47 protein-coding genes, 1 tRNA gene and 8 pseudogenes (1 of these 56 running past the window's edge) are annotated in these 57,671 nt (G+C 57.3%); 25 read left to right on the top strand and 31 right to left on the bottom strand.

Translation table 11 applies throughout. The annotated features are described in order from the left end of the window. Window positions 1-598 precede the first annotated feature (598 nt). A complete protein-coding gene (locus tag AC1ME2_RS00005) occupies window positions 599-697 on the top strand; it encodes an antitoxin Xre/MbcA/ParS toxin-binding domain-containing protein (RefSeq protein WP_480442376.1) in 99 nt (32 codons plus the stop codon). A gap of 33 nt (window positions 698-730) precedes the next feature. Here the strand turns inward: AC1ME2_RS00005 and AC1ME2_RS00010 are convergent. The 3 genes and pseudogenes from AC1ME2_RS00010 to istA (AC1ME2_RS00020) all read right to left on the bottom strand — a co-directional run. Beyond that, window positions 731-901 (bottom strand): annotated as a pseudogene (locus tag AC1ME2_RS00010) (UvrD-helicase domain-containing protein); the annotation flags it as partial. 64 nt (window positions 902-965) lie between these two features. Beyond that, a complete protein-coding gene (gene istB, locus AC1ME2_RS00015; RefSeq protein ID WP_480438506.1) occupies window positions 966-1,715 on the bottom strand; it encodes an IS21-like element helper ATPase IstB in 750 nt (249 codons plus the stop codon). A 19-nt stretch (window positions 1,716-1,734) separates the two neighbouring features. Continuing rightward, window positions 1,735-3,279: pseudogene (istA, locus tag AC1ME2_RS00020) on the bottom strand (IS21 family transposase); the annotation flags it as partial. Window positions 3,280-3,855: 576 nt separating this feature from the next. Between istA (AC1ME2_RS00020) and AC1ME2_RS00025 the strand changes: the two are divergent. Then, complete coding sequence (locus tag AC1ME2_RS00025; protein WP_480442417.1) at window positions 3,856-4,242, top strand: hypothetical protein; 387 nt, start codon at window positions 3,856-3,858, stop codon at window positions 4,240-4,242. Here AC1ME2_RS00025 and AC1ME2_RS00030 read toward each other — a convergent pair. Then, window positions 4,203-4,487: a helix-turn-helix domain-containing protein gene (locus tag AC1ME2_RS00030; RefSeq protein WP_480438508.1), complete on the bottom strand. Its 285-nt coding sequence runs from the start codon at window positions 4,485-4,487 to the stop codon at window positions 4,203-4,205. The two genes, AC1ME2_RS00025 and AC1ME2_RS00030, sit on opposite strands and share 40 nt — an antisense overlap. Window positions 4,488-4,578: 91 nt before the next feature. Between AC1ME2_RS00030 and AC1ME2_RS00035 the strand changes: the two genes are divergently transcribed. Together AC1ME2_RS00035 and AC1ME2_RS00040 are read left to right on the top strand one after the other, a co-directional pair. Continuing rightward, window positions 4,579-5,013 carry a hypothetical protein gene (locus tag AC1ME2_RS00035; protein WP_480438510.1) on the top strand — a complete coding sequence of 145 codons (435 nt, stop codon included), beginning with the start codon at window positions 4,579-4,581 and terminating at the stop codon, window positions 5,011-5,013. A gap of 140 nt (window positions 5,014-5,153) precedes the next feature. Continuing rightward, complete coding sequence (locus AC1ME2_RS00040) at window positions 5,154-5,366, top strand: BPSL0761 family protein (RefSeq protein ID WP_480442378.1); 213 nt, start codon at window positions 5,154-5,156, stop codon at window positions 5,364-5,366. A gap of 82 nt (window positions 5,367-5,448) precedes the next feature. On the opposite strand, the gene AC1ME2_RS00045 is transcribed toward AC1ME2_RS00040, so the two are convergent. Further along, window positions 5,449-6,024 (bottom strand): hypothetical protein, encoded by a 576-nt coding sequence (locus AC1ME2_RS00045; protein ID WP_480438512.1) that lies wholly within the window; start codon window positions 6,022-6,024, stop codon window positions 5,449-5,451. A 380-nt stretch (window positions 6,025-6,404) separates the two neighbouring features. Here AC1ME2_RS00045 and AC1ME2_RS00050 point away from each other — a divergent pair, with 380 nt between their 5' ends. Then, a complete protein-coding gene (locus AC1ME2_RS00050; protein WP_480442380.1) occupies window positions 6,405-6,458 on the top strand; it encodes a helix-turn-helix domain-containing protein in 54 nt (17 codons plus the stop codon). A 388-nt stretch (window positions 6,459-6,846) separates the two neighbouring features. On the opposite strand, the gene AC1ME2_RS00055 is transcribed toward AC1ME2_RS00050, so the two are convergent. Beyond that, complete coding sequence (locus AC1ME2_RS00055) at window positions 6,847-7,836, bottom strand: DNA-binding protein (RefSeq protein WP_480438514.1); 990 nt, start codon at window positions 7,834-7,836, stop codon at window positions 6,847-6,849. 180 nt (window positions 7,837-8,016) lie between these two features. Here AC1ME2_RS00055 and AC1ME2_RS00060 point away from each other — a divergent pair, with 180 nt between their 5' ends. Both AC1ME2_RS00060 and istA (AC1ME2_RS00065) read left to right on the top strand, forming a co-directional pair. Continuing rightward, window positions 8,017-8,964, top strand: a complete 948-nt coding sequence (locus tag AC1ME2_RS00060) for a site-specific integrase (RefSeq protein WP_480438515.1) — start codon at window positions 8,017-8,019, stop codon at window positions 8,962-8,964. A gap of 157 nt (window positions 8,965-9,121) precedes the next feature. Next, window positions 9,122-9,643 (top strand): annotated as a pseudogene (istA, locus tag AC1ME2_RS00065) (IS21 family transposase); the annotation flags it as partial. Window positions 9,644-9,730: 87 nt separating this feature from the next. Here istA (AC1ME2_RS00065) and AC1ME2_RS00070 read toward each other — a convergent pair. After that, window positions 9,731-10,432 (bottom strand): GntR family transcriptional regulator, encoded by a 702-nt coding sequence (locus tag AC1ME2_RS00070; protein ID WP_480438516.1) that lies wholly within the window; start codon window positions 10,430-10,432, stop codon window positions 9,731-9,733. Window positions 10,433-10,613: 181 nt separating this feature from the next. Here AC1ME2_RS00070 and AC1ME2_RS00075 point away from each other — a divergent pair, with 181 nt between their 5' ends. The 7 genes from AC1ME2_RS00075 (at window position 10,614) to AC1ME2_RS00105 (ending at window position 19,630) form a co-directional block, all read left to right on the top strand. Continuing rightward, complete coding sequence (locus tag AC1ME2_RS00075) at window positions 10,614-11,447, top strand: fumarylacetoacetate hydrolase family protein (protein WP_480438518.1); 834 nt, start codon at window positions 10,614-10,616, stop codon at window positions 11,445-11,447. Between the two features lie 81 nt (window positions 11,448-11,528). Continuing rightward, entirely contained in the window at window positions 11,529-12,449 is a 921-nt protein-coding gene (locus tag AC1ME2_RS00080) for a VOC family protein (RefSeq protein WP_480438520.1), read from the top strand. Window positions 12,450-12,563: 114 nt separating this feature from the next. Next, on the top strand, window positions 12,564-14,183 hold the full coding sequence (gene mhpA, locus AC1ME2_RS00085) for a bifunctional 3-(3-hydroxy-phenyl)propionate/3-hydroxycinnamic acid hydroxylase MhpA (RefSeq protein WP_480438522.1): 1,620 nt from the start codon (window positions 12,564-12,566) through the stop codon (window positions 14,181-14,183). A 67-nt stretch (window positions 14,184-14,250) separates the two neighbouring features. Next, window positions 14,251-15,612 carry an outer membrane beta-barrel protein gene (locus AC1ME2_RS00090; protein WP_480438523.1) on the top strand — a complete coding sequence of 454 codons (1,362 nt, stop codon included), beginning with the start codon at window positions 14,251-14,253 and terminating at the stop codon, window positions 15,610-15,612. Between the two features lie 60 nt (window positions 15,613-15,672). Further along, complete coding sequence (locus tag AC1ME2_RS00095; protein ID WP_480438525.1) at window positions 15,673-16,929, top strand: MFS transporter; 1,257 nt, start codon at window positions 15,673-15,675, stop codon at window positions 16,927-16,929. A gap of 279 nt (window positions 16,930-17,208) precedes the next feature. Beyond that, window positions 17,209-18,819 (top strand): methyl-accepting chemotaxis protein, encoded by a 1,611-nt coding sequence (locus AC1ME2_RS00100; RefSeq protein ID WP_480438527.1) that lies wholly within the window; start codon window positions 17,209-17,211, stop codon window positions 18,817-18,819. 37 nt (window positions 18,820-18,856) lie between these two features. After that, window positions 18,857-19,630 (top strand): ABC transporter ATP-binding protein, encoded by a 774-nt coding sequence (locus AC1ME2_RS00105; RefSeq protein ID WP_480438528.1) that lies wholly within the window; start codon window positions 18,857-18,859, stop codon window positions 19,628-19,630. Window positions 19,631-19,644: 14 nt separating this feature from the next. Here the strand turns inward: AC1ME2_RS00105 and AC1ME2_RS00110 are convergent, their stop codons facing one another. Next, the gene (locus AC1ME2_RS00110) at window positions 19,645-20,142 is read right to left on the bottom strand and encodes a LysR family substrate-binding domain-containing protein (RefSeq protein ID WP_480438529.1); all 498 of its coding nucleotides are present in this window, start codon (window positions 20,140-20,142) and stop codon (window positions 19,645-19,647) included. Window positions 20,143-20,323: 181 nt separating this feature from the next. Here AC1ME2_RS00110 and AC1ME2_RS00115 point away from each other — a divergent pair, with 181 nt between their 5' ends. Beyond that, window positions 20,324-20,887, top strand: coding sequence for a nuclear transport factor 2 family protein (locus AC1ME2_RS00115; protein WP_480442382.1), 564 nt, complete (start codon window positions 20,324-20,326; stop codon window positions 20,885-20,887). A 116-nt stretch (window positions 20,888-21,003) separates the two neighbouring features. Next, window positions 21,004-22,401, top strand: coding sequence for an MFS transporter (locus AC1ME2_RS00120; protein WP_480438531.1), 1,398 nt, complete (start codon window positions 21,004-21,006; stop codon window positions 22,399-22,401). Between the two features lie 75 nt (window positions 22,402-22,476). On the opposite strand, the gene AC1ME2_RS00125 is transcribed toward AC1ME2_RS00120, so the two are convergent. The 5 genes and pseudogenes from AC1ME2_RS00125 to AC1ME2_RS00145 all read right to left on the bottom strand — a co-directional run bounded on the left by AC1ME2_RS00125 (window position 22,477) and on the right by AC1ME2_RS00145 (window position 26,062). Continuing rightward, window positions 22,477-22,935 (bottom strand): cache domain-containing protein, encoded by a 459-nt coding sequence (locus AC1ME2_RS00125; protein ID WP_480438533.1) that lies wholly within the window; start codon window positions 22,933-22,935, stop codon window positions 22,477-22,479. A gap of 181 nt (window positions 22,936-23,116) precedes the next feature. Next, entirely contained in the window at window positions 23,117-24,028 is a 912-nt protein-coding gene (locus AC1ME2_RS00130) for a SphA family protein (protein ID WP_480438534.1), read from the bottom strand. 160 nt (window positions 24,029-24,188) lie between these two features. Then, a pseudogene (locus AC1ME2_RS00135) lies at window positions 24,189-24,946 on the bottom strand (MFS transporter); the annotation flags it as partial. A 205-nt stretch (window positions 24,947-25,151) separates the two neighbouring features. Further along, window positions 25,152-25,529 carry a nuclear transport factor 2 family protein gene (locus tag AC1ME2_RS00140; protein WP_480438535.1) on the bottom strand — a complete coding sequence of 126 codons (378 nt, stop codon included), beginning with the start codon at window positions 25,527-25,529 and terminating at the stop codon, window positions 25,152-25,154. A gap of 68 nt (window positions 25,530-25,597) precedes the next feature. Then, on the bottom strand, window positions 25,598-26,062 hold the full coding sequence (locus AC1ME2_RS00145) for a fumarylacetoacetate hydrolase family protein (RefSeq protein WP_480438536.1): 465 nt from the start codon (window positions 26,060-26,062) through the stop codon (window positions 25,598-25,600). Window positions 26,063-26,068: 6 nt separating this feature from the next. Between AC1ME2_RS00145 and AC1ME2_RS00150 the strand changes: the two are divergent. The 3 pseudogenes from AC1ME2_RS00150 to AC1ME2_RS00160 form a co-directional block, all read left to right on the top strand. Continuing rightward, window positions 26,069-26,529, top strand: a pseudogene (locus AC1ME2_RS00150) (IS21 family transposase); the annotation flags it as partial. Continuing rightward, window positions 26,471-26,632, top strand: a pseudogene (locus AC1ME2_RS00155) (ATP-binding protein); the annotation flags it as partial. The pseudogenes AC1ME2_RS00150 and AC1ME2_RS00155, both read left to right, overlap by 59 nt. 252 nt (window positions 26,633-26,884) lie before the next feature. Further along, window positions 26,885-27,449: pseudogene (locus tag AC1ME2_RS00160) on the top strand (IS66 family transposase); the annotation flags it as partial. A gap of 451 nt (window positions 27,450-27,900) precedes the next feature. Here AC1ME2_RS00160 and AC1ME2_RS00165 read toward each other — a convergent pair. From AC1ME2_RS00165 to AC1ME2_RS00200, 8 genes and pseudogenes are all read right to left on the bottom strand, one after another. Further along, window positions 27,901-29,199, bottom strand: coding sequence for an NRAMP family divalent metal transporter (locus AC1ME2_RS00165; RefSeq protein ID WP_480438539.1), 1,299 nt, complete (start codon window positions 29,197-29,199; stop codon window positions 27,901-27,903). 104 nt (window positions 29,200-29,303) lie between these two features. After that, window positions 29,304-30,258, bottom strand: a pseudogene (gene tnpC / locus AC1ME2_RS00170) (IS66 family transposase); the annotation flags it as partial. 264 nt (window positions 30,259-30,522) lie between these two features. Continuing rightward, window positions 30,523-31,110: an SMEK domain-containing protein gene (locus AC1ME2_RS00175; protein WP_480438542.1), complete on the bottom strand. Its 588-nt coding sequence runs from the start codon at window positions 31,108-31,110 to the stop codon at window positions 30,523-30,525. Between the two features lie 1,235 nt (window positions 31,111-32,345). After that, window positions 32,346-33,023, bottom strand: coding sequence for a dTMP kinase (locus AC1ME2_RS00180; protein ID WP_480438544.1), 678 nt, complete (start codon window positions 33,021-33,023; stop codon window positions 32,346-32,348). Between the two features lie 467 nt (window positions 33,024-33,490). Then, on the bottom strand, window positions 33,491-34,180 hold the full coding sequence (locus AC1ME2_RS00185; protein ID WP_480438547.1) for a c-type cytochrome: 690 nt from the start codon (window positions 34,178-34,180) through the stop codon (window positions 33,491-33,493). Next, window positions 34,177-35,577 (bottom strand): cytochrome C, encoded by a 1,401-nt coding sequence (locus AC1ME2_RS00190; RefSeq protein ID WP_480438548.1) that lies wholly within the window; start codon window positions 35,575-35,577, stop codon window positions 34,177-34,179. Before AC1ME2_RS00190 ends, AC1ME2_RS00185 begins: the two co-directional genes overlap by 4 nt. 162 nt (window positions 35,578-35,739) lie before the next feature. Then, window positions 35,740-36,234 (bottom strand): BCAM0308 family protein, encoded by a 495-nt coding sequence (locus tag AC1ME2_RS00195; protein ID WP_480438550.1) that lies wholly within the window; start codon window positions 36,232-36,234, stop codon window positions 35,740-35,742. A gap of 256 nt (window positions 36,235-36,490) precedes the next feature. Beyond that, window positions 36,491-36,856, bottom strand: coding sequence for an FtsX-like permease family protein (locus tag AC1ME2_RS00200; RefSeq protein ID WP_480438551.1), 366 nt, complete (start codon window positions 36,854-36,856; stop codon window positions 36,491-36,493). Between the two features lie 42 nt (window positions 36,857-36,898). Here AC1ME2_RS00200 and AC1ME2_RS00205 point away from each other — a divergent pair, with 42 nt between their 5' ends. Next, on the top strand, window positions 36,899-37,102 hold the full coding sequence (locus AC1ME2_RS00205; protein ID WP_480438552.1) for a hypothetical protein: 204 nt from the start codon (window positions 36,899-36,901) through the stop codon (window positions 37,100-37,102). Between the two features lie 52 nt (window positions 37,103-37,154). On the opposite strand, the gene AC1ME2_RS00210 is transcribed toward AC1ME2_RS00205, so the two are convergent. Next, entirely contained in the window at window positions 37,155-38,054 is a 900-nt protein-coding gene (locus AC1ME2_RS00210) for a helix-turn-helix domain-containing protein (RefSeq protein ID WP_480438554.1), read from the bottom strand. Window positions 38,055-38,227: 173 nt separating this feature from the next. Here AC1ME2_RS00210 and AC1ME2_RS00215 point away from each other — a divergent pair, with 173 nt between their 5' ends. From AC1ME2_RS00215 to AC1ME2_RS00225, 3 genes are read left to right on the top strand one after another with little or no spacing between them, the layout of a single operon-like run. Then, window positions 38,228-39,586, top strand: a complete 1,359-nt coding sequence (locus tag AC1ME2_RS00215) for a glutamine synthetase family protein (protein ID WP_480438556.1) — start codon at window positions 38,228-38,230, stop codon at window positions 39,584-39,586. A gap of 50 nt (window positions 39,587-39,636) precedes the next feature. Next, entirely contained in the window at window positions 39,637-40,725 is a 1,089-nt protein-coding gene (locus AC1ME2_RS00220; protein WP_480438558.1) for a polyamine ABC transporter substrate-binding protein, read from the top strand. Beyond that, window positions 40,722-42,035 (top strand): NAD(P)/FAD-dependent oxidoreductase, encoded by a 1,314-nt coding sequence (locus tag AC1ME2_RS00225; RefSeq protein WP_480438559.1) that lies wholly within the window; start codon window positions 40,722-40,724, stop codon window positions 42,033-42,035. The genes AC1ME2_RS00220 and AC1ME2_RS00225 overlap by 4 nt, the downstream gene beginning before the upstream one ends. A gap of 31 nt (window positions 42,036-42,066) precedes the next feature. Here the strand turns inward: AC1ME2_RS00225 and AC1ME2_RS00230 are convergent. The 7 genes from AC1ME2_RS00230 to fdnG all read right to left on the bottom strand — a co-directional run bounded on the left by AC1ME2_RS00230 (window position 42,067) and on the right by fdnG (window position 51,279). Beyond that, window positions 42,067-42,162 (bottom strand) — tRNA-Sec (locus AC1ME2_RS00230). Window positions 42,163-42,168: 6 nt separating this feature from the next. Further along, window positions 42,169-44,088, bottom strand: coding sequence for a selenocysteine-specific translation elongation factor (gene selB, locus AC1ME2_RS00235; protein WP_480438561.1), 1,920 nt, complete (start codon window positions 44,086-44,088; stop codon window positions 42,169-42,171). Continuing rightward, the gene (gene selA, locus AC1ME2_RS00240) at window positions 44,085-45,512 is read right to left on the bottom strand and encodes an L-seryl-tRNA(Sec) selenium transferase (RefSeq protein ID WP_480438563.1); all 1,428 of its coding nucleotides are present in this window, start codon (window positions 45,510-45,512) and stop codon (window positions 44,085-44,087) included. Before selA ends, selB begins: the two co-directional genes overlap by 4 nt. Window positions 45,513-45,681: 169 nt before the next feature. Beyond that, the gene (gene fdhE, locus AC1ME2_RS00245; protein WP_480438564.1) at window positions 45,682-46,608 is read right to left on the bottom strand and encodes a formate dehydrogenase accessory protein FdhE; all 927 of its coding nucleotides are present in this window, start codon (window positions 46,606-46,608) and stop codon (window positions 45,682-45,684) included. Window positions 46,609-46,612: 4 nt separating this feature from the next. Continuing rightward, the gene (locus tag AC1ME2_RS00250) at window positions 46,613-47,266 is read right to left on the bottom strand and encodes a formate dehydrogenase subunit gamma (protein ID WP_480438566.1); all 654 of its coding nucleotides are present in this window, start codon (window positions 47,264-47,266) and stop codon (window positions 46,613-46,615) included. Continuing rightward, a complete protein-coding gene (fdxH, locus tag AC1ME2_RS00255) occupies window positions 47,263-48,213 on the bottom strand; it encodes a formate dehydrogenase subunit beta (protein WP_480438567.1) in 951 nt (316 codons plus the stop codon). Before fdxH ends, AC1ME2_RS00250 begins: the two co-directional genes overlap by 4 nt. Beyond that, a complete protein-coding gene (gene fdnG / locus AC1ME2_RS00260) occupies window positions 48,214-51,279 on the bottom strand; it encodes a formate dehydrogenase-N subunit alpha (RefSeq protein WP_480438568.1) in 3,066 nt (1,021 codons plus the stop codon). Window positions 51,280-51,510: 231 nt separating this feature from the next. Between fdnG and AC1ME2_RS00265 the strand changes: the two genes are divergently transcribed. After that, the gene (locus AC1ME2_RS00265) at window positions 51,511-52,314 is read left to right on the top strand and encodes a DJ-1/PfpI family protein (protein WP_480438569.1); all 804 of its coding nucleotides are present in this window, start codon (window positions 51,511-51,513) and stop codon (window positions 52,312-52,314) included. Further along, window positions 52,311-53,537, top strand: a complete 1,227-nt coding sequence (locus tag AC1ME2_RS00270) for a serine hydrolase domain-containing protein (protein ID WP_480438570.1) — start codon at window positions 52,311-52,313, stop codon at window positions 53,535-53,537. Before AC1ME2_RS00265 ends, AC1ME2_RS00270 begins: the two co-directional genes overlap by 4 nt. Before the next feature lie 29 nt (window positions 53,538-53,566). On the opposite strand, the gene AC1ME2_RS00275 is transcribed toward AC1ME2_RS00270, so the two are convergent. Continuing rightward, window positions 53,567-56,671 (bottom strand): error-prone DNA polymerase, encoded by a 3,105-nt coding sequence (locus AC1ME2_RS00275; protein ID WP_480438572.1) that lies wholly within the window; start codon window positions 56,669-56,671, stop codon window positions 53,567-53,569. Further along, a protein-coding gene (locus AC1ME2_RS00280) for a Y-family DNA polymerase (protein ID WP_480438573.1) crosses the window boundary here: on the bottom strand, window positions 56,659-57,671 show its 3' portion. It continues 403 nt past the right edge of the window; 1,013 of the gene's 1,416 nt are visible here — the last part of the coding sequence; the start codon falls outside the window, past its right edge; the stop codon is at window positions 56,659-56,661. The genes AC1ME2_RS00275 and AC1ME2_RS00280 overlap by 13 nt, the downstream gene beginning before the upstream one ends.

Raw genomic sequence — 57,671 nt, forward strand, 5'->3', positions numbered from 1 at the left:
CCGAAAAAACCAGTGAAGACGAGTTCCAATTTACCGGGAACGTGGGCCCTTCATTTGAGGCCCACTGTCGTCATCCATCGTGTGCTTATAGCTCGTACCGAAGTCTGAGTAATGCGCGGCAAGGTGCATGCGCATCTTCATTTTAAAATCTCTGGTCAGCCTTGGTGAGGTTTGGTCGGCCAACAGGCTGAGCACGACCTTCCTCGCCCGTGGCGATATCACTTGGGTCTTGGCAAGGTTTGGTTCCAAACCAGTTCGTCCAAGCAGGCGATACACCTGTTGGTGACGGTTCACCGTCGCCTCCCCCCGCAGACTCTCATCCGAGCTTCCCGTTGCTCACCCATTCAAGACTAACGCTATGCATACGCTCATACAACAAGCGGACAATGGCGTCGGAAATCATTGAGCTCTCAGACGATCTGCTTGAGCGAATAGGCATAGGGATCGGTGACACGCTATATCTGGATGTGGAGTTCGTCGGCGATACCAAATGTTTGGTCCTTTCAAAGACGTTGCTTCAGATCGCATCGATCGAGTTGCCATTGTCTGTCACTTGGCAGAAGAGGTCTTCCAGAACAGAAATACGGCCGCATGCTGGATGTCGAAGCCAAATAAAGCCCTCGGCGGAGATACACCGGTTATGCAATGTGAAACCGAGGTCGGAGCCAACAAAGTCTGCAGAGAACCGCTCAAATGAATCCGAACGCGTTCCTGCCCAAGTCATGATGCGTTGCATATCGTCGCCGACGCCGGTTATCGCTATACCCGCACTGTGAAATGCCGAAAGCAAAAAATCGTACTGAGCAAAGGTTGTGTCTTGAAACTCATCAACGAACACAAATGGATAGGTAAGCTGCAGTGCTTGCCGAATTTGCGTATTTCGCTCATCGTGACCGGTCATTTCGCTAACAACGTGACCGGTTTCTCCACCCGATTGCGCGGGGTCTAAATTCTAACCGCATCGGTCACGATGCCGCTTCTTCTTCCGTCTTTTTACGTCGCAGCGACTCGCCCTTCATCACGATTCGATACGCGCTGTGCACCAACCGATCAAGTAAGGCGTCGGCCACTGTCGGGTCGTTGATCCAGCCGTGCCAGTGATCGACCGGCAGTTGGCTGGTCAGTACCGTCGACCGCGAGCCGGCGCGGTCGTCGATCACTTCCAGCAGGTCGTGCCGGGCGTTTTCTTCCAGCGGTGCCAGACCCCAGTCGTCCAAAATCAGGACGTCGACTTTGGCCAGTTGTTGCAGCGTGCGGCCAAAGCTGCCGTCGCCGTGGGCGATGCGCAGTTGTTCCAGCAGGCGTGGCGTGCGCAGGTATAGCGTGCTGTAGCCTTGGCGGCAGGCCTGGTTGCCCAGGGCGCAGGCGAGCCAGGTTTTGCCGACGCCGGTTGGGCCGGTCAGCAACAGGTTGTGCTGTTGGCGGATCCAGTCACCGCTGGCCAGGGTTGCGAGCTGGCGTTCGTCCAGGCTTCTGCCTTGGCGGCGGTCGAGGTCTTCCAGACAGGCGCCGGCGTATTTGAGTTTGGCTTGTTTGCGCAGTCGTTCCAGACGTTTGTTGTCGCGCCAGGCCAGCTCGCGGTCAAGCAACAGACCGAGTCGCTCATCGAAGCTCAGGCTGTGGCAGGCCGGCAGTGTCCATTGCTCTTCCAGCGCCTTGGCCATGCCGCTGAGGCGCAGTTGATGCAGCTGGTTAAGGGTGTGTTGCGTCATCATTGAACAGCTCCTTTTGGGTGTAATAGTCGGCACCGCGCACGTTCTCGTGGCGGCTCGGGTATGCGGGGGTTGTGGTCTTGGGCAGCGGTTGCTGGTCGAGCCCTTGTTTGAGCAGGTTGCGTACGGTGCGGCTGTTGAGCGCGCGCAGTTGGACAGCGCGATGGGCCGCCGCTTCAAGGCGCTCGTTGCTGTACTGGCGAGCCAGCGAGAGCAGCCCCAGGCAGGATCGGTAGCCCATCTCCGGATGGGGTTTGTGGGTCAGTTGATGTTCGACGATCTGCCGGACGTGCGGGCCAATACGCTCGCCCCAGTCGAGCAGGCGCTGAGGTGTCCAGTCGCGATGGGCCTTGTGCGAGGCCGGCATGTGTTCGCTCTGGGTGCTATAGGCGCCGCGCCGCTGGAGCAATAGGTGGCTGGCGACCCGGCGGTTGCCATGCAGTATCTCGACGGTATGGGCGCCCACTCGGGCGTCGACGCTTTGCCGGGCCAAAGCCGAGGGCACGCTGTAAAAGCCGCCATTCACCTCGATGTGGTAGTCGATGTTGACCTTGCAGCGCTTGAAGGTCACGACCTCATACGGATGCGCCGGCAACGGTTTCAGCGCCGGCTGGTCGAGTTGCTCGAACCAGTCCAGTCGGCATCCGTCGAGCTTTTTGAACGGGCGTCGGTTCAAGTCCTCCAGCAAGCCGGCGATGGCCTGATTGAGCGCATGCAGGCTGAAGAACTGCTGATGCCGCAACCGCGCCATGATCCAGCGCTCGACCACCTGCACCGCGACCTCTGCCTTGGCTTTGTCCTGCGGCTTGCGCGGGCGCGCCGGGAGCATGATGGCGCCATAGTGCTGGGCGCACTCCAGCGCGGCGCGGTTCAGGCCCGGCTCGTAACAGTCGGGCCGGGCAACCAGGGCACGCGGGTTGTCCGGCACGATCATTTCGGGGACGCCACCGAAGTAACTGAGGGCCTGGCTCAACGCCGTCAGCCAGTCCACTTGGGTCTCGCCCGGCGTGGCGCATGCGTAGGTGTAATTCGAGGCGCCGAGGGCGGCGACGAAGATGTGCGCCTGATGGATTTCGCCGGTGGCGGCGTCGATCACCGGCAGCGTAGGCCCGGCATAGTCGATGAACAGCTTCTCGCCGGCGCGGTGCTGCTGGCGCATCGAGCGCTTGAGGGTACGGGCGTAGCTGCGGTAATGCTCGACGAACTGAGTGTAGCGGTAGGTCGGCTGGTCGGGATGAGCGGCGGTGTACTCCTCCCACAACAGTTGCAGCGTCACACCTTTGCGGCGTAGTTCGCGGTGCAAGGTGATCACGTCGGGCAACACGCGGTCGCCGCGTGTGTGGACGACGTTGGCGGCTGGCATCAGAGCGGCGCCAAGCGCTGCCTCATCCAGTAGAGCCAGCGCGGGCCACTCGATACCGGTGTCGCGCGCCGCCTTGATGTATTTGCTGACGACGCCCTTGGACAGTTGCAAGGCTCGGGCGATCTTCTCGTGGGACAGGTCGGCCTCGAACTTGAGGCGCAGGCATTCTTTGATTTTACGCATGGCTACTCGCTGCGCCGCCATCCTTCGATTCCCCGAAATGGGACTGAGGGTGGCGACGGGTCAGGTCATGCGCAACGCAGTGGAGGGTATTTCGCTAACAACGTGACCGGTCATTTCGGTAAGGGCGTGACCGGCTGTTTCGGAACAGGCGGAAAATCGGTCACGTTGTTAGCGAAATGAGCGGTCACGCGTTAGCGAAATGGTCGGTCACGATGTACCGAAACGGCCGGTCACGATGTACCGAAACGGCCGGTCACGATGGGCCGAAATACGCACCGAATTTGCGGGTTCGAGCGTAACAGGAGCTCCGCAAGACGATTGAGACTTACAAAGCTCAGATGGGAATTTGGCTGGGGATCGAGTTGCTCGCTCCACCAATGGTGGAGCGCAAACTCCTCGCGGACCGTGGAGCAAAGCGCGGTGTAGGCAGTCGGTACGCGCCGACGATGTGCGACTTGAACGTTGCCCCGCTGTTGTAGCTGCTGATTGCAGCTTGCCACGGAATAGCAGCATGTTGGCGTGCTCGAGCGATGGACTGGTCAACCTGGCGACCGGGTGGGAAAGCGACTTCATACGCCAGTCGACTGGAATCGCCGCGTGGAAGCGATTTACCAGGCTCTTCGTGAAGGAGTCAAAGGTGATCTAAGTAAAGCGGCTAGCCAGATCCGACGGGTAACGTTTCCGAACGCGCGCAGCCAGATTGTCGGCTGCATCACTCTTGAACGAAATCGCGAGTACTCGATAGGGCGCTGGGCATATTCCTGTTTCGAGAAGGAAGGCAGCGCGTTGGGCGAGGAACTCAGTCTTTCCAGCGCCCGGGCCAGCGACGACACATGCGGAACCTTCATGGCGCAAAGCACGCCACGCAGCAGGTTCCAGATCATCAATGCCGCGCGATTGCCAATCCTCGGGACGAATGATCACCCTGCCCTCAAGGTTACTTTCTACAATGGATCAAGGGCTTGTAGCTCATTACTCACGTGATCCAGAAAGCTCCCGATATCGATTGAGCTTTCCTTTCGCATGTAGCACGCTGCCACCAACGTGACCGGATGAACTCCTAGGACCGCACACAGTTCTTCTAGCTTCTCAAGCGTTGGGATGGTCTTGCCTCGCTCAAGCAAGCTTACGTTTGTGCGGCTGCTGACCAGCGAGAAATCCTCTTGGGTGAGACCCCGCTGAAGGCGAACCTGCCTCAATGTAGCCCCAAACGCTTCCTTCAGTTCCATTTTGCGATCTCACAAAAGGAACGATAAAGCGTCATTGAACAATATATGACTACAACATATATTGGTCATCCTTGATTGGGAGGTGCCTACGATGAATAAGGGTCATGAAGGGTCGATGATCATTTCCAGTCTTTTCAATACCGACTTCCTGGGGCGCCCTTTCATTCGGCAGACGGTCAGGTGTCCTTGGTTTTACCTCGAAGCGGAGATCCTCCATGGGAAGGAGTTCGTGGGTGAGATGTTCATGGTCTCTTCATTTGATGCACTGAAAGACATTCTTGAGCTACAGCACGAGTCCTTTCGAGTTCACTCCATTCAGTATGTCACTCCGGGTTTTGTGAATGAAACCGGTCAATGGAAAATGGAACCATTGCTGGAGGCAAGTGAAGCTATCAATCAACACGGAGAACGAGTACCTCTTTTCAGGGTCGCTGACCGAACCTACTCGCAGTTGGGCGTGAACACCGAGGTGAACCTACAAAACGTTAAAGTCCTATTTCCTGCCAAGACAAGAAAACTCGTCTGATATCGAGCTCTTCTCTGTGCGGTGCCTGTGGACTGGCGAATAGTCTGAGCACTCGTAGTGCAGGGATTGTTTGTACAGAGCCCCATCCAGCGCGGCACAAACCTTGTCGACTCCCCTACCCTAAGGAGAAAATTATGACAATGCCTAATGAACGTACGCGGTCGATAATTCAGGCTCGAGATTTTCTGGTCGGGTTATCCCGTGATCAAACTCTACCTGAGTCAGTACGCGACCAGGCTCGCCACCTTTTGCGGCATTACCCCACATCAAAAGAGATCCTGTTGGCCGGAAAAGCAGAAGAGCAAATGAGGAGCGGCCTAACGGCTCCATTCTTAAGCTCTAGCATCGACTAAACAAATTGTATGTCGATAGTCATATAAGACGGGAAATTGATCACTACGTTACTCTCCTGAGCTAACACAGCAGAAGGGACAATCAACCCAGATGCTTGTTCGCCTTTAGCCAGACGATGCCGAAATCCATGCTTGGACGGTCGCCCGGGAGGCTCGCCCAACCGGACGGTAACGTTTTCGGATCAGGTTCCCAATATAGGGACCTCTCGACGGGCAATTTAAAGCAGATGATTTTCATCGGGAACGTCGGCTCGCCATCTGCATGCATGAAGTTTTCCAGGCTGCAAATCGCTGGAGTCAGACTCATGTACACCACTGGCACATTCTGATCGTTCCCCGACTCTGGAAGGTCAATTGCTCGTTTCGCCTCCGCTATTCTCCAGACCAGCATCAGGCAGCGCCGCCCCATTCCAGAGCTTGGAGCACACGACGAACCTGTCTGGCTCCGATCTCGGTTTCGCAGAGCATAATCGTCGTACTTCCGCCGAGGGTTTTGTTCGGCTTCGACATCCAGTTGGCAGTTGCCTATCTGCTCTCGAAGATATCTTCGGCCAGGTGACAGACTGTTTTGAACGGCATCTAATTCTTCTGCCAGCTCCGTCGCCTCTCGTGACGTATTTTCTAGAGCCTCAGTGAGTTCATTGATGTTGTGCTGCAAGCTACTGACCTGCTCCAGCTGTTGGCGCCGAGGCCGAATTGACCCAGTTGCCGAGATATCACTGACCCGCTCAGACTCCTCGCGAACCACTACCTTTGCTGGATTTGTGTTGATTTTAAGGTGGGTTAGTCTAGCGTCAGCACGTGGGTCAATTCAGCATTGGCGTCAACAGCTATGCAAAATGGCGAACCTTATGAAGTCACTCTGGATCGAGCGAGAGCCCAGCTTGAAATGTTCCGGGCGGAAGGCGGCGAAGAGCTGCTTCATGGCCAGTTTGTTGGCAAAGAGCTGGCGAAGCGGCCGCGCGGGAAGCCTGGAAATGCGAAAACGCCGAGGCTGTCAGGGGGCTAAAGGCTGCGGGGTTAAGTCAGGCACAAGTTATCGAGAAGCTGGGCTTGGCAAGATCGACTGTCCACAGGTACCTGCACTCGTAGGATTCCACGACAGTCGTCAGAAGCTCAGTTTGATTTCCACTTTTCAACGCTGTACCGCACCTCCGCCCCGTTAACTTGAAATTAACGGGCATCAGCCTAGATCATTCCTTGCCCCACATCTCGACGTGACGTGACGTGACGTGGATAGATGGTACTGGTTTCAGGAATAAATGGCTTGGAATTATCGTTTGCGCCGTCTTCCTCCTGGGCCAGGTACCCGCCTTACCGCTCCGTACCGTAGAGCCATTCAGAGCATTTTCCCGCGCCATGACAGTATCAGGAGACACCGTTACTGGTCGATTAGGCGCAAGCCATCCAAGGTGCTCAACACAAGGCGCGCGCACACATCCATGATGGCTGGCAGCGCGTGCCGAGGAGCAACAGACACTCAGCCGTTTGCGATTGGCAGTGCTTCGGACTTCAGCACCTCAAGTTCACGTTCCACAGCACTCAGTTGGCTTTTCGCTTCGGTGATTTGCTCGTTGGCGTGAGCAACCAGGTTATCTAGCTGCTTCGTCTCCAACCTAAGTAAATGCACCTGTTCTTGGAGCATCTCTTTCGCGCCGTCCGCTTTGGCTACGGCGGTTTTAATCGAGTTTATCTCGCCGGTTTGGCGCTCGATTGTATCCTCACGCGCGGCAACGACCTTCGCGAGCTGACGTGCCTCGCTCAGCAAACGCTCATTGTCCCGATTGAGTCGGGTCAGCTCATCCAGCTTGACGACCTGCATCTGCTGAATCTGCCGAAGCTCCACCTGAACTTGTTGCAGTTGACCTTCATGTCGGCGTTGTTCCTGCTCGCGCTGCTCTTTAATCGCATTGCGGTAGTGTTCAAGCGCATCACGGGCATGCAGATGCTTCTCTTCCAATGAACGGATTTGCTCGTCTTTTTCCTGGACACGAACCTCCAGATCACTGCAGTTCTGGCTCAGGCGAGCATTCCGGGTTAGCTCGGTTTGAAGTGAGCTACGGCTCGTCAGCAGCTCAGAGGACTCGGTCTCCAGGGCGGCACGCTGAACATCGAATTCGCGCTGCAGAGCCGACAGCGCCAACTGGCTGACTTCAAGCTTTGCCTCAAGGGTGGCCTTGTCGTGATTGAACTGCGCCTGGGCCTGTTCAACGTAGTCACCACCCTCCTCCATCACGCGCTCTAACAGCTGCGATACCAAAGTAGTGAGCTCGTCACTCAGCCGCTCGCGCGACGACTCTGGGCGCGGATCGTGCGCCTCCAACTCCCTGAGATAGCGGTGAATGGTCGTCTTCGAGCCAGTATTTCCGAGCGCAACTCGCACGGCATCAATACTAGGATTTTCACCGCGAGCTAGCAGCGCCTCTCGAGCCTTCTGCACAACTGCCTTATTTATACCGCCACGGGCCATTTTTGCTCCTACGATTTCGTACTGTTTTACATACCACGTATTTACATACCATTTATTAAAAATGTAAAGCATAAAAATGAGCTGTTTATCTGGTAACATAATTGAGCGTTATCGCATGTTATAGTCGCAAAAGTCGTTTAAACGCATCTTTGAAGGTACGTTTCGGGAGATGGGGGTGAGATGAGCAAGGCCGATCGTTACCTGCAGGCTGGCACCCGGGAAAATACCCGCAAAAGCTACCGTGCAGCAGTCGAGCATTACGAAGTCACCTGGGGCGGGTTTCTGCCAGCGACCGGGGACGGGATCGTGCGCTACCTCGCCGAGTACGCCGATCAGCACTCCATCAATACGTTGAAGCAGCGGCTCGCCGCTCTGGCTCAGTGGCACATCACCCAGGGATTTCCTGATCCAACGAAGACACCTAACGTCCGCCAAATGATCAAGGGCATTCGCACACTACATCCCGCCAGAGAGAAGCAGGCCGCCCCGCTCCTCCTGCAGCACCTTGAACAGGCAGTCGGATGGCTTGAGCGCCAGACAGCCCTTGCAGCCGAGCGCAATGATTTCAAAACCGTCATGCGCCATCGGCGCGACATCGCGCTGGTGTTGATAGGATTCTGGAGAGGATTTCGCGGCGATGAGTTGGCGCGCCTGCAGGTCGAGAACACCCAGGCGGAAGCAGGCGCGGGCATTACGTTCTATTTGTCACATACCAAAGGTGATCGGCAGCATCTGGGCACGACCTTTCAAACGCCTGCCCTCAAGAAGCTTTGCCCTGTTGACGCTTATATCAACTGGATCACCGTCGCGGGCATTGCGCGTGGGCCGGTGTTCAGGCGACTCGATCGCTGGGGGAATCTTGCAGACGGCGGCATCAACCCGAACAGCCTGATTCCGATGCTGCGTCGAATTTTCGAACAAGCGGGCGTTCCGGCAGATATGTACAGCAGCCACTCAATGCGTCGCGGGTTTGCGACCTGGGCTTTCGCCAACGGCTGGGATATCAAGTCACTGATGAGTTATGTGGGCTGGAAGGACGTGAAGTCGGCTTTGCGGTACGTGGATGCCAAAACATCTTTTGGCGGCCTGGCGGCCGGGAAACCTACGCCGCTGATTGAAAGTACCTAGCCGCATGAAGCGTTTTGGACTTCTAAATAGGCGCCTTTAACAACGTGACCGATTTTCCGCCTGTTCCGAAACAGCCGGTCACGTCCTTACCGAAATGACCGATCACTTGGTTAGCGAAATACCCTCCACTGCGTTGCGCATGACCTGACCCGTCGCCATCTTCGTCGCCGCCCTCGGTGCCTCGAACTACACCTATGCGTGCGCCACCCCGGGCGAGACCCAAGTGGACTGGCTGACGGCGTTGAGCCAAGCCCTCAGCTACTTCGGTGGCGTCCTCGAAATGATCTTCCCGGACAACCCGCGCGCCCTGGTTGCCCGGCCCGACCGTGACGAGCCGGGTCTGAACCGCGCCGCGCTGAAGTGCGTCCAGCATTACGGTGCCATCATGCTCCCGGCGCGACCGCGCAAGCCACAGGACAAAGCCAAGGCAGAGGTCGCGGTGCAGGTGGTCGAGCGCTGGATCATGGCGCGACTGCGGCACCAGCAGTTCTTCAGCCTGCATGCGCTCAATCAGGCCATCGCCGTCTTGCTGGAGGACTTGAACCGGCGCCCGTTCAAAAAGCTCGACGGATGCCGACGGGACTGGTTCGAGCAACTCGATCAGCCGGCGCTGAAACCGTTGCCGGCGCATCCGTATGAGGTCGTGATCTTCAAGCGCTGCAAGGTCAATTACGAGTGGTTGCTCAATCAGGCCGAAATTGAACTCAAGCAGATTCCAGCGACCGTCGAATCATTGATCCGACCTCTGGCCGAGAGAACATCAAAACTAGCCTAATAATGCGTGCTTGAGCACCGAATCGGTAGTGGTCTGATAGTGGCATGAGAGCAATTCGCACGCCATGTCGATGTCTTTGACCAGCGCCGCCTCCATCAACTGACGGTGTTCGTGGGGCACATCACGCACAGCACTTTCAACATAGTGCATCGATAGAAACCGATAGCGCGCGGTCTGGTCGCGCAGGGACGAGCACAGGCGCAGCAATGTCGGAGAACTGCAGCTAGAGATCAGCGACTGGTGGAACACTTCGTGAGCGTTTTCCCATTCCGGTTTTAGCAGCCGCTCAGGTCCTTCGACGATGGTCAGGCGATCCAGCCGGTGGTGGGCGGCAAGGACGCGGCTTTCCCACTCCACATCGCCCTGGCGAATCGAATCGGCCAACGCCTTGCATTCAATGTGCAATCGAGCGGCGGTGATGTCGGCGATTTCTGCTGCCGAGATCCGGCCGACACTGAAACCTTTCTGATCGGCTGCGGAGACGAAGCCACTGCTGGCTAAGCGCGACAACGCTTCGCGCAGCGGAATCACGCCCACGTCGTAGGCTTCGGCCAATTCCTTGAGGCGCAGGCGACTGCCTGGGGCCAATCGGCCATTGATGATGTCCTGGCGAATCCGGGCTTCTAGCTGCGAAGCCATGGTGCGCTTTTCTGTGGGCTCGGCCGATTGCCAGTTGATCAGAGGGGAATTCACGGTCGACTCCATTTTCGCTTTGTCTGCGCGAATCATACACAGAGTGGATAATTTCTTACATTCACAAAAAATATATATTTTCTTGTTGACGGCATATTTTTTTGGCTCTAGCTTTGTGAGCACGCAGTCGGTACTCCCCTTCACAACCGGCGCACATTCAAACCAACAAGAGAAACCTGCCATGCGTTACGTTCGCTTCCTCAATCAAGGTCAACCTGTCCTGGGTGTCGTCACTGCCGAAGGCGTACGCGTACTCGGTTCCGAATCTCTTGAGTCGCTGTTGGCACGAGGAGTCGATCTGACCACTCACGGTGCCGACGCCAACGGCGAGTTGGTAGAAATAGACGAAAATGCTTACCTGCCGCTAATGCAGCGCCCGACCAAGATTGTGTGCGTAGGTTTGAACTATGCCGACCACACCAAAGAGTCCCCTTACGCTCAGCCGAGCTACCCGACCCTATTCCCTCGCTTCAACTCGAGCCTGACGGCCCACAACAAACCGCTGATTCGTCCACGCATCTCCGACACCCTCGACTATGAGGGTGAAATGGCGGTGGTTTTGAAAAGCGGTGGCCGTCACATCAAAAAGGACGATGCGCTCAATCACGTCGCCGGTTACGCGTTATTCAACGAAGGCTCGGTACGTGACTACCAGTTCATCTCGCCTCAGTGGACCGTCGGCAAAAACTTCGATGACACCGGCGCATTTGGTCCGGTCCTCGTGACGGCAGATGAGTTGCCAGCGGGCGGCAAAGGTTTGCTGCTTGAGACGCGTGTGAACGGCAAGGTCGTACAATCGGCCAACACCAACGACATGCTGTTCGACGTCGCGACTATCATCTCTACGCTGAGTGAAGCCGTGACGCTGGAAGCCGGCGACGTGATTGTCAGCGGCACCCCGGCCGGCGTTGGTTTTGGCATGAATCCAAAGGTCTATCTGAAAGCGGGCGATGTGGTCGAAGTGTCGATCGAGGGCATCGGCAAACTGGTCAACCCGGTTGTCGACGAAGTCTGATAACAAACACGGCTTCAAACTCGGCGCAGGGCCGAACCCGCCCCTGCGTCTCACAACAAGAATAATTAAATGGAGGCAATCATGAGCGTGTCCCATGGTGTGCATTCAATCGATCATTACGCGCTGAACGTTCCGTCTCTGGACGAAGCCTGTCAATTCTTTGAAAGCTTCGGCCTTGATGTTCAACGTGAACCGAATCAACTCCTCTTGCGGGCAGCCGACGGCCACGTCTGGGCGAAAATTTTTCCTGCCACGTCCAAGTCACTCGCTTATCTGAGTTTCAACTGCTACGAGCAGGATTACACTGCCTTGCGCCAGCAGATCGAAGCCGCGGGCGGGCGTATTGAAGACCGTCCAGAAGCCGGAATCTGGTTCCGTGACCCGGACGGCAACCTGCTGCAGGTGAAGGTCGGCGATAAAACCATGCCCGACCAAAAATCAGCTCCCCACAACAGCAGTACCCCGCCCAACAGTCGCGGCGCGACGACCCGCGATGCCATGGCGAAAGTCCGCCCTCGTCGCTTGTCCCATGTCCTGTTGTTCACCCCCGACGTACTCGGTGCGCTGGATTTTTACGAACAGGCCCTGGGCCTGAAACTCTCCGACAAGTCGATGGACATTATCGCCTTCAGTCACGCGCCCCACGGTTGCGACCATCATCTGGTGGCGTTCGCCAAGAGCAGCGCCAAGGGCTGGCACCACGCTGCGTGGGAAGTCGACAGCATTGATGAAGTCGGCGCGGGTGCTTCGCAAATGGCGGCGGCGGGACACGTGAAAGGTTGGGGCACGGGTCGTCATTGCCTGGGTTCGAACTACTTCCACTACGTGCAGGATCCGTGGGGTTCGTTCTGCGAATACTCGGCCGACATGGACTACATCGGCGAAGGTGTCGAATGGCCCGCCGGCGACTACCCACCGCAAAACTCCCTGTACCTATGGGGCCCGGACGTGCCGGACAACTTCATTTTCAATACTGAAGCGGACACCCCGGCACCAGCCTGAGTCGTCCAATCCCGCTTTAACAACCCTGAATACCTGCATTGCGCGAGCGCCCCCACTCGCGCGACGGGGCCGGCCACGTCCGGAAATCATTGCAAAGTACACGAGGCACAAATCATGAATCAGCAAACCACAGTCGATGTAGCCATTGCCGGTTACGGTCCTGTAGGCCAGACCCTGGCCATTCTGTTGGGTCAAATGGGTTACTCGGTGGCCGTATTCGAACGTTGGCCAGCGCTTTACCCACTCCCACGTGCGGTTTTCTACGATCATGAGATTCGCCGCATTTTCCTTTCAATGGGACTCGGTGAAGAGCTGGCAAAAATCTCCCAGCCGTCTGCACGCTACCAGTGGTTCAACGCTGACTGGAAAGTCCTGGTAGAAATCGATTGGTCGGCGGAATCGATCAGCGATGGACCGTTCGGTTATCTGTTCAACCAGCCGTTATTGGAAGCCGCATTAGACCACAAGGCCAAAAGCATCGGTAACAACGTGCAGATCCATCAGGGCTGGGAAGCCACTGCGCTCAAGCAAGACGCCAATGGCTGCGACATGGTTCTCAATCGGGTCATTCGCGAAGACGGCAAGTTCTCACTCGGTGACGAGCAGCAAAGTGTCCGCGCTCGCTACGTGATCGGGGCCGATGGCGCCAACAGTTTCGTGCGCCAGTCGTTGGGCGTTGAGTGGCAGGACCTAGGCTTCCAGGAAGACTGGCTGGTGGTCGATCTGCAGCCCAAGCCCGGTGTGCAACTGGATGTGCCGGACATCGGCCAGTGGTGCAACCCCGAGCGTCCCACCACCATGGTCCCCGGCGGCCCTGGTTATCGCCGCTGGGAATTCATGCGCCTGCCTCACGAAACCATCGAAGACCTGCAAGACACCGATAAGGTCTGGTCGCTGCTGTCGCGCTGGGTGACACCGGACACCGCTGACCTGGTACGCCACGCGGTCTATCAGTTCCGCTCGCGCATTGCCTCGAACTGGCACAGCGGCCGGGTGATGCTGGCCGGCGATGCGGCCCACGTAATGCCACCGTTCATGGGCCAAGGCATGTGCTCGGGGATCCGGGATGCGTGGAATCTGTCCTGGCGTCTTGATTTGCTGCTGCGTGGTTTGGCTGACGACACCCTGCTGGACAGCTACACCCTGGAACGCAAGCCACAGATCCGCGCAGTGATCGAAGCGTCCATGGCCATGGGCAAGGTGGTCTGCGTGTCCGACCCGGTCAAGGCTGCCGAACGGGATGCAGCGTATCTGAGCGGTAACGTTCCGCCACTGCCGCCGTTCCCGGGTTTAACCGATGGTCTACTGCAGAAGGATGGCCAATTGCGCGGCATTCTCGGTGTACACGGTTCCATCGAAATCGGTGGCAAGGTCAGCCGTTACGACGAAGTTATCGGACGCGGTTTCCACTTGTTGGTCAGAGGTGACCAAGATCCTCTGGTAGCGCTCGACCTTGAACACCTGGCGTTCATTCGTGACTACGACCTGAAAGTCGTTCGACTCTCAGGAACGGCCGACAGTGCCAAGGGCATTTATCGCGACGTCTCTGGAAAATACCTGCAGTTCATGGCCGAAGCCGGACTCAAAGCCCTCATCGTGCGCCCCGACTACTACTGCTATGGCGGCGTCGCAGAGCTGTCTGCGCTGCCAAAATTGCTCAACTCCCTGCGCGAGCAATTGCAGCACAGCAGCCAAACCCATGTCGTCAATGGTGGAAAGGCCTGCCACGCCTGACACGATTTTCCGGGGGCATGGATGCCCCGCCCTCTAAAACTCTGACAACAAAAACAAGAGACAGATAATGATCAACATCAAGGTGAAAACGCTTGGTGCGGTTTTGGCCGCCTTCGCAACACTCAACACACACGCCGCCGAACCCCCTGAAACGGGTGAAGGCACGCTGTTTCGTAGCCTGTTTGGAGACACACTGGAAAAGGATTACGGGATTCAGGTCTCTGGCCTTTTTGACGTCGCTTACTCTCGCAATAATCGCTCGACACACGATGAGCGTCAGGATGGTTTGAGCAATCTCCCGGTGGTTGGTTTCGCGGACGAGGGCCTGGAATGGGGTAGCTTGCATCTGTTCGTCGACAAGCCACTGAAGGGCACCATGGTGCCACGTATCACGCCGTTGCCAGGTCCTGCGCCGAGCGAAGCATCCTTCGGCTTTACCTTCGAAATGAACTACGGGCGTAATGCCCAGTTCGCCCGCACCACGGGTTGGGACCAGCACTGGGACGTTAACGCTCCTGGTGATAACAACCTCGCCAAGGCCCAGAGCGACAAGCAGAAGTTTCTTGCCATTCCCAACATCGCCGCCACCGCCTACCTGCCTTACGGCCCTGGTATCACTGTCATGGCCGGGATATTCGGCCCGGCCATGGGCTATGAGATTCCGCCCAACATCCGTGCTGCGCGCAATCAATTTGCCAGCAAGACCTACGCCTTCGTCAGCGAGCCGGGAACCGTAAGTGGCGTGCTGCTCGGTACGCGATTGTACAACGGCGAATCGTCGATTCTCGGCGCCGAATTGGGCGTCGTCCAGGGCTGGGACAACCTGAGCGACAACAACCACCAGAAAACGTTGATGGGGGCCTTGCGTTGGCGTACTGCGGACATGCAGACCTGGGTGGACTATGAGTTCATCGCCGGCGATGAACAGAACGACAGCTTCAGCGATGTGCAGGCTCCAACTTCGCGCCTGGTGTCGCCAGATGGTCAGTTAAAGCAACAACACTCGCTCAACGGCTGGCATCGTTTCGACTCAAACTGGTCGATGGGCGCCGAGCTGGTTTATGGCCGTCAGGACGGTGACGGCAAGGCCACAACCATCGACATCATCAACGGTCCTGGTTTCGATGGAGCCCATTGGTGGGGTGCCAATGCGGTGCTCACCTACCAGCAACGCCCGGACCTCTCCTACTCGGTGCGAGCCGAACATTTTGCCGATCCCGACGGGTTCATCCTCCTGCCGGTATCTACCGCTCGCGGCAATTTCAATGCCCTCACTGCGGGCCTGCGCTATGACCTGAACAAGTACATCTCGTTGCGCCCTGAAGTGCGTTACGACGTGTTTGATGGCAATGCCGACGATCACCCGTTTGGCGCGGGTCGCAACAACACGCAGCTGACCGGCCTAGTTGAAGCGCTGTTTTATTTCTAAGCCCTTGGCGGCCGGGCTTACGTACGGCTGCTAACCCTCAACTCCATCCGAGTAACAACCATGAATAACAATAAGCATGCGTGGGATGTGCGTTACGAATTCAAAGCGGTAGCCCTGCTGGCCTTGGGCTTCGGCCTCGTGGGCCTGGACCGGTTTATCATCCTGCCGCTATTCCCGGTGATGATGAAAGACCTGGGCCTGAACTATCAGGATCTGGGCAACGTGACGGCGATACTGGGCTTGGCCTGGGGCATTTCCTCGATCTTCATGGGGCGGCTGTCCGATCGCATTGGTCGGCGCAAAGTGCTGATTCCAGCGGTGTTGGTGTTCTCACTTCTTGCAGGCCTTTCCGGTCTGGCGACCGGTATTGGCGGATTAATGCTGATCCGGGCAATTATGGGCATCTCCGAAGGCGCCTTCACTCCAACCGCGCTGGCGGCTACGGCGGAGTCGTCTCATCCGCGTCGCAGGGGCATGAACATTGGCATTCAACAAGCGTTCTTCCCGATCCTTGGTCTTGGCCTCGCGCCGATTCTCGCCACACAATTGCTGCAGGTAGTGCCGTCCTGGCGTTGGGTGTTCATGATCGTTTCTCTGCCGGGTTTCCTATTGGCATTGGCGATGTACCGTTACCTGCGGGAAACCCGCGCGGTCACTCCCAAAAAAGCCGAAGTCCGTTCTGCAGTCGAACATCCGAGCTGGCTGGATGCGCTGCGCTATCGCAACGTGTTGCTGAACATCGTTGGCATGTTTTGCATGCTGACCTGTTTGTTCGTGATCAGCGTGATGATGCCCAACTATCTGATGGACTATCTACATCTGGAAGTGCAGCAGATGGGTTTCGTCATGTCGGCCATCGGCCTGGGCGGTTTTCTCGGGCAACTCATCATGCCGGCCGTGTCAGACCGCATCGGTCGTAAACCAGTAGTGCTCGTGTCGTTCATCGCCACTGGCGTTTTTCTTTGGTTGCTGATGGGCACTGGCGCCGAGCCTATGAAGTTGTTCGCGCTGCTGTTTCTGACGATTTTCTTCAACTTCAGCATGATCTGCATGACGGTTGGGCCACTCACCAGTGAATCCGTTCCGGCCGCGCTGACGTCGACTGCTACCGGGTTGGTGGTGGGCATCGGTGAGATTTTTGGCGGCGGTGTCGCTCCTGCTATCGCAGGCTACATCGCACAGCATCACGGGATCGAAAACACCATGTACCTGGCACTCGGCGCAGTACTGGTGGGGTTGCTGGTCGCGACCTGTTTACGTGAAACCGCACCGGCCAGACTAGCCGAACCTGCGGTCGAAAGAATAGACAGCGTGTAACAAAATTCACTCTCCATCAGGGGAGCGACAGGATGTCGGAATGGGAGTGTTCGTTCGCAAGCACGACTCTCCCCGTCACGCACACGATGTGCGTGCCAGTGCCTGGCGCCACGATCGCCCGGCGCTGATTTCCCTAAAGCGTTTCATTGAAGTAACGGCGCCAGCCACAAGCTGGCGCCATCTCATCTGCTTTTCGGCATGACATGGCGCATAAACCAAGCCTCCATCAATGCGCACGCTGCCCCTTCTTTGAGGACAAATCCGTTGTTTTTCAGAAAAATGAAGTTGGCACCTCGCTCGATTTTCGGCTTTGGGTTGATTGGCTTGGTCGTCCTGCTGCTTGGCCTGTTCTCATTGAGTATGGTCAAGCAAATGAGCGTGCAGTCCGAAGCCATCAGAGAGGTCTGGGTCCCTGGAATCATCCGGCTTGCAGCGCTGAACACAACGGAAGATCGAGCCGGAATAATGACCTTCCGGATGGTCGTTCTACGGGACCCGGAGGCCTTGGCTGCCAATCAGACGGCGCTGATGCAAGTACTCGACAGTGTTCGGCAGCAGCAAGATGATTTTGCCACGCACCTGCACAAAAAGTCGGAGCGAGATATTTTCGAACGTTACTTGCTCGCCTCAAAAGCGTTCAGGCATGAACAGCTTGAGGTGATCCGACTGGCAGCAGAGGGTAAACCGCAGGCAGCTACAGAAATACTCAACGGCCCTATCGATAAATTTGCCATGGAACTGGGTGCAAGCTCGGGTCAACTGCTGGATTTTTATCTGAAGCATTATCACCAGGCAGCTGAAAACGAACAGCAGACACGTGATCGTGTCGTGACGGGGGTCATCGCGGCAATGGTGCTGGCCGCAATGCTGACGGTATTGCTGGCAACGCTCTACACGAGAAGTATCAACCAGCCATTGCACAACGCTCTTAAGGTCGCAGAGAGTATTGCACGAGGTGATTTAACCTCTTCAATCGACGATAGCGGGAAAGATGAGCCGGCCTTATTGCTTCAGGCATTGAAGGCCATGCAGGGCAATCTTCACGACACCGTCCTGCGTATAACGGACTCTTCCACCCTGTTGGCTTCGTCCTCGCAGCAGTTTCATTCAGTGATAGCGACCGCTACGGCCGGGCTCCAGGATCAGAACAGGGAAATCGAACAAGCCGCCACAGCGGTGAATGAAATGACCGCTGCGGTCGATGAAGTGGCAAGAAATGCGTCGGCAACGGCACACGCTTCACGAACCACGGATGTCGCGGCACAAACAGGTAAAGCCCGTGTCATCGAGACGCTTGAGTCGCTCTCGGTATTAGCAGAGGGCATTTCGATTACCGCTGATCGTGTGGAGGAACTTGCAAGCAGCGTGTCCAGCATCAATCGAGTGCTTGAAGTGATACGGTCGATTGCCGAGCAGACTAACCTTCTGGCGCTTAATGCGGCGATCGAGGCCGCCCGGGCTGGCGAAGCAGGTCGTGGTTTCGCCGTCGTCGCCGAGGAAGTACGGGCATTGGCATTCAGGACGCAGCAATCGACTGGCGAAATCGAGCAAATGGTCAGCGAGTTGCGCACCGTGGCGACTCAAACGCTTTGCTCCATGCAACTGAGCACCGAACGCGTCCACTCGACCTTGGGCATTGCTCAAGAAGCGGATTCGGCATTGCAACAGGTTACAGTCGCTGTCGAGATGATCAGTCAAATGAACGTCGTCATCGCTAGTGCTTCGGAAGAACAGGCCCAGGTCTCTCGGGAAATTGACCGGAGCTTGATCAGCATCCGTGATCTATCCGTACAAACCTCGGCCGGCGCGGTACAGATTCATTCGACCAGCGAAGAACTCTCACGTCTGGCCGCAGGCCTGCGCGAGCACATCAACAGGTTCCGCATCTAGCTCGGGCGCTCAGTAATTACTCTGCAAGGTTTTACACATGATCGAATTTCATCAAGTCACCGCGTATCAGCAACAGACGAAAGTCCTCAATCGGTTGTCGTTGAAGATTGAGCCGCAGGAGCGTGTTGCAATCCTGGGCCCCAACGGCGCGGGAAAAAGCACCCTGCTTAAACTGATAAACCGGGAGCTGTATCCGGTTGCGCAGGAAGGCAGTTATCTGAAGCTCTTTGGCAACGACACAATTCACCTCTGGGAACTGCGGGAGAAAATCGGTTTCGTATCGCACGATCTGCAGGAAAATTACACGCCCTACACAACGGCATTGGAAGTTGTTGTTTCAGGTTTTTTTGGGGCCATTGGCAGTCACGAGCATCTTGAACCGACGCAATCGCAGATCGTTCGTGCGCAAGCACTGATGACGACATTGGGGATTTCGTGGGATGAGTCCTGCATGTTTCAACGTCTTTCAACCGGCCAGAAGCGGCGTCTCCTGCTGGCCCGAGCACTTGTTCATCATCCCGAGGCGTTGATTTTCGATGAGCCCGCCAATGGCCTGGACATGGGCGCCAGCCTGGCCATGCTGACGCTGTTGCGCAGCTTTTGCAGTGAGGACCGGTCATTGATCATCACCACTCACCACGTTGACGAGATCATTCCCGAAATTGACCGCGTGGTGCTGATCAACCGAGGACAAATTATTGCTGACGGCCCAAAACCCGACATTCTGACGAGTAAAAACTTGTCGGAGCTGTATCAGACCCCGCTACACATCAGCGAGAAAAATGGCTGGTACCGCTGCTGGCACGACTAAGAGAAGCTTGTCAGTCAGGGCTGTCTTGGAGTCGGAGCGGCCATTCCTCCTTGGCGTGCAACCTTCAGGAGCGCGTGCACCGCTCCCGCAGTTTCATTCACGCGGCTGATGAGCAATAGGTCGGCTTGTGGTTCGACGTCATCGAATGTTCGATAGATCACGCCGGGAATCATGACTTGTATCAAAGGCACGGGCACCAGTGCTACGCCCATTCCAGCGGCCACCAATGCCAGCACATTCAAGGTGCTGGTGGTGCGCTGAACCTTGGGCTCACGCCCCAGTGCTTTACGAAGCGCAGCAAGCATATGTTCATCCGCGCCGTGGGCGGCATAGACGATCAACGACTCGGCACCCAGCATCGGCACGCGCAAAGGCTGCTGATTCGCCAACGGATGGTCCTCAGGCATCGCAACGACCAAGGGCCACGTTCCAATCCGCTCAAACGGCAGTGCGTTGTCTAGGGCCTGTCCGCCATGACTCGGGGCATAACCCAAATCCAGCTGCCCGACCAAAATGGCCTTCCTCGGCAACTGCTAAAAAATAACGTAAATGCCGCAGATCCATTGCCGTACACCCCATCAGATTTAATGATCAATTGTTCATATCAATCTATTTGAAGTTATCTGTCCAGAGGGCGATGCTGACTTCGACACCCCGTTACCTGCCAAGGACACCTCATGCAGACAGACTTACCTGGAAGACCGTTTTCAAATCACTGACCTGATCACCGGCTGGATTCATCGCGACTTGGGCCAATGGGACGAATTGGCCAAGCTCGCCCATCCTGACGGGATCATTGAAATCACCTGGTTTGAAGGGCCGTTCGCCGAGTTTGTCGAAGGCTCCAAGCGCATGGGCCAGTCCGACTTGCGCACCAAACACCTGATCGGCACACCGGTGGTTACTTTCAAAGGCAATAGAGCCATTGTCGAAACCAATGCGGTGATCGTTGCCGAAAACATCAAGCTGGGTCTGGGGTGCAGCGTGCACAACCGTTTTTATGACCTGGCCGAAAAACGCGAAGGTCTGTGGAAGCTGGTCAAGCGCCAAAGCATCTATGACATGGGTAGCTTCACTTTCCCACAAGGCCTGGTCGAGATTGACCGTGACATCGTGGCGCGTTATCCGCGTGAATACGCGCCGCTGGCCTATCTATTGGATAAGAGCGGCTTTCCACTGAATCGTCTATTTGCCACCCGCGGCAGCGAGCTTGAACAAGGCATGCGGGCCGAAGCTTGCGCATGGCTCGCTGACTGATAGCCCGCCATCGCCAACCTTTACAACCGGGATCTTATCCTCACCGCCCACTCGTTCTGACATTGCAAACCGAACACAGCTATTACCGAAAATAATTACAACAGAGGTATTTGCTTGTGAACAATCAACTCGACATCTGCGCGATCGTCGAAAGGAGCCGTTTGGGCGCCTTTCAGCTACTTGTGCTCGTTCAATGCTTCCTGTGCATGGTCGTCGATGGCTTCGATATCCAAGCCATGGCCTATGCCGCGCCCAGCCTCATCGCCGACTGGGGCATTCCCAAAGCCAACCTGGGTCCGGTGTTCAGCATCAGTATGCTCGGCATGTTGATCGGATCGCTTGCGCTGGGCTCGGTGGCCGACCGCGTGGGTCGGCGGCCAGTGCTGGTGACGGCCTCCCTGGTCATGGCGGTTTTGATGTTTTTCACCGCCCACGCGACGACAGTGGATGGCCTGATGACGCTGCGGTTTTTCACCGGTATCGCCATGGGTGCCATTGTGCCGAACGTTGCCACCCTGGTGACGGAATTTGCACCTCGGCACAACCGTGTAATGCTGTTGACGCTGGTGTCGTCGGGCATGGTGGTCGGTGGCCTGGTCGGCGGCGCTATTGCAGCCGCGCTGACTCCACAGTATGGCTGGCAAGCGGTGTTCTACCTGGGCGCCATTGCACCGCTGTGCTTGGGTGTGCTGTTGTTTTTCGCCCTACCCGAATCACTGCAGTGGTGCGTACTGCATGCACGCCAGCTCGACCGTGTCAGGACCATCCTCAAACGCATCGAGCCTAGCCTGCAGATCGATCCACAGACTGTCCTGGTGATCGATGAACCGCGCAAGAAAGGCCTGTCGTTCTCTCTGTTGTTCGCCGAGGGTCGGCTGCCGGGCACGCTGTTGTTGTGGCTGATCAACTTTATGAACATGCTCTGCGTTTACTTCCTCGCCTCATGGACGCCGGTACTGATGAGCGGCGCAGGCCATACCCCATCGCAAGCGGTGCTTGCCGGCACATCTATGTGGCTGGGTGGCTTGGCGGGCGGCTGGCGGCTGGCTGCCGGCTGCCGGCTGCCGGGCTGGTTTGTCGACCGCCCTGGGTTCGGCGCAGTGCTGCTGCCCACGTTTATCGTGTCTGCCATCGCCATCCTTTTGTTCAGCCATTTCTACGCTTCGATCAATCTCGCTTACCTGACAATCGCTGTCGCAGGCTTTGGCATCCTCGGCGGTCAGGCGGCGTTGAACGCCATGACCGCAACTTTTTATCCGACCGCATTGCGCGCCACAGGTACTGGCTGGACGCTGGGTATCGGTCGCCTGGGTGGCATCTGTGGACCTTTCATTGGCGCCACATTGCTGCACCTACAGTGGTCAACGAGTGATCTGCTGGTGGCGGCCGCCATTCCCGCCATTCCCGCTGGCATCGCGGCGCTCGGCATCTTCAGCTTCAGCTTCTGGCGATACTGGCCATGGCCTCGACGGTTTGCTGAAGCGGACGGGAAATGCTGTGCACGATCAGGCTGATGGCGGCAGCCAACAACAAGGCAATCAGCAAACAGAGCGACGACGTCTGCAGCAGTTCATCGCGGAACTGCGCCTTTATGTCGTCGATGTAGACGCCCGTGCCAAGCACCCAGCCCCCTGCTCTTTAGCGATGCGCATCATTTCAGCAGTAAACAACAGACCATTGCTGTCCTTCAGACCGCTGACGTCCTGCCCCTCCAACCTAAGATTGACCGGATTCATCAGCATCCCAGAACGTAAATTCTGGATAAAAAAGTATTCCTGGTCCGCATAGCGCAAGCCGCGAACCATTTCCATGGACTGTTCCTGGGCTTGTTCGCGGGTCAGCTTGCCAGCCTGTTCCAACCCCTGGAAGTAGGCAAAAACGCCTAGGGTGTTTTCCACGGCATTGCGGGTCTGCTGAACCTTGGCGTTGTAGAGATTGCTGTAGCTTCGCTGCAGCATGAGCGCAGCAAGTGCCGCCAGCATCAACAGAGAAACCAGCAGAATCAACCAAAGGCGGCGATTGATGGGTACGTTTCGCAGACTAGGCACGGAAATGTTCCTTTGTTGACGTCATGTGCTCGATACACGGATATCCACTACCCGGATCGTTGAGGTAGTCCTCCCCTGCTTGAGCATCCGCGCAAACAGGGGGGATTTATCTCCAGAGCTAAACATTCGGAGCAGACATCAACCCCTTGATAGCTCCTTGAGATTTTTCGAAAGCTCTACCTCAGAACGGCACCGCCAGTTTCAACCAGTACGCATCGCCTTGCGCACGATTTCGCACGTCGGATTCCTGCTCCCATTTTGCGGTCAGTAACCAACCTTTGTTGCTGGCGTATTTGATCGATGGACCGATGGCAAGCGCGCGCCCTTTGCGGTCTGCGATGGTTTCACCGTACTGCCGATCATCCGTAGTCTGCTGATAGGCATAGCCACCCAAACCCACGACCCAACCATTGCCCAGTCCCCAACCCACCGAATAGTCCATGTGCAACTCTTGGCCGGAGGTGTAATCGGTCGCGTTATTTTTCGTATTGACGTCATACATGATTTTCGCATCGGCATTCAAACCCACCGGGTCGATATACGATAAGGCCAAGACAGGTTGGAAGTCCCAGTAGTTGCGACCAATATTGGCCAGGTCGTTGCGATTATATTCACCGGTCGGTGCAAACACATCGAGCGCGACGATGGCATGCAGTTTATCGGTCAGCCGATAGCCCAGCCCCGACCCGAACGTCATATCGCCCAACCCTTGCTTGCTTTGCGACTGACCATTGAGGTCAACCTTGAGGTTAACCAACGGCATGATGGCATGGAACGCCAGGGTGCCGCCCAGTATTTGCTGGTCAGTCACCCAGACAAAACGCGGGTCAATCGAACTGGCCTGTACTCGGAAATCCACTGGCAGTTTTTCGCCGTTGTTACCGCGCAGTGAATCCGCATCGTAATGGCTGGCATAAACGATACCGTAAAACCCTGGCGGTGGCAGGGCCCCGGTGAGGAAGTTTTCGGCACCCATCGGGTAGCTGGACCCGCCACCCTCGGTCGCCTGTACGTTACTGGAAAGGCCTGCCGCCAGCAGGCTAAAACTTGCGCAGAAAAGACCCTGGGTGTTGATCCGTGTTGCTTTTTTCATTACTTACATCCTTTTCTTTTTTATAATTAAATCCGGCACTGCGATGCCCCCGAAAAACGGGCACGGCAAAGCAGTAACCAGTAGGGTTGAACAGGTTTAAAAAGGGCGAACGCGTGCTCTGTCGCGTGCCGTACGCAGCGCAGTAGAGGCGTTCAAGGATTCAGTCAGGCAGCAGTTTTTTGCGTCGTACGGACAGCCCGAACATCGCCAGTGCAGCAATCACGATGCCCGGCGCAGAGGCCAGCATCACGCCGGCAGTGCCGGTGCCCAGTGCGAGCATCTGGCCAGCGACCAGGGGCCGCTCATTGCACCCAGGCGCCCCACCGCCACAGCACTCCCCACCCCGGTGGCGCGTACTTCAGTGCGATAGAACTGAAGTGCATGGGCGTAAAGCACGCACTGCCCACCAGTGGCGAAAAAGCCCGCTATCAGCATGCTTTCGATCTGGCTAGACAAGCCCAGAGCGGTCAGCGAAGCGAGTATCCCCACGTAAATCAGCGCCGCCAATGCCCAAGCAGGCAGGCGATCCATCAACACGCCGAGTAGCAAGGTGCCGACCGCGAAACCGATCTGCAGTGAGAACATCACCCAACTGGCCTGCTTGCCGGTGAAGCCCTGACCGACCAGCAAGCTCGGCAACCAGTTGATCAGGATGTAGACCACCATGAGGGTGAAAAAGTAGCTGACCCAAAGCAGCAGTGTTGCGGTCACCGAACCGTTGCCAAACAGCCCCTGCAAGACGGTCACCCGTGCCGCTTTCCCCGGTTGCTCGGCCTGGCTCTGGCGTAGGCGGAACACCGCTGATTCAGGCAAATACAGCCCGAGCAATGGCACGATCACCAGTGGCACCAGACCGCCGACATAGAACACCACCTGCCAGCCGCCCGAGAACCCGGCGATGCCAATGGCAATCGCCAGTTCATCTAAGTCGTAGAGTTCAGCACAACAAGCGGCCGCAATATCTGCCACGACGTCATTGGGAATCAGCCCGGTGCTGGCTTCAGTCCGCGCCAGTGCGGCCAGAACCGCACCAAGCGCTTTCACCTTGATGTTCTTCATTTTCTGTCTCTTGTTTTTATTGTCAGAAACCCACCTCTGCAGGTGGGTTGGCGCTTCGTTGGCGTTAGAGGTTGGTGGCTTGGAAAGTGATCTGGCGCCAGGTGCTATCACGACGCGACCAGATCTGAGTGGTGATCACATCCATATCGCGAAGCTCGCCTGTGGCGCGAAATTCGATGCTCTGCAATAGGCGCCCGGTGGCCACCGCTACGTCGGCGTAAACGCGCACCTGAAGGTCTTGCCGTTCGACCCGCAGGAATCGGATGGCAGTCTCGACCAGTCGCAGATAACCGTGTTTGTCGTCGACCTGGCCAGTGGCGTGGATGTGTACCAACTGGTCATCAACCAGCTCGCTCAACGCGCCGAGGTCGCCTTCCACCAGCGCCCGGCAGCGCGCATCTTCCAGCTCAATAATGGTGTTTACGATCGATTGCTCACTCATGGGTGTCTCCCTGGCTGGAAAATCGAAGGGCCGCCAGGCGTGTTCCCGCGGCCCATGCCCTGTACTCATCAGACTTCGGCGCGCACCACGTTTTCGATGGCGCCGAGCCCGTTAATTTCGACGCGGATCCGATCGCCCTTGCGAAGCCAGCGCGCAGGCTTGAAGCCACCGCCGATGCCGCCTGGAGTCCCTGTGAAAATGACGTCGCCAGGCTCCAGGGTCATGACCTTGGACAGGTGCTCGATTTGCTCAAAGCAGTCGAAAATCAGCTGATTGGTGTTCGAGTCCTGCCGCTTCTCATCATTGACGAAGCATTTAATGCCTAGTTGGTGCGGATCGACGACGTCATCAGCGGTGACAATCCACGGGCCGAATGGCGCGTGGGTGTCGAACGACTTGCCCAAGGTGAATTGCGAAGTACGCAGCTGCCAGTCACGGACGCTGACGTCATTGCCGACGCAGTAACCGAAGATGGCCGTTCGCGCAGTTTCCGGAGTGAGATGGCGACAGCGCTGCCCGACGATGAAGACCATTTCAGCATGCCGGCCTCGCACAAGGCCCATCGCGACTGGACACCTCAGCGCCTGCTCGACTGGGGCGAGCGTATCGGCCCGCACGTCCGGCAGATCGTCGAGCATCAACTGATCCACAAACCCCATCCGGAGATGGGCTACCGCTCCTGCCTGGGGCTGCTCTCGCTGGCTCGCCAGTACAGCAACGAGCGCCTTGAAGCGGCGGCCCATCGCGCCGTCCAACTGCGCGCACTCAACAGCTGCTCAAACAAGGACTCGATCAGCAACCGCTGCCTAAGGCCACCGCTGCCGCATATCCACCAAGCCGCCACGAGAACGTGCGCGGCGCCGACTATTACACCCAAAAGGAGCTGTTCAATGATGACGCAACACACCCTTAACCAGCTGGATCAACTACGCCTCAGCGGCATGGCCAAGGCGCTGGAAGAGCAATGGACACTGCCTGCCAGCCACAGCTTGAGCTTTGATGAGCGACTCAGTCTGCTGCTTGACCGCGAGCTGGCCTGGCGCGACAACAAACGCCTGGAGCGACTGCGTAAGCAAGCCAAACTCAAATGCGCCGGCGCCTGCACAGTGTTGCAGATATCGCTTGCGTTCTGCGGCCAGCGGTCCCGCACGGTGGCGTGTGCAGGCAGCATTTGAGGAGTAGAGATTCTTGAACATGGCGGACACTCCAAAGTGATGAAGGTCCACCAAAAGACGCTGCACATTATGTTGCGTCAATCACCTACCGATAACACCGAAAAAGCCAATTGGCACGGCCGGGATCACATAACTCCGATCGCGACATAACCGCCACTAGGTGTTGCAGCACATAGTGGCGGCTACAAGACCAGCTTTGAACTGGGCGTGAACGAAATTGGCTGCATGGCCCTTGCTCGACGCAAGTTCTTCGACCTGCATGCCACTAACAAGAGCCAGATCGTAGAAAAGGCCCCGCATTACCTCGCGATCCTGTACGAGGACGAACGCGAAGTACGCGACCTGGAGCCGGATTTACGCCGTCGAATACGCTAGGAAAAAGCCGTGTCGGTGATGGACGCGCCGCATGCTTGGATTATCGGTCAGCGTCGTTCCTGCCCGAAGGCTCAGCCATTGCTAAAGCTTTGGACTACAGCCTCAAACGCTGGGCAGCGTTGGTACGCTACTTCGACGATGGCGCGGTACCCATTGACAATATTGGATGAAGAACCAAATCCGACCGTGGGCGATCGGGTGATCGAATTGGCGGTTTGCAGGCTCCCAACGCAGCGGAAAACGTGCGGCTGCGATCATGAGTTTGATCCAGTCGACCCGGCTCAATGGGCATGATCCGTAAGTGTATTCGAAGGATGTGCTAAAGCGGTTACCTACGCAGCGAGCGAGTGAGATTGCGGAACTGCTGCCCGCATCGGTGGTAACCGGCGTAATTCCGCAAGGTGGGATCCCCACCCGCTTACATCGATCTTGCCAATATGGCCGGACGAGACAAGATCGTCGGCCGCGAGCCTGCCGAGGACCCGGGGCTTCAAGGATTGCGAGGGGCTGTGGTCGGGCATCCCTGACAGCAAGAGACCGCATTTCGATTAAGCGTCGTCGGCAACCTAAATATTATGGTCGTTTCACCCGGAACTGTTTGGCCTGCTCGTGCAAAGCTATGGCTTGCCGGTGAAGTAACTCGAAAGCGTTGAGCAACCGATGAAGGGACGCCGTCGCGGGTGGTCACTGAACGGCGTGAAAGTAGTTGCGCGACCGAACGGGCGGCCTGACAGGTACGGATGAAACCCGTGCCGCGATCGCTTGGGGAAACCACCCGCCGGCCATGACTGAATCAACCGACTAAATTTCAGAACGATGCACTACGCCACAAACATACCCCAGAACATGCCGACCACGGCAAACGCCATGGCCACCGTACAGCTCCAGCCTAATATCCTCAGCCCAGGGTGAATGATGAAAGGGCCCATTATTTCTTTGTGCGATGCCATCAACATCATGATGAACATGATTGGCACCGAAATTACGCCATTGACGACCGCACTCCAGATCAAGGCTTTAATCGGGTCAATCGGGGCAAAACAGATCAATACACCCAGTAAGGTTGCCGCCGTGATAATGCTATAAAACGCTTTATTTGCTTCCGGCTTGGCCGCCAAACTATTCTTCCATTTAAATGTTCCGGCCACTGCATAAGCAGCAGAGCCTGCCAGCACCGGAACGGCTAACATGCCCGTGCCAATGATGCCCGCGCTAAACAACCAAAATGCAAACTCCCCTGCAATCGGTCGCAATGCAGTTGCAGCCTGTGCGGATGTTTGAATATCTGTGATGCCATGCAGATTTAGCGTGACGGCCGTGGTTAACATAATGAAAAAAGCAATGATGTTAGAAAACCCCATACCCACCATTGTGTCAATTTGGATGCGACTAAAGCTGGCCCGCGCCTGGTTTGGCACATCAATCAGCGCCTGAGCCTTAGGGTCAGCCTCCATGTCTTCAACTTCCTGCGATGCTTGCCAGAAAAAGAGATAGGGGCTGATGGTTGTGCCAAAAATGGCAACCACCATTGTTATATATTCCGGCTTCCAGGACATGTGAGGCCATACGGTCTGGCGAACGACCTGCCCCCATGGAATATGCACGGCAAACATAGTGCCCACATAAGCCAGCAACACCAGCGTCAGCCACTTGAGCACCCGCACATAACGTTTATACGGGATGAACACCTGTAGCAGCAGCGAAGCCACGCCAAAGCCGACGGCATAGAGGTGAGCAGACCCACCGATCAGCAGCTTCAGCGCTGCGCCCATCGCGGCGATGTCCGCTGCAATATTGATGGTATTGGCAACCATCAATAGCGCAACGATGCCATATAAAAAAGGCCTGGGGTAATGGCGGCGGATATTGGTAGCAAGCCCGTGTCCGCTGACTCGGCCTATTTTGGCGCTGATGATCTGAATGCCGACCATCAGGGGGAAAGTAAAAAACAACGTCCAGAGCGTATTCAAACCAAATTGTGCGCCGGCTTGCGAGTAGGTCGCTATACCGCTGGGGTCATCGTCCGCTGCGCCTGTGATAAGCCCTGGGCCAAGTTTTTTTAGCAACGAACTGGAATGATCAGCAAGGGGTTTGGGGTTGAGCTCTTTCTTATTCTGCATTTTTTTAATTCCCAGGGGCCCCAGGACACCGCACTTAGCTTAGGGCTCTTCAAGAATAGTATCGGGGGCGTTTTCAGTGCAACTATTTAACGTTCGGCTCCTCCGGCATGAGCCATGCAGCCGATTTCGGTCACACCCAGTTCAAAGCTGGCCTTGTAGCTGCCGAAGGCATCGCGGACCAACTTGTCGTACCAGCCTTGCAGGAAGTTGCGCGCGAGCTCACAGGCGCGGCTTGGGCTGAACCGGGGCGCTCAAGTCAGCAAACTGGCTGGTGGCATAAGCCCAGACATAGGCCCGTTGGGCTTTCTTCGCACCGGGCGTCAGCATCTGTACGGGCGTTTCATCAGCGTGGATCACGCCATGCTCAAGCACCGCTTCGCGCAGGGCATCTACCAGCGGTTGCAGGCGCACGCAGCAGAACCCCCAAACCATTGGCGCCAGGGTTGAGCGGGCAATGACCATAGCGGCCCGAGCGAATATTTTTATTGGCCGGTACAAAGGCAGATGGTCGGTGAGCTTGGTCACCATGACATGGGCCAGCAGTCCCGCCGTCGGTATGCCTTTGTCTATTACGTGCGCTGGCGCCTGGATCAGTGTTTCGCACTGATTGCAGACCCATTTCCCATGGATGTAGCACTCGACGGTAGACACGCCTGGCGTGTAGTCGAGCTTCTCGCTGACGTTCTAGCCGATACGCTTGAGGGCGGAGCCGCATTGGCATTGCGTGTTATCCGGTTCGTGATGGATCAGTGTGCGCGGAAACCGCAGAGGCATCGGTGTGCGCTGGCCTTTTTGGCGTACCTCGGACGGAGTCAGATTCGGTTGCATGGCCTCCAGTTCGGCTCCGATGGCGGCAATGGCGGTATCGAGCAAGCTAGCTTGTGTCGGGTCGAACTGCCCACTGCGCTTGGCCAAGCGATGCCGTTTGAGCAGCACGATTTCGTGGGTGAGTTGTTCGTTGACTGTCTTGTGGTGATCTTGCTTGTCGAGGCTTTCGACACGCGACCTCAACTGCGCGGTCAGAGCGCGCAGTTGTTCGACGTTGAGATAATCGAAAATGTTAGCCTAAGTCATGCCACCGATTTTTCCAGAGCTCCCAAGGAGCGATGAAAGACTGATTGGATAATTGCTGCGTCAACTACCTTGAAAAACGCCGAAAGGACGGATTTCGCCCTCTCGATTGGAGTCAGCGTGTGCTTACGGCAATTCACTCAACATTTTGAGTTCCGAGCGGCTACGGTCCATTTTGCGGAATGATTCTGACCGCCCACCCCCTTTAAAGATATCTGAGCCGCTCATTGAGCATTCAAATCTCCGCGGTGCTCATATTACGCTACGCAAGATAAGGTCTCGGAGGTCGGCCAGAGCGTTTGCATCTGTCTTGTCCAGAAGAGACATGGCGGTATGGGCATAGCTTATCTCGCTCTCTATAAGTGCAAGGATAGTCTCGAGCTCCGGAGTCGTTTTTTTCCCAATATCCTGCATCAACGATTTATTGTCGATGACATCAGTAACACCATCGAAGGCCACTCCGCTGGATACGGTCACAGTGCCGTAATTGCCCGTTCGTTTACCAATGATCAGAATTTTGAGTGAGTTATAGGTCGTCCCCAAACCGTGTTTCACAAATTTATCCAAAGTTTTCTGAATTTTCGGGGCTCGGCGATCAGAGGTGACTTGCACAGCCAGCCCGATATTCTGGTCGGCTAGGTCAATTGCCGCAGCATTCAGCTGGCTATGGTTAAGGTTCACAAGATCGTACCCGTAGACCAGATTGAGTAACCGCTGGAAGAAATACTCAGCCGCGATGTTAAGGTCAAAAAAGTGCTGTGTTCCTAGGACCTCAACAGATGCGCTAAGGTGGGTAATGTGGTGCGTGATCTCCTTGATCAGCAGTTCACGTTTCAACATGGCATTCCTAAAGTCGTGGACAGGTGTCAGCATGCGGAGTCTAGTGCTGGCAGAGACGATGCTTCATGGTCGATGCCTCACGCCGTGCACACGTGCCGGCTCACTCTCAGCGCCAGAGCGTAGCATGCCTCGACCTGAAAGCTCATAGGGGTAAAAACTTAGAGCACCAAACTTATAAATTCCCCGTTGCCTTGTCAGATACGCTCTCATGGCAAAGGTTTGAAATGCAACTTTTCACCCCGAAGGAAGAGAATGGATGCCTAGGCCAGAAATTCCAAACATGCGGGTGTGGCCGCGCAATTTGAGCACGGGACAGGGCGGTGGTATGTCTACATCTCAGTATGGTGGCATGTCGACTTCGCAGTACGGTGGTATGTCTACGTCCCAATATGGAGGTATGTCTACCTCACAATACTGAGGTCTATCCACGTCTCAGTACGGCGGCCTTTCGACATCCCAATATGGAGGACTTTCCACATCGCAGTACGGCGGACTCTCCACATCCCAATACGGTGGTCTGTCGACTTCGCAGGGCGGCGGTATGTCGAGAGCCTCAAACGATGTCTATATGAGCAATATCCCACCCTGGCCGGTATTTCTTCGCGAGCTGGAGGCGCGTGGTTACCGAGCACAAGCAGATCTAATCCGCGGCCACCTACCCGTCTTCTTGTGGCCAGAAAATTTTTTCAATTAAGGTCAACCGTCTTCACTTCTTGGGAACCAGAGGCGATTGAACGATATTGGCATGCTCACTTGATCGTACAGCCAGCTGTGGCAAACACTCGATACGACAGCTTCGGATAGGTGTGCGGTAGCGTATGGATACTTTCTTTGAGCGCAATCGGGCGCGACCTCACAGTTGGCTGGGGACGCCACGTCCCTCCATTAACGCCTTCTCAATGACGAATGCCTTATGGAGTAATTGCTTCATCATGAGGCCTTATCATTTATTTACTGGCCATGTGCGGGAAGCAAAGCTTTGTTTTTTTCACAGAATCCAGGAAAGCTATGTGTTGCAGCCTATTGTTTTATAAAGTTTTTCATAATCATTGAGTCAGTTGTGTATTACTTCTGCGTACTTTCCTCTTGGCATACATTTCCAGCAATCGACGCTCGAACCGTCTGATCATGTAAGACCCGTCCCGGGCAGCTTCGGCTCAGATTTCGTTGACAGGCACCCAGATCAAAGCGCCAGCCGGCTACCGCTGCGGCGACAAATCACCCCTTCGATCCTGCTAACGATCTATATCTACAGCTATCTCAACCGCATCAAGGCCGGCGCAGCGAACTTCGCCTGCGGGGTATCGAAGGACTCTATAGATCTCAGAAATTACCTGCATCGTTGCGTCTTCGATCGTTCCTTCATTACGGCATAAAACCCAGCCGTGATCTGCAATCGCTCGCTCGAACGCCTTGGTACAAGCGACATGTTCTTCCAGCTTATGGATCACAGTACTGCTCAGCCCACGCCGTCGTGCTGCTGCTCTCGCCCATGAAATATCAGGGGCGGTGACAACCCCGACATGCAGGTCTGGCACTCGCACGTTTCGATCAACGTTCAACTGTAGAATCTCTGCAAACGGGACTATCCGGCGAAACGCGGCATCAGACGGGTACCAGCGATCGATCAAGATGATGCTGCCTGGTGGCTGTTTAGGCAGTACGTGCTGGGAAATCCAAGCACGGCTATCAGCAAAGCGCTCACAAACCCCCAACTCCAAATCCCGGGTGGGATTTCTGACGAGTTTGTTAACGAGGGCCATTGTTTCAGCCCTATAGGGATCGCTTTTTTTCTCGCAAAGTCGGATCACCTTTTTGTTGTCTGCCCTCAGTACTTTCGTAACGGCCTCCAACAGTGTGGTTTTGCCGGCTCCCTTGGGCCCATCTAGAGAAACAAACAGCGGACGATTCATTCTTCACATAACGATTGATATACGGTTTTTTTGCCCTGTTCGTTCGCTGGAACCGCTTGGCGCGACTACGCGAATCGAGTGGATGGCCCTTACGAACAGACATTGATGAACACTCTAACCTGGTTTCTGGCTGACGGGTCTCAAAAACCAGGGTTACAGCTGCTTATGAACATCGGTCATCGCCCATAAGTTAAATGGCCGCCCCCAACCGTTCTTCTGGCCAGCCTTGCGACTCTGAAAAGTTGAAACTTTTCAGAGTCGCAAGGCTCTCAAGTCGACGAATCATGCCGCCCGAATATGTGCGAACCCATTTCGATGCCATGTCATCGAGCCCCGCAAACGACAAAGCCTCTTTCACTCGAGCTACACGTCGAGCGCCGCGCAGGCCATGCAACGCAGAAAGATTTAGGTTCTCAGTGACGGTCAACACCCCCTCGGCCAACACATCTGTGGTACCACGAAGACACTTATTTTTTTGCCCCAAGTGTCGAAATGTAGTTAGCGACTGCTATAGCATCCGCGTCAGACAGGGCATGAGTGACCTGCTTCATCATAGCGCCACGGGGACGCTGGTCGGTCTGTTGAAAAACCTTGATCTGACGGATCAGGTAGTAAGCATGCTGACCCGCAATGCGCGGAAACTGACCATTGCCCTGGCCATCAGCACCATGGCAGGAGTTGCACTGAATCACGCCTGACGCGGCCACGCCGTTATGGAAAATCGATTCTCCGCGCGTGTCAGGAATGCCAGCGTCGGCCTTCATAGGACTTTGGCTCGAAAAATAGTCTGCGAGTTCGCCTATCTGAGTCTCGTTCAAATGGGTAAATCCCCACATGTACTGAGTACCACTTTCATCGCTTCGTGCATGGCCCTTGAAGTCCGTCAACTGCAACTTCAGGTACTCCCTTTGCTGGCCCGCCAGCTTCGGGAACATGGGCGAGATGGACTCGCCTGTCAGCCCGTGACACATGGAACAAACCTTGGTCGCCATGGCAACGCCAGACAGGGTCGACTGCTTCTCGGGCTGCCCCTTATCAACGCCCGTGCAGCCTGCGAGCGCAGCCACACAGAGCAAAAAAATGAAACTTGATCGCTTCAAGGCATCCGTCATGTCAACGTTCTCCGTTTTTTTACGTCCCTGCTCTCGACAGGTCAAAGCGCATACCACATATAAAAATAGGTTGTATTGTTGTCGATGGCATTACGACCATTACCGTCGTAGTTGTTCGTTGCGCCCAAATAGCGGGTGAAATAGTTGTATTGAAGCCCGACCCGCAAGTTCTGCATCGGCAACCAGAAAACCTCTGGCGTCCACATCCGCGTATCCGGCGAAAAGCTCGCACTGTCGGGGTACGCCGTAGCGTCCGCGCTGCCATTGACGTTGGTATAGGCCAAGCTCGCACCATACTTGTCGTGGTACACATAACTGCCCTTCAATTTGAACGATCTGAGCGAAGCTGGCCCGTCATAGAGCGTATGGGTGTCATCACTGATCCCCTCCTTGACATACCGCATCTGCGCAGTAAACGCGTGAGGTTCAAGGAGGTACTGGTACTGGGCATCAACGCCTACATCCCGGTATTCGGTGCTCCCCTGGCCATAGATCGGATTGTTGGAGTCATCCATGGGAAGAATCTTGGCATTCATCGCGAAGGCACCCACCATCACATTCTGAGCGCCCCACTCGTGCGTATAAGCCATCCTCAGATAAGGGCTTGAACCGTCCATGTAAATCAATGGATGGTAGGTGTCTCCCTTTTTGTTACCCAGGCTCAGAAAAGACCACATATCTTTTGCTGTTTGATAGGAGGTCAGTTCCACATAAAATGACTTGTTCAGGTAGGCATAAGCGCCGATGCCTGCAACTTGCTGGGCCAAAGCCCCTTCAATCATCGTGGACGCAGGTGTACCGTTAAACGCTCCCAGTGTTGAACTGACATACGGATAGCCCCACGCAGGCGTACTGTTCCAGACATCCTGAACCGTGGGGTTGTTATGCAGCGTGATACCCCAGATAAAATCATGTGCGGCATCGACTTGGCGATCCGCGTAACGCAAATCGAAATTGTCTGAACCCAGGTGCCCTACCCAATTGCCGGCGGCATCCTGATGGTCATACGAACTGTAGGTGAACTGGGCAAAGCCACCAACGACGTCGGTAATTTTTCCGCCGACGAACACACTTCCATAGTCCAGTATGAGTTGCTTGTCTTTGGGTGAAATCAATCCACCCGCCCCGTCGCTGTTGTTCCGTGTAGCAGTGAGATCGCCAATCACCATGGCTGCGAAGGGATTGCCTTGTGTACCATTGGTGTAACCCGTCAGTTTGAACAGGCGGCCATAAGGTGTCAGTTCAGGAAATTGACCGCCTGCATGGCAAGCCACGCAGCTTTGCCCTGTTTGGCGTGCATAGGAAGGAAGCGCCTGGACCGACTGGCAGAACACCAGGAACAATAGCGCTACTAGCGTTGCTCCTGGTTGCCTGATCGATCGAAAAAAACATGAGCATGCAGCGAGCAACGACCCCGCCAATCTGCCTTCCTTTGCATACATTTCAATTCCCCCAAAAAAGAAGCTGTCACAGGGCATAACCTTCATTGGAGCCTAGTCGAAAGCGCACCATTCACAATGGTTAGCCCGAAGAACCGCAGGCTTAAGCACGCACATTATAAGAACCGTCGGTGACCGTGTCGGGAGACACGCCGAAACGCGTAGTCAACTGCGTTCCCAACTTACGTTGATATGATTTTCGTCGTCGCTGTAGTGATAGTGCGAACTGCCTTTATAGGCGTTGTTGAGCGCATGACCTATACGGCTGGCAAGGTGTATACCCGTGGTCGTCACTTCGAGGCCATCATTCACTTCAACCACTTTTATGATGCGTTCCTGAGCATGTTCAGCTTTTTCCACGCCCTCGGTGTGATGGATCAGATTGACGATTTCCTGTTGATGGTCGTGCAAAAATTTTCCAGAGAGCGTCAAGGTGCCTGCTGGCCTATCGTCTGCAATGCGTCGACACGCAGGGCAAATAGTCTCCTCCGCATTCCCGACAACGGTGATCTCAGGGATATGCCACGTCCAGTTACCTTCTTGATAGCGTGCGCCGCACTGTGGACAGAGCGCAGCACCACTGACATGTTCCATCCGATAAGGATCATGGGATTTTTCTTTGAAAATCTTGTCCTTCTGGCTCTTCTGGTATTTGTCCATAATCTTGCCCCCGATAGTGAGCTTGAGCTTGAGCTTGAGCTGTTACTGCTTACAAATTTCAATGTGTCCTGTTGCACCACTGGGCACCTTGATCTTTGTCAACGTTGATGACGATTTGCCCAACATTTTTTGAACGTTCGTCATTCATGCGCAGACAGGCGACGTTAGACGGTTGTGTAAAGCGTATGAAACACGAACCTGCGTACGGTTGCGCTCTCCTCAGCTTCAATCGCTGGTACTTGTCTTTTCGCGATATTTACCCCTTGAAAATATCGAAAGGCTCGATTTTGAGTATCTTACGTATGCCCACATAGCTGGAAACCCCAGCGATCAACAGGACCATGCCAAAGGCCAGTCCCAGGTTCCAGAAGGTGATGATGGCCGCATAGTTGGGTAAATTGGACCGCGCGATAGAAATCATCAACGTGACCAAACCAATGCCCAGCCCATAGCCGGTCATCGCGGTAAAAGTCGCCATAAAAAGAATCATATAGATCAGTTCGCGCCCTTTCGCACCGATGGCTTTCAATGCCGCGAACTTGTCCAGGTTTTCGAGAATGAAGGTGTAGAAGGTCTGTCCGGAAATTGAGAGTCCAACGAGAAAGCTGATAATGGTCATCATCAAGATGTTGACGCCCACCCCGGTTTTGTGGTGGAAGCCGCCATGCTGCGTTCCTCAACCACCGGCACCAGTTTCAGCTACGCCTTCGATATATTGTTCGTAGTGTTCGGCTTGATGTTTGTGGTGCATGTCTATGGCGCACTGAAACGAATCCAGCCGATGACCGAAACACTGGAAATTGGTTTATGGATGATTTTGTTAGTTCTCAACACCCTCTTCTACCCCACGACAGCGATTATCCTCTAACATTTTTTTAAATGGCCGATTCAACTCATGCTGGAGCCTTGTGCAATCTTTTTCACCTGCGTTTCAAGGTATCGCTGGGCAATTCCTTGAACAACGCGCGATAGCTGCTGGAAAACCGGCCAAGGTGCCAGAACGACCAATGCATCGCCACCTCGGCAACCGTCGTCTCCGTGGCCGTACGGCTGAGCAGCTCGCGGCGAGCGCTGTTGAGTCGACGCAAGCGTAGCCAATGCGTTGGCGCCATGCCGGTATAGGTTTTGAAGGCATGCTGCAGCTGACGCAGCGAGACGTTGGCGACCTGGGAAAGCTCCAGTAAATTGAGGTTTTCTTCAGGGGCGTCCGCCGCCCATTCACCGATCCGTTCCATGATCATTCGTCCTCCTGCGCGGCGCTGCAAAGCGCCTCGATCAAGACAGACGCAAGCGTTGTCGAGAATGTACAGGCAGTCGTCCAATAGCTGCTGGGTCAGCGCTTCTTTACTCGGTGGATCGACAGTGTGTGACAACCGGGTCAGGGTTCCGCTCAGCCAGCGGCTGAACAACGCGTTCTGCCCCGAGTTGAGCGGCGCCATGAACAGGCCTTCAAGCTGCTCGACATTCAGGCCGTGGCGCTGAACGAACTCAGGGCCAAACACCACGGCCACCTCCTGATAGTTCTCCGGCGTGATCCAGATGTTGCGACTTTCGCCATTCAGCACATACAGCGCGTTGTCACTGCGATCGAAACAGAATGCCAGCGAACCCTGGGGGGCGGCGAAGTTCTGCTCGACGCGGGTGTTCATGCACTCCTCGTAAATTTCTACCCCTTGCAGGTCCAGATAGCGCACCAGTCCGGCGAAATTCCCAGGCGACATCTGCTGATAGTGCTGCACCCAACCGGGGGTCGCACGCACCTGTTCGGCGACATCGGCGGTGTTGAAAGCCTGGACGTGGAAGGGATTTGACGCTGTCACTGGGTTCTCTTGGCGCACCTTTTTGGTGCGCTCTTGTTCTGTTTAAAGTGGATAGATGGAACTGAGCTCGTCGCCCAAGATAGTCGTCAACGCGCTGCAGGGGAAGTCTCTGACCGCTTGTGCGGGATGCGGATGCCAACCCTGGCGCTGATAAAACCAATAACGAGGTCTTTATGGATGCCCCTTTCGATCAGCTGTCCTCATGGCTGAAAGAACACAAGATTACCGAAGTAGAATGCGTGGTGAGTGACTTGACCGGTATCGCTCGAGGCAAGATAGCGCCCACCAATAAGTTCCTGAATGAGCGAGGCATGCGCCTGCCGGAAAGTGTGCTTTTGCAAACGGTAACCGGGGACTTTGTCGACGACGACATTTACTACGACTTGCTCGACCCTGCCGATATCGACATGGTTTGCCTGCCGGATGCTTCGGCCATGTATGTCGTGCCTTGGGCGATCGAGCCGACCGCCATCGTCATTCACGACACGTTCGACAAGCGTGGTGATCCGATCGAGCTATCGCCCCGCAACGTTCTGAAGAAGGTTCTTAAGCTGTACGCCGACAAGGGCTGGCAACCGATCGTGGCACCCGAGATGGAGTTCTACCTGACGCAGCGCTGCGATGACCCGGACTTTCCGCTCAAGGCGCCACTGGGCCGCTCGGGGCGTGCCGAAAGTGGTCGGCAATCATTCTCTATCGACGCCGCGAACGAGTTCGATCCGCTGTTTGAAGACGTCTATGACTGGTGCGAAGCTCAGGGCCTGGACCTGGACACGTTGATCCACGAAGACGGTCCGGCGCAGATGGAAATCAATTTTCGTCACGGCGATGCGCTGGATCTGGCCGACCAGATCACAGTGTTCAAACGCACCCTGCGCGAAGCGGCACTCAAGCACAACGTCACCGCAACCTTCATGGCCAAGCCGGTGGCAGATGAACCGGGCAGCGCTATGCACTTGCACCAGAGCGTAGTGGATCTCGCCACCGGCAAGCCGATCTTCGCCGACAGCGACGGAAAAATGAGCGAGCTGTTCCTGCACCATATCGGCGGCCTGCAAAAGTACATTCCGAAACTGCTGCCGATGTTTGCGCCCAACGTCAACTCGTTCCGACGCTTCCTGCCGGACACGTCCGCGCCGGTTAACGTCGAGTGGGGCGAAGAAAACCGCACGGTTGGCCTGCGCGTACCCACTTCCAGTGCTGAGGCAATGCGCGTGGAAAACCGCCTGCCAGGTGCCGATGCCAACCCTTACCTGGCCATTGCCGCGAGCCTCTTGTGTGGCTACCTCGGTATGATCGAACGCATAGAGCCGAGCGCTCCGGTGCAGGGTCGCGCCTACGAACGACGCAACCTGCGTTTGCCGATCACCATTGAGGACGCTCTGGCGCATATGGAAGACTGTCCAACCATCGAGCGTTATCTGGGGACCAAATTCGTGCGTGGCTATGTTGCGGTCAAACGTGCTGAACACGAGAACTTCAAGCGGGTAATCAGTTCATGGGAACGCGAGTTCCTGCTGCTGAGCGTCTGATCTCGATTGCTATACGATCATCGAAAATAACAATCCAAAGGGGTGTCAACATGCGTCGTTTGAAATCAGTCTTTCCCGTAACGCTTGCGCTGTTATGCAGCATTGGCGCACAGGCGCAGCCTAGCGTCAGCGTGTACAACTGGACCGATTATATCGGCGAGACCACCCTCGCCGACTTCCAGGCGAAAACGGGCATCAAAGTCATCTACGACGTATTCGACTCCAATGAAACGCTGGAAGGCAAGCTGCTCGCCGGGCGCACCGGGTATGACGTGGTGGTGCCTTCCAACCACTTCCTGGCCCGTCAGGTCAAAGCCGGTGCCTTCCTCAAACTGGACCGCACGCAGTTACCGAACTGGAAAAACCTCGATCCTAAACTGCTGGCGTTGCTGGAGAAGAATGATCCGGGTAATGAGCACTCAGTCCCGTACCTGTGGGGCACCAACGGCATTGGTTACAACGTCGACAAGATCAAGCAAGTGCTGGGCATTGATCACATTGACTCGTGGGCAGTGCTGTTCGAACCAGAAAACCTGAAGAAGCTCAGTCAGTGTGGTGTGTCGATGATGGATTCGGCCGATGAGGTGTTCCCGGCGGTTCTCAATTACATGGGCATGAATCCAAACAGTTCCAATGTAGAAGACTACAAAAAGGCTGAAGCCAAGCTGCTGACGCTGCGACCCTACATCAGTTACTTCCACTCCTCCAAGTACGTATCGGATCTGGCCAACGGCGACATCTGCATTGCGTTCGGCTATTCGGGGGATGTGTTTCAGGCAGCGAATCGAGCAAAGGACGCGAAAAACGGCGTGAATATCGCTTACTCGATTCCCAAAGAAGGCAGCAACCTCTGGTTCGATTTGCTGGCCGTTCCCGCTGATGCCAGTAACGCCAAAGAAGCCTACACATTCATCAACTACCTGCTGGATCCCGAGGTCATCGCCAAGGTCAGTGCCGCGGTCGGTTATGCCAACCCCAACCCTGCGGCCAAGCAGTATATGGAGGCTGAACTGGTGGACAATCCAGAGGTTTACCCGTCCCAGGAGGTGCTGGACAAGCTGTATATCTCGACCACACCAACACCGGAAATCATGCGTTTGATGACGCGTTCCTGGAGCAAAGTGAAGTCCAACAAATGAACGAAGGAAGCGCCATGACCTTGTCGGCGGAACATGCCCGCTCGTATTACCTTGCCTCCGCCAACGCCATGCCGCAATACCCCCGACTGGCGTCGGACCTTGAAGCCGATGTCTGCGTGATTGGCGGCGGCTTTACCGGTGTTAACACCGCCATTGAACTGGCCCAGCGCGGGCTTTCGGTGATTCTGTTGGAGGGGCGACGGATCGGCTGGGGCGCCAGTGGCCGTAACGGTGGACAGTTGATTCGCGGCATCGGACATGACGTCACGGGCTTTGCCCGGTATGTCGGTCAGGAGGGCGTGCGTTATCTAGAGCGCGCAGGCATCGAATCGGTCGAGGTGGTGGGCAATCGTATCCATCAGCACGGCATCGATTGCGACTTGCGTTGGGGCTTCTGCGAACTGGCCAATACACCCGCGCAGCTCGCAGCGTTTCAAGCTGAGCAGGCAAGCCTTGACGCACAGGGTTATGTGCATGAAACCCGTATCGTTTCGGCTCAGGACATGCCGCAAGTGGTGGGCTCCGCGAGGTATGTCGGCGGTCTGGTGGACATGGGTTCCGGTCATTTGCATCCGCTCAATCTTGTGCTCGGCGAAGCACAAGTTGCTGATTCGCTGGGGGTACGCATTTTCGAGCACAGCCCAGCGTTGGAGCTGATCCATGGCAGTACCGTGCAGGTTCGTTGCGCAACCGGTACGGTACGCGCCGGGAGTCTGGTGCTGGCGTGCAACGCGCACCTGGAGGAACTGGAACCCCGCCTGAGCGGCAAGGTGCTACCGGCGGGCAGCTACATTATCGCTACCGAGCCCTTGACGCAGTCGGTAGCCGCCCAACTGATCCCGCAAAATATGGCGTTGTGTGACCAGAAAGTAGGCCTGGACTATTACCGGCTCTCGGCTGACCGGCGCCTGCTGTTCGGCGGTGCCTGCCACTATTCCGGGCGTGACCCGACGGATATCGCGGCCTATATGCGCCCGAAGATGCTCAAGGTGTTTCCACAACTGGCTGAGGTGCGCATCGACTATCAATGGGGTGGCAAGATTGGTATCACCGCCAATCGTTTCCCTCAGGTTGGACGCTTGTCTCAGTACCCGAATGTGTTCTATGCCCAGGGCTATTCAGGCCATGGTCTCAACGTCACTCACTGGACCGCACGCCTGCTGGCCGAAGCGATTCATGCCGGGCACAGTCAGGGTATGGATGTTTTCAGCGCAGTGCCGCACATGACCTTTCCAGGCGGGCGGGCTTTGCGCACACCGCTCCTAGCGCTGGGAATGTTGTGGCATCGTCTACGTGAAGTACTCGGGTAAGCAGGAACCGGGCAGCACAGCTGAGCACAAATGGCGGAAGGCAGCCGGAGTCGAACCTGCCCGGGAACGGATGCCGCCCCCAACCGGGTTTGAAGCCCGGCCGCGCCACCGGGCGCGATTGCCTTCCTTGAAATCAGTCTCCGGGACTCTGCGCCAGTGCATTGTCCGGGCGGATTCGTCGCTGGTCGCCGAGCCGGCGGGTCAAGCCAATACGGTCGAAAAACTCAAGGATCTGGATACTGCGCTTGCGGCCGATGCCCACTGCATCGCGAAACGCGGCTGCCGGGATGACTGGATTATCTGCGGCCAGTAGCAACAGCATAGTTGCCAACTGGCGCACCGTGGCGTCGGTGTAGAACAGGTCGCGTACCACTTGATGGACCTGCCCCAGCCGCGCCAGTTTGCGCAGGAGCAAGCGCACGGCGGCTTCGTCATGATGAGTCGCGTTGGCCAGATCGCGCACCCAAGGCGGATCGAAATTCGCCTGTTCGAACAGTGGCTGCAACTGCTGCCACAAGGTCGCGTCGTCTTCACTCAGGCGCACCTGATGTTCGGGCAAATGCAGCCAGGGTCCACTGGCTGCAACGGTACCGTTGGCCAGCAATTCGTCGAGCAGGCTGATGAAGGTCGGTCGGTCCAGGGGCATGGCTGCGAACCGGCGCAAGCGATCCCGGTCTGGTCCCAACTGGTCCGGTTCGAGTTGGTGAAAGCGAGTCAGCTGTTCCAGCAACAGACTTTTCAAAGCCTGCCAACGGGAAGCGCTGAACAACCGCGAGCCTTGACGCGTGGCAATCACGAGGACATCGGCCGGCAATTGCCATGTGGCGCGCAGGCGATTGAACTGGCGCTCCAGGCGTTGTGGATCGAGCCCGGCGTCGCTGTTGGCAAGCAGCGTCGGCAAAACCTGTTCCAGGCTGTCGGTGTCGGCCAAGGCTTGCAGCTGTGTCAGCCGAGCCGGACTGCGACGTTGGCGCGCCGGTGCAAATGGGTCGAGCACCCGCCCCCCGCCAAGGGTACGCTGGGCGCTCTGGTCGCGCAGAACCAGGCGATCACCCTGCACTGCCTGCACGGGCGCATTCACCAACAATTGCGCGAACATTCGATGACCCGGCGCCAGGCTTTCTCCTTCCAGCAATGCGATCCGGGCCGTGACATCTTGAGTGCCCAGGTGTATATGCACCGGGCTGAAATGGGTGAAGGCGGGTGCCTCGCTGGCAAGCAGTTGCATCTCGATGTCCAGGCGTTGGGTCGGCGCATACAGCCACTCGGCCAATAGCCAGGCACCACGATGGATCTGCTCCAGCGCCAGGCGCTCGGCGCTCAGGTTCAACGCCACCCGCTGCCCGGCACAGGCCTCGACGGCAGCCTGGTTCTGCACATGCAGACCGCGCACCCGCACGGGCTTGCCGGCTGGGCCCAACAGCAGTGTGTCGCCCACTGTCACCTGTCCGGCCAAGGCAGTACCCGTCACGACGATACCGGCCCCGGCAACACTAAACGCGCGATCAATCGCCAGGCGAAAACCGCCATCGGCACTGCGCTGCTGAACGTCACGCTGTGCCTTCAGCAACGCCTGACGCAGGGTCTCGATTCCCTCCCCAGTCAGACTCGACAACGGGATCTGCGGCGCACCGGCATAGGGACCTAATGCCAACAACGTTTCGACTTGGGCCTGTACCGCCTGCACCTGGGCCGCATCGACGCGGTCACACTTGCTGATCGCCACCAGCGCCCGAGGGATGCCCAGCAGCTCGATGATCGCCAAATGCTCGCGGGTCTGAGGCATCACCCCGTCATCCGCAGCCACCACCAGCAGCACCAGATCAATGCCCTGGACACCCGCGAGCATGTTGTGGATGAAGCGTTCATGACCGGGCACGTCGATAAAACCGGTAAGCGCCGCCCCAGACTCCAGCGCCGCGTAAAGGAAACCCAGGTCGATGGTGATGCCACGCTCGCGCTCTTCCCGGCGGCGGTCACCGGACTGGCCGGTCAGGGCCTTGAGCAAGGCGGTTTTGCCATGGTCGATGTGCCCAGCAGTGCCGACGATCACCCTGCCCGGCCCTCCCCTTGCAGTGAGTCAAGCTGGGCCAACCAAGCCGTCTCGTCGTCCAGTTGGCGCAGGTCCAACCATAGGGCGTCGTCATCGATGCGCCCGAGCACCGGAATGGGCAAGGCCCGCAATGCCGCCTCCAGACCCTGCAGCCGCCGCCCGCGCAGCCGTTTGGGCGCGTGCGGACTCAGACACAACGCGGCGCTGGGCAATCGGGCCACCGGTTGGCTGCCGCTGCCGATCATGCTCAACGCGGGCAACGCAGCCACGGCCCAACCGTCGCCCAATACCTGGGCCAATAAAGGGCGCAGGCGTTCGGCCTGGGCGAGGATATCGGCTTGTGGACGGGTGAGCAGGCGCAAGGTGGGCAGCCGTTCGGCCAGTCGGTCGGGGTTGCGGTACAGACCCAGTACCGCTTCGAGGGCGGCCAGGGTTAGTTTGTCCACACGCAACGCACGCTTGAGCGGATTTTTCTTGATCCGTGCGATCAAGTCCTTGCGGCCCACGATCAACCCAGCCTGGGGACCACCCAGCAACTTGTCACCGCTGAAGGTCACTATGTCGGCGCCGTCGATCAGCGCCTGGCGCACGGTGGGTTCTGCGGGCAGGCCCCAGCGGGTCAAGTCCAACAGACTGCCGCTGCCCAGGTCTTCGAGCAATGGCAAGCCGTGGCGATGGGCGAGTTGCGCGAGTTCGGCGGTCGGCACCTGAGCGATGAACCCCTGAATGCTGTAATTGCTGGTGTGCACGCGCATCAACAGGCCGCTACGAGGGCCGATGGCGGCTTCGTAGTCACGGGCATGGGTGCGGTTGGTGGTGCCCACTTCATGCAGCCTGACCCCGGCCCGGGCCATGATGTCGGGAATGCGAAATGCGCCGCCGATTTCGATCAGTTCGCCACGGGAGATAATGCCTTCTTTACGTGCGCCTAGACTGTTGAGCGCCAGCAACACGGCAGCGGCGTTGTTGTTGACCACCGTCACCGCCTCCGCGCCGGTCAGCTCGCGAATCAACCCTTCGATCAAGTCGTCGCGGTCGCCGCGCTTACCCGTTTGCAGGTCAAATTCCAGGTTGAGCGGATAGCGGGCAGCCTGGTGCACGGCCTTGATGGCTTCCTCCGGCAACAGCGCCCGACCGAGGTTGGTGTGCAGCACGGTGCCGGTGAGATTGAACACCCGTCGCACCCGACTGGCGTGCTGGCTTGCCAGGCGCTCGCCTGCCCTGCCCGCCAATACCTGCGCCGTGAGTTCTATGGCGTCAAGTTGGCCCCGTTGTACCGGTTCACGCAGGTCATCAAGCAATTGCCGCAGGGTGGCGAGCAATGCGTCGCGGCCATACCGTTCTGCCAGTGGCTGGCAGGCGGGACTGCGCAGCAGGCTGTCGATGGAGGGCAGGCGCGAGACGCTGGAGGCAGGATTGGGCATTCAGGGCTCCGGGAACGACATGGGATTGCTGACTCCATAGGGTCTTTGTGGGAGCTGCCGAAGGCTGCGATAAGTCTGAAGAGCAGCACTGAACTGACGATTGATCGCAGCCTTCGGCAGCTCCTACAGGGGGCCGTGCACACAGGTCATCTGAGTGTAGCCGCTGTGCTCAACCTCCCCCAGTCGCGATCATCAGGTTCGGTGCTGGGCGTTGGTAGCCTTCCACGTCCAGGCGCATGTCCAGCATTAGACTGATCAAGTCCGCCGAGAGCGCTTCGGCGTCGGCATCATTTTCCAGGTAGAGCAGTTTCAGGTAGCTGTTGCAGCCGGGGCAGATCTCAGCCCGCAGTGGCGCCTGGTTGGCTGCGTGGCGGTCATCTTCGAAGCTGACGTATTTCAGACCCTTGCTCTGTTCGCAGTAGATGCATTTGACCCGCACCACATGCCATTCGCAGGCACACAACGAACACACCAGGTAGCGCAACCCGTTGTACTTGCCACGGTGGCGAATCACCCCGGCCATGGCTGGCGAACCGCAGGCCGGGCATTGGCCGAGACTGTCGCAAGGTTTCAGGTTCAAGGGTGGCATGTTCAACAACCAGTGACTCCAGGCGGCCTGCAAGGCGGCGCCGAGAAACGGTACCAGTGCTGCGGGCACTCCCTCAAACTGGCCGCTGAGCAACGCGATGGCCCACGCCTTGCGCTGCCCGGCACTGGCGTTGTGCAAGGTCGCAATGGCTTTTTGCACCGGCGGCTGGGGCGGTGCCTGGTAACGCATCAGCAAGGCATCCAGATACGGCTGCCAGCCGTCCTCGCGCACCAGGCTGTCGGCGGCCAGCGGCGGCAAGCCATGTTCCTGGCATACAAGCAGGCGTTCGGGGTCTGGGGCTTTCGTCGACGGCGGTTGGTCCAACACGCTCTGTTGGACGCGGCAAAGCGTGGCGATCAGTGTCAGATAGTCGGCCAGCGGGTGCCCACTGGCCAACTGCTCCAAACGTTCGGCACGCAAGGTGAACAAATTGTGCGGTGGCAGGTACAGAAACGGCGGCGCGCTGGCTGACGCTTCGATCTGTCCGGGCTCGAGTATCGTGCTCAAGGATTCATCCTTTTTTCGTGACGCGACTGTCGGGCGTCTCATCGCGAGTCACCTCGCGGTACCAGAGCTCATGGTGTTTCTTCGCCCAGGCGCGGCTGACCCAGCCATGCAGCATGGCGTTCACCGAGCCCTTGATCCAGATGCCGGCGTAGATGTGCACGATGATGCTTAACACCAGCACAAAGCCCGCCAGTGCGTGCAGCAGCATGGCCATCCGAATGACCGTGATACCAAAGTAAGCGCTGAAATATACGCGCCAGATCACCACACCGCTGAGCAACAGCGCCAGCATGCAGACCAACAAGGTCCAAAACAGCAACTTCTGCCCGGGGTTGTACTTACCGATTGGCGGTACACCCTCCTCCTCATTTCGGATCACCCGACCCACCCGCTTGAGCCACAGCCGGTCGTTGGCGACAAAGAAATTGGCGCGCCAGAAACGGATCACCAGTCCCATAAACAGCAGGAACATCAGGACGCCCATGAACGGGTGCAGGATTCGGGTCCAGGGCCCGCCGCCGAACAGGTTACTGAGCCAGAACAGCGCCGGATGGAACAGTGCCAGCCCCGACAGGCTGGCCATGAAGAACATAATCGCCACCAGCCAATGGTTGGTGCGTTGATTGGTGGTGTAGCGCAGGATTGGTTTGTGGTTCATGGTCTGTCCTCCCCGCGAGAGTCTGGGTTATGCGGATCGTAGGTGTGCACCGCCGGGTCCACCTCGTGCACGCTGGGGTCCTTGCCTGTCAAGTGTTCGTCTTCCTCGACCCGCTGCGGGCCGATGCGCACGTAATGGAAGAATCCAGCCAGCACCGCCGCACCCATCGCCAGCAACGCCAGGGGTTTGCTCACGCCTTTCCAGAGGTCCACGAATGGACTGATTACAGGATCCTTAGGCAAGCCCGCGTAGAGCGAAGGGTCGTCGGCGTGGTGCAGTACGTACATGACGTGAGTACCACCGACCCCGGAAGGATCGTACAGCCCAGCATGCTCGAAGCCCCGAGACTTGAGGTCCACGATACGTTCGGCGGCATGTTCTTTCATGTCCTCTTTGCTGCCGAATACAATCGCGCCAGTCGGGCAGGTCTTGACGCAGGCGGGTTCGAGTCCCACGGCTACCCGGTCCGAACATAGCGTGCATTTATAGGCCTTATGGTCCTTCTGCGAGATGCGTGGAACATCGAAGGGGCAGCCGGTGATGCAATAGCCGCAGCCGATGCAATGGTCCTGGTTGAAGTCGACGATGCCGTTGGCGAGTTTGACGATTGCCCCCGGGCTCGGGCAGGCCTTCAGGCAGCCAGGGTCGGCGCAATGCATGCAGCCGTCCTTGCGGATCAGCCACTCCAGATTACCCGCAGTGTTTTCATGCTCAGTGAAGCGCATCAACGTCCAGGTTTCGGCGCTGAGGTCTTGGGGGTTTTCGTAAGTACCGTGATTGTGGCCGACCTCGTCGCGCAATTCGTTCCATTCCGAACAGGCGACCTGACACGCCTTGCAACCGATGCACTTGGTGGTGTCGATCAGCTTGGCCACTTCCTCTTGCTGGCGTACCGAGGGCGGTACGGTGGTGGTGGCCGAACGGGCAATAATGTCTTGGCTGGCCATCTAGATTTTCTCCACGTTGACCAGGAATGACTTGGATTCCGGGGTCTGGGAATTGCCGTCACCGAGGAACGGAACGAGGGTGTTGGTCAAGTAGCCATGCCGGGTGAGCCCGGTAAACCCCCAGTGCAGCGGGATGCCGACATGGTGCACGGTCTGGTTATTGACCTGCAGCGGACGGATCCGCTTGGTCACGACTGCCACGGCCTCGATATGCCCGCGCTTGGAACTGACCCGCACCCGGTCGCCTGCGACGATGCCCTTTTCCTTGGCCAGGACTTCGCCAATTTCGACAAATTGCTCAGGCTGGGCAATAGCGTTGAGCCGGCAATGCTTGGTCCAGAAGTGAAAGTGCTCGGTCAGCCGGTAACTGGTGGCGGCATAGGGGAAGTCCTTGGCCGTCCCGAGCGAGTCCCAGACCGAATCGAAAATACGAGCGGCCGGATTGCTGGTTGCCTTTTTGTTAGTGGGGTGCAGCGGGTTGATGCCGATAGGCGTCTCGAACGGCTCGTAATGCTCCGGGAACGGCCCTTCAGCCATTTTGTCGACGGCAAAAAAACGCGCCACCCCTTCGGGGTTCATGATAAAGGGGTTCATGCCCGCTTCCGGCGGCACATCGGCTTTGTAATCGGGAACGTCAGTACCCACCCAGGCCTTGCCGTTCCACCACACGAGGCGTTTGTTCTCGGCCCAAGGCTTGCCCTGCGGGTCGGACGAGGCGCGGTTGTAGAGAATGCGTCGGTTCATCGGCCAGGCCCACGCCCAGCCTTGATGCTGCTTCATGCCATAAGGGTCACTGTTGTCGCGGCGGGCCATCTGGTTGCCCTGCTCGGTCCAGCTACCGCAGAAAATCCAGCAGCCCGACGCGGTGCTGCCGTCGTCTTTGAGCTGGGCGAAGCCAGCCAGTTGCTGGCCGCTCTTGATTGCCGAGCCGCTGGCATCGGCGAAGTCGGTGGTGGCTGCGCCGTTGATTTCCTTGGCCAGCTCCTCCGGTGATGGCTCGTCGGTAATCTTGTAAGGCCAGCTCAGTTTGAGGATCGGGTCGGGAAATGCACCGCCGTTGGCCTGATAGCGCTGGCGCAGACGCAGGAACAGCTCGCTCATGATTTTCACGTCGGTACGGGCTTGGCCCGGGCCATCGGCGCCTTTCCAGTGCCATTGCAGCCAGCGGCTGCTGTTGGTCAATGAGCCGTCTTCTTCGGCGAAACAGGTGGTGGGCAACCGAATGACTTCGGTCTGGATGCTGACGGTATTGACGTCATTGTAGGGCCCGACATTGCGCCAGAACTCTGAGGTTTCGGTCGCCAGCGGGTCCATTACCACCAGCCATTTGAGCTTGGCCAACGCTGCGCTTACCCGGTTTTTGTCGGGCAGCGCCGCGATGGGGTTGAAACCTTGGCACACGTAGCCGTTGACCTTGCCCTGGCCCATCATGTCGAACATTTTCAGGATGTCGTAGCCGGGAATGTCGAGTTTAGGCAGCCAGTCGTAGCCCCAGTGGTTTTCTGCCGTGGCGTTGGCCCCATACCAGGACTTCATCAGACTGACGTGGAACTTGCCGTAGTTCTGCCAATAGGACAACTGCCCTGGACGCAGCGGCTTCAGCGCACGCTTGGCTATATAGGTGTCGTAGTCCTGTTCGCCATCGCTCGGCAGTGTCAGGTAACCCGGCAGCGAGTTCGACAACAGCCCCAAATCCGTCAGGCCCTGGATGTTGGAGTGCCCACGCAAGGCATTGACCCCGCCGCCGGGCATACCGACGTTGCCCAGCAACAGTTGCACCATGGCCGCGCTGCGGATCATCTGCGAGCCAACCGAATGCTGTGTCCAGCCCAGGGCATAGAGAATCGTCATGGTCTTGCCGGGTTGCGAGCAGGTGGCGATCTCGGTCCATATCTTGGCCATGGCGTCTTGCGGCATCCCACAGATCTGGCTGACCAGTTCCGGGGTGTAGCGGCTGTAGTGGTGCTTCATCAATTGATAGACGCAGCGCGGGTCTTGCAGGGTCGGATCGACTTTGGCAAAGCCGTCCTCACCGAGTTCGTAACCCCAACTGGATTTATCGGTGTAGGTGCGTTTGGCCGCGTCGTAGCCAGTGAACAATCCGTCTTCGAAGCCGAAGCCCGCTTTCACAATGAACGACACGTCGGTATACGCACGCACGTACTCATGCTGAATCTTGTCTTCAGCGAGCAAGTAGTTGATCAGACCACCCATGAATGCTATGTCAGTGCCGGTACGGATTGGCGCGTAATAGTCGGCCACGGAGGCGGTACGGGTAAACCGTGGATCGACCACGATCAGCCGCGCCTGATTGTGCGCTTTGGCTTCGGTCACCCATTTGAAGCCACACGGGTGCGCTTCGGCAGCATTGCCGCCCATGACCAGGATCAGGTTCGCGTTGGCGATATCGGTCCAGGTATTGGTCATGGCTCCACGGCCGTACGTCGGGGCAAGACTTGCCACCGTCGGACCGTGTCAGACACGCGCCTGGTTATCGAACCCCAGCATGCCAAGGCTGCGAATGACTTTATGGGTCAGGTAACCGGCCTCGTTGGAGGCCGCAGAGGCAGCAAGAAAACCCACTGACAGCCAGCGATTGACCGTCTGGCCCTGAGCGTTCTTCTCGATGAAATTGGCGTCGCGGTCGGCCTTCATCAGGTCGGCGACGCGGTCGAGCGCTTCGTCCCAGGACACCCGGGTCCACTCATCGCTGCCCGCCTTGCGCACCTGCGGGTATTGCAGGCGGCTGGGGCTGTGGATGAAGTCCAGCAGGCCCGCGCCTTTAGGGCACAGGGTGCCGCGATTGACAGGGTGGTCGGCGTCGCCTTCGATGTGGATGATGCTTTGCGCGACGTTCTTGGCCGCATCGCCCAGGCTGTACATGATCACGCCGCAGCCCACCGAACAGTAGGGACAGGTGTTGCGGGTTTCATGGGTGTGGGCCAGTTTGAAGTGTCGCACTTGCTCGGCGAAGGCTGGCTCCGGGGCCATGCCCAGTGCGGCCAGACTTGAGCCGCCAAGTCCTATGGCGGCGACCTTGAAGAACTGACGACGGTTGAGATCCATCGTGTACTCCTGATCAGGTGGAGGACACCCTGGACGTGGCCGAGGTGTCTTGGGCGATCACGGTTGCGCCGACGGAACGACCGCCGACACTAGATACTTTAGTCAATATTGTAAAAAACCATGATTAAACCGGATCGTCGGTGGCATTGACGCATCCCTTGCTCTACCCGTACGGTAAGCCGCTAAAATCACCCGGACTCGCCATCACGGCATCAACCCGAGGAAGTCTGCATGATGCTCTTCCTGCTGCCTCAATCTGATTACGACCCCACCGAATCCAGCGTACCTTGGCAAGCACTGCGCAACGCGGGCATCGACGTACGCTTCGCCACCCCGCAAGGTTTGCCGAGCTATGCGGACCCGCGCTTGGTCGACATTGGTTTTGGCCCACTAAACGCCTTCTTGATGACGCGCAAGACTGACCTCAAGCATTACCACGCCATGATCTCGGATAGTGCGTTCCTCAACCCAATGGCCTACGCCGATGTGGACCCAAGCCAGTTCGAGGGGCTGATGGTTCCCGGCGGCCATGCTGTCGGTATGCGCAGTTTGTTGGAGTCAGAGCACGCGAAACGCATCGTTCTGCACTTTTTCAAAGCAAACAAGCCGATCGCGGCTGTTTGCCACGGTCCGTTGCTGCTCGCCCGTACCCTTGACCCTGACAGTGGTCGTTCGGTATTGCACGGGCGCAAGGTCACTGCCTTGGTGAAAAATATGGAGCTGATGGCGTGGTCGATTACCGCGCCCTGGCTGGGTCGTTACTACCGTACTTACCCGCAGACGGTTGAAGCAGAAATCAAAGGCGCGCTGGCCAGGCCTGACGACTTTTTGCCGGGACCGCTACTACCTTTGCGCGACTCGGCAGCGAATCCGCAACGTGGCTTTGTCGTTCGCGACGGCAATCTGTTGACCGCACGTTGGCCCGGTGACTGTTACCGTTTTGCAGATGAGTGGGTGCAGACCTTGATGCAAGCGCGAGCCCCCGTTTCTGAACCGATAGTTTCTGAACCGATATTAAGGAGTATGGATCGTTGAACACGCCAGAAGCCGTCGGATTTTCATCGGAGCGTTTGAGGCGCATTGATGCTTTCATTCAAGAGAAATACATCGCGACCGGGAAATTGCCCTGTGCCTTGACGCAGGTGTGGCGGCGCGGTCAGTTGGCGCACAGTTCGGTGCTGGGCTCTGCCGACCTTGAACGTAACCTCCCCCTCCAGGCAGACAGCCTGTTCCGCATTTATTCGATGACCAAGCCGATCACGTCGATCGCTTTCATGATGTTGGTAGAAGAGGGAAAGGTTGCTCTGGATGATCCGGTGGACCGCTACATCCCTGCGTGGGCTGACATGGGTGTCTTCAGGGCCGGAGTGACAGGCGCGTTCCAGACCCGACGCCCGGCCAAGCCCATGCGGATAATCGACTTGCTGCGTCATACCTCGGGTCTGACCTATGGCTTTCAACAACGAAGTAACGTCGATGCTGCTTACCGCGAATTGAAGCTGGACGGGGTCAACAGCCTTGGAAGCCTCGACGAAGTCGTCGCTACGCTGGCGACGGTACCGCTGGAGTTTGACCCCGGCGAAGCCTGGAATTACTCCGTCTCGACAGATGTTCTGGGTTATCTGGTGCAGGTCATTTCGGGCCAACCGTTCGACGCGTTTCTGAGGACCCGAATCTTCGAGCCGCTGAACATGATGGCTACCGGCTTCTTCGTGCCGGAAAGCGAGCGCAGTCGCTTCACCGCCTGCTATGCCCTGAATCAGGCTGGAGAGGTGGTGCTTCAGGATGATCCAGCGACCAGTAGCTTTCTAGTTGATCCTTTGGTGAAGTCAGGGGGTGGTGGCCTGGTATCGACTGCCGACGATTACATGCGTTTTTGCCGGATGTTGCTCAATGGCGGTGAATTGGAGGGTGCGCGAATCGTCAGTCCCAAGACGCTCAAGCTGATGACCATGAACCACCTGCCAGGCGGCAAGGAGTTGGTCGAAATGTCCAATTCGCCGTTCAGCGAAACCTTGACCAGCGGGCTGGGTTTTGGGCTGGGTTTCGCGATGACAATCAATCAGGCGCGTACCATGAACATTGGCTCTCAGGGCGAGTACACCTGGGGCGGCATGGCGTCGACTGTTTTTTGGATCGATCCGGTCGAAGACCTGGCCGTGGTGTTCATGACCCAGCTTATCCCCTCGAATGCCTACCCGATCCGACGCGAACTGAGGACACTGGTCTATTCGGCATTGATGGAGTCTGCGGCGTAGCGCCGAAATCCCCTCTGAAATCTCGCGGCTTAACGAAAGTCACGACTGCGCACATCCAGCCCGGTCAGCAGCGGTGTCAGGTCTTGCAGGCGTCGAGCGATCAAATGGCGTACTCCGCCTTCGGACTCCAGACGTCCATAGACCTGCAGCAGTTGCGATTCCACCAGCACCCGGCGTTGGCGCTCGGCAAGGTCACGCCAGACCACCACGTTGATCATCCCGTGTTCATCTTCCAGCGTCACGAAGGTCACGCCGCTGGCGGTTTGCGGACGTTGCCGGCCGATGACCAGGCCGGCTGCGCTGATGCTGCAGCCGTGTTCGATACCGATCAGTTCCTTTGAACTGCGGCAGCGTCGGGTGTTGAGTTGATGGCGCAACAGCGCCAGTGGATGCGGCCCCAGCGTCGTGCCGACGGTGGCGTAATCGGCGTACAGGTCTTCGCCCACTGTCGGCAGCGGCAATGCCACTTGGGGTTCTTCGGTCGCGGACTGATCCGCAAACAACGGCCGTTGCGCTTCGACTCCCGCGACTTCCCAGCGTGCGCGATGCCGATGCCCGAGCAGGCCGCGCAAGGCACCGGCATCGGCCAGTAAAGTCAGCGCCCGGTTATCCAGTTGCGCACGCTGGCTGAGGTCGCTGGCATCGACGAACGCCCGCTGCGCCCTGGCCTTTTCGATCCGCAGCGCATCGTCTTCGCGAAAGCCACGAACCATGCGCAGGCCAAGACGAATGGCCAGGTCGGTGGCGCAGGGCTCCAACGAGCAGTCCCACTCGCTATACCGCACATCCACCGGACGGTTTTCGATCTGATGACGACGCGCATCTTGCAGGAGTTGATCGGGGCTGTAAAAACCCATCGGCCAGCTATTGATCAGGGCACAGGTAAAGGCCGCTGGTTCGTGGCATTTGAGCCAGCAACTGGCGTAGGTCAACAGCGCGAAGCTGGCGGCGTGGGATTCGGGAAAACCGTAACTGCCGAAGCCCTTGATCTGTTCGAAGATATGGTTGGCGAACTCAAGGGTATAACCGTTCTTGAGCATGCCTTGGGTCAAACGCTCTTGATGAGCCTCCAGACCGCCGTGGCGTTTCCAGGCTGCCATGGATCGGCGCAGTTGATCGGCTTCCCCCGGTGTGTAATCGGCGGCCACGACGGCCAGTTGCATGACTTGCTCCTGAAACAAAGGCACGCCCAACGTGCGTTCGAAGACCGCCTCCAGGGCTGCGGAGGGATACGTCACCGGCTCCTCTTTGTTACGTCGGCGCAGGTAGGGATGAACCATGTCGCCTTGAATCGGGCCGGGGCGGACGATGGCGACTTCAATCACCAGATCGTAGAAGTTCGTGGGTTTCAGGCGCGGCAGCATCGCCATCTGCGCCCGGGATTCGATCTGGAACACCCCCACGGTGTCGGCGCGGCTGATCATTTCATAGGTGGGCTTGTCCTCGGAAGGCACCGTGGCCAGGGTCAAGTCGTATCCCCGGTAACGGCGCACCAAATCGAATGTCCTGCGCAATGCGCTGAGCATACCCAGCGCGAGGATGTCGACTTTAAGCAGCCCGACCATGTCCAGATCGTCCTTATCCCACTGGATGATGGTGCGATCAGCCATCGCGGCGTTTTCTACCGGGACCAAGGTGTCCAGCGGCTGTTCGGAGATGACGAAGCCCCCCGGATGTTGCGACAGGTGCCGGGGAAAGCCGATCAGTTCGCCGGTCAGGGTCAAGACCCGACGCAGTACCGGGCTGTCCGGCTCAAAGCCGCATTCACGCAGACGCTCGGGCGGCGGCAGTTTATCGCTCCAACTGCCGAAGCAATCGGCCAGCGCGTTGATTTGATCCGCTGGCAAACCCAGTACCTTGGCCACATCCCGTACCGCGCCAGCACCGTGATAGGTGCTGGCCACGGCAGTGATCGCTGCCCTGCCCCGGCCATAACGCTGGAACACGTACTGCAATACCTCTTCGCGGCGTTCATGCTCGAAATCCACGTCGATATCCGGCGGTTCGTTGCGCTCCCTGGAAATAAAACGTTCGAACAGCATGTTCATGCGCGCGGGGTCGAGCTCAGTGATACCCAAGGCGTAACACACCGCCGAGTTGGCCGCCGAACCCCGGCCCTGGCAAAGGATATCGCGGCTGCAGGCGAACTGGACAATGTCGTGAACCGTCAGGAAGTAACTTTCGTAACCCAGCTCCGCGATCAGGCCCAGCTCGCGTTCGATCAGTTCTCGTGCCTTGTCGGGCGCGCCTTTGGGCCAGCGTTTGCATACACCCTGTTCAGTCATCTGACGTAACCAACGGGTCGCGGTCTGCCCTTTGGGCACCAGTTCATGGGGATATTCATAACGCAGCTGGCCCAGATCAAAGGTACAGCGCTGGGCAATACGCACGGATTCGGCCAACAGCGCTGGCGGATAAAGCTCGGCCAGCATCGCTACTGGCCGCAGATGGCGCTCGCCATTGGCGAACAACCGATGCCCGGCCTCCGCCACCGTGGTGTGATGGCGGATCGCAGTCATGGTGTCTTGCAGTGCGCGCCGGCCACGGGCATGCATGTGCACATCGCCACTGGCCACGAGCGGGATGCTCAATGAGTGTGCCAGCGCCTGAAAACTTCTCAAGCGTTGGCCGTCATCGGGTCCACGGTGCAATTCGACGGCAAGCCACAAACGCTCCGGGAACAGGTTGCGTAACCATCGACCTTGTTCCTGATGGGTGATTGCCTCGCTCAAGGGTTCTGGCAGCCACAGCGCCAGCAATCCAGCCAACGGTTCGCAAAAGTCCTCACGGAGCAGGCGGTATTCGCCTTTCTTCGCTCGGCGTCGCCCCAGGGTAATCAGGCGGCACAACGCCTGATAGCCGCTGAGATTTTCTGCCAGCAGTACGATCTTCGGACCGTCTTCAATCCTCATTTCACTGCCGACGATCATGGGCAACCCCACCTCGCGTGACGCCTGCCAGGCGCGCACTATACCGGCCAGGGTGCATTCGTCAGTGATCGCCAATGTGTGATAACCATGACGTTTGGCGCGTTCGAACAGTTCTCGTGCGCTGGACGCTCCACGTTGAAAGCTGAAGTTGGACAGGCAATGCAATTCGGCATAACCGGCATCGTTGGCCGTCATGCAAACCATCCCTGCAACAGCAGGCTGCCGTCCTCTCCAACCGTGTGATAGGCCCAGCCCCGCTGACCCGAACGGGTTTCGATGCGGTAATAGTCACGCCGCACATCGCCGCCGTCCCACCAGCCGGATTCGATGCGCTCGGGACCCGCAAGGATACGTACGCCAGACTCATGCAGCGGGACAGGCTCGCGCAACAACCAACCGGGGCGTGGAGACAGTTGCAGCGGGTTGCCAGACTTGGCCTCACTGCCCGGTTGCCAGGCACATTCGGGGCGGTAATCGGCATGAGCACGCACGCCATTGATGGCCTCGTCGCCAAGACGCGCCCGCAAGCGCTCACGCAATTGCTCCCAAGGCAACGCTTGCTGCGGGCGCTCGTCGAACAATTCACGGTGTGCCGGGACAAAACGCGGCAGATCGCGGGCCAGCAAGCGCACCGCTCGCACGGGTGAAGGCACTTGAATCTGCTCCAGCCGGCCACGGGTCAATTCGAACAACAGGGCGGCATCGCGCTCGGCGCTGAGCAGCCCGACCGGCACCCGTGTGTCCTTACCCTCAATGTGTTCCAGATGAATAGCAAACTGCTGAACGCCACTGTCGCGCCCGGCGAGAAACGCCGCCAGATCCGAGATCAAGCGCTTGAGCGGGAACAGTAACGCTTGATGGGACTCCACATCGAAGTTCAGCTCAATGCGTAGATCAAAATAATCAGGCGGCTGGTAACAGTCCAACGCCAGGGCACGCTCGCCGAGCAGGACGTCCAGATGCTGCAACACCTGCGCAGGAAAACGCCTGGCCAAGGTATTGCGCGGCAACGCCAGCACTGGGTGCAAGGTGTGCAGGCCCATGCGCGCAAAGGCAGTGGCCACCTCGCGACTCAGGCCGATACGGTCGATGGGCATTTGCTCCAGCACCTCGCGCAAGGTTTCGCGGCACGTCACGGCGAGACCGTCGTGCACGTTAGCCAAGACTCGCGCCGCCGCAGGATTGGGCGCGACCACAATCCGAT

It is taken from the genome of Pseudomonas sp. ASL9, from assembly GCF_056680335.1.

Coding starts and splice junctions, on each gene's coding strand:
- AC1ME2_RS00005 (WP_480442376.1), top strand. CDS start 599: ATGTCGAAGCCAAATAAAGCCCTCGGCGGAGATACACCGGTTATGCAA.
- istB (WP_480438506.1), bottom strand. CDS start 1,715: ATGATGACGCAACACACCCTTAACCAGCTGCATCAACTGCGCCTCAGC.
- AC1ME2_RS00030 (WP_480438508.1), bottom strand. CDS start 4,487: ATGGAACTGAAGGAAGCGTTTGGGGCTACATTGAGGCAGGTTCGCCTT.
- AC1ME2_RS00035 (WP_480438510.1), top strand. CDS start 4,579: ATGAATAAGGGTCATGAAGGGTCGATGATCATTTCCAGTCTTTTCAAT.
- AC1ME2_RS00040 (WP_480442378.1), top strand. CDS start 5,154: ATGCCTAATGAACGTACGCGGTCGATAATTCAGGCTCGAGATTTTCTG.
- AC1ME2_RS00055 (WP_480438514.1), bottom strand. CDS start 7,836: ATGGCCCGTGGCGGTATAAATAAGGCAGTTGTGCAGAAGGCTCGAGAG.
- AC1ME2_RS00060 (WP_480438515.1), top strand. CDS start 8,017: ATGAGCAAGGCCGATCGTTACCTGCAGGCTGGCACCCGGGAAAATACC.
- AC1ME2_RS00075 (WP_480438518.1), top strand. CDS start 10,614: ATGCGTTACGTTCGCTTCCTCAATCAAGGTCAACCTGTCCTGGGTGTC.
- AC1ME2_RS00080 (WP_480438520.1), top strand. CDS start 11,529: ATGAGCGTGTCCCATGGTGTGCATTCAATCGATCATTACGCGCTGAAC.
- mhpA (WP_480438522.1), top strand. CDS start 12,564: ATGAATCAGCAAACCACAGTCGATGTAGCCATTGCCGGTTACGGTCCT.
- AC1ME2_RS00090 (WP_480438523.1), top strand. CDS start 14,251: ATGATCAACATCAAGGTGAAAACGCTTGGTGCGGTTTTGGCCGCCTTC.
- AC1ME2_RS00095 (WP_480438525.1), top strand. CDS start 15,673: ATGAATAACAATAAGCATGCGTGGGATGTGCGTTACGAATTCAAAGCG.
- AC1ME2_RS00100 (WP_480438527.1), top strand. CDS start 17,209: ATGAAGTTGGCACCTCGCTCGATTTTCGGCTTTGGGTTGATTGGCTTG.
- AC1ME2_RS00105 (WP_480438528.1), top strand. CDS start 18,857: ATGATCGAATTTCATCAAGTCACCGCGTATCAGCAACAGACGAAAGTC.
- AC1ME2_RS00130 (WP_480438534.1), bottom strand. CDS start 24,028: ATGAAAAAAGCAACACGGATCAACACCCAGGGTCTTTTCTGCGCAAGT.
- AC1ME2_RS00140 (WP_480438535.1), bottom strand. CDS start 25,529: ATGAGTGAGCAATCGATCGTAAACACCATTATTGAGCTGGAAGATGCG.
- AC1ME2_RS00145 (WP_480438536.1), bottom strand. CDS start 26,062: ATGGTCTTCATCGTCGGGCAGCGCTGTCGCCATCTCACTCCGGAAACT.
- AC1ME2_RS00165 (WP_480438539.1), bottom strand. CDS start 29,199: ATGCAGAATAAGAAAGAGCTCAACCCCAAACCCCTTGCTGATCATTCC.
- AC1ME2_RS00175 (WP_480438542.1), bottom strand. CDS start 31,110: ATGTTGAAACGTGAACTGCTGATCAAGGAGATCACGCACCACATTACC.
- AC1ME2_RS00180 (WP_480438544.1), bottom strand. CDS start 33,023: ATGAATCGTCCGCTGTTTGTTTCTCTAGATGGGCCCAAGGGAGCCGGC.
- AC1ME2_RS00190 (WP_480438548.1), bottom strand. CDS start 35,577: ATGTATGCAAAGGAAGGCAGATTGGCGGGGTCGTTGCTCGCTGCATGC.
- AC1ME2_RS00195 (WP_480438550.1), bottom strand. CDS start 36,234: ATGGACAAATACCAGAAGAGCCAGAAGGACAAGATTTTCAAAGAAAAA.
- AC1ME2_RS00200 (WP_480438551.1), bottom strand. CDS start 36,856: ATGATGACCATTATCAGCTTTCTCGTTGGACTCTCAATTTCCGGACAG.
- AC1ME2_RS00205 (WP_480438552.1), top strand. CDS start 36,899: ATGCTGCGTTCCTCAACCACCGGCACCAGTTTCAGCTACGCCTTCGAT.
- AC1ME2_RS00215 (WP_480438556.1), top strand. CDS start 38,228: ATGGATGCCCCTTTCGATCAGCTGTCCTCATGGCTGAAAGAACACAAG.
- AC1ME2_RS00220 (WP_480438558.1), top strand. CDS start 39,637: ATGCGTCGTTTGAAATCAGTCTTTCCCGTAACGCTTGCGCTGTTATGC.
- AC1ME2_RS00225 (WP_480438559.1), top strand. CDS start 40,722: ATGAACGAAGGAAGCGCCATGACCTTGTCGGCGGAACATGCCCGCTCG.
- selA (WP_480438563.1), bottom strand. CDS start 45,512: ATGCCCAATCCTGCCTCCAGCGTCTCGCGCCTGCCCTCCATCGACAGC.
- AC1ME2_RS00250 (WP_480438566.1), bottom strand. CDS start 47,266: ATGAACCACAAACCAATCCTGCGCTACACCACCAATCAACGCACCAAC.
- fdxH (WP_480438567.1), bottom strand. CDS start 48,213: ATGGCCAGCCAAGACATTATTGCCCGTTCGGCCACCACCACCGTACCG.
- AC1ME2_RS00265 (WP_480438569.1), top strand. CDS start 51,511: ATGATGCTCTTCCTGCTGCCTCAATCTGATTACGACCCCACCGAATCC.
- AC1ME2_RS00275 (WP_480438572.1), bottom strand. CDS start 56,671: ATGGTTTGCATGACGGCCAACGATGCCGGTTATGCCGAATTGCATTGC.